This is a genomic window from Mesorhizobium sp. M0870 (assembly GCF_040319775.1).
In the GTDB taxonomy this organism is placed as follows: Bacteria; Pseudomonadota; Alphaproteobacteria; order Rhizobiales; family Rhizobiaceae; genus Mesorhizobium.
The window spans coordinates 564,946-621,238 of sequence record NZ_JAMYOI010000001.1 but is presented as its reverse complement, the minus strand read 5'-3'; the positions used below and the strand labels follow the sequence as shown (position 1 = coordinate 621,238).

Annotated in this window: 53 protein-coding genes and 1 pseudogene (2 of these 54 running past the window's edge); 27 read left to right on the top strand and 27 right to left on the bottom strand. The window is 63.5% G+C overall.

The annotated features are described in order from the left end of the window. From NKH97_RS02925 to derI, 6 genes are all read left to right on the top strand, one after another. A protein-coding gene (locus NKH97_RS02925; protein ID WP_013533072.1) for a D-ribose ABC transporter substrate-binding protein crosses the window boundary here: on the top strand, positions 1-305 show its 3' portion. The gene continues 637 nt to the left of window position 1, outside the view; 305 of the gene's 942 nt are visible here — the last part of the coding sequence; its start codon lies beyond the left edge, outside the window; its stop codon occupies positions 303-305. A 96-nt stretch (positions 306-401) separates the two neighbouring features. Then, positions 402-1,961, top strand: coding sequence for an FGGY-family carbohydrate kinase (locus tag NKH97_RS02920; RefSeq protein ID WP_128302321.1), 1,560 nt, complete (start codon positions 402-404; stop codon positions 1,959-1,961). Continuing rightward, the gene (locus NKH97_RS02915) at positions 1,958-3,475 is read left to right on the top strand and encodes a glycerol-3-phosphate dehydrogenase (protein WP_128302322.1); all 1,518 of its coding nucleotides are present in this window, start codon (positions 1,958-1,960) and stop codon (positions 3,473-3,475) included. Before NKH97_RS02920 ends, NKH97_RS02915 begins: the two co-directional genes overlap by 4 nt. Continuing rightward, on the top strand, positions 3,475-4,413 hold the full coding sequence (locus NKH97_RS02910; protein ID WP_023808905.1) for a sugar phosphate isomerase/epimerase family protein: 939 nt from the start codon (positions 3,475-3,477) through the stop codon (positions 4,411-4,413). The genes NKH97_RS02915 and NKH97_RS02910 overlap by 1 nt, the downstream gene beginning before the upstream one ends. 66 nt (positions 4,414-4,479) lie before the next feature. After that, on the top strand, positions 4,480-5,247 hold the full coding sequence (locus tag NKH97_RS02905; RefSeq protein ID WP_023808904.1) for a triose-phosphate isomerase: 768 nt from the start codon (positions 4,480-4,482) through the stop codon (positions 5,245-5,247). 33 nt (positions 5,248-5,280) lie between these two features. Next, complete coding sequence (derI, locus tag NKH97_RS02900; RefSeq protein WP_013533067.1) at positions 5,281-5,718, top strand: D-erythrulose-4-phosphate isomerase; 438 nt, start codon at positions 5,281-5,283, stop codon at positions 5,716-5,718. 20 nt (positions 5,719-5,738) lie between these two features. On the opposite strand, the gene dhaL is transcribed toward derI, so the two are convergent. The 4 genes from dhaL to oiaX all read right to left on the bottom strand — a co-directional run bounded on the left by dhaL (position 5,739) and on the right by oiaX (position 10,136). Continuing rightward, positions 5,739-6,380 (bottom strand): dihydroxyacetone kinase subunit DhaL, encoded by a 642-nt coding sequence (gene dhaL, locus NKH97_RS02895; RefSeq protein WP_352795292.1) that lies wholly within the window; start codon positions 6,378-6,380, stop codon positions 5,739-5,741. A gap of 27 nt (positions 6,381-6,407) precedes the next feature. Beyond that, positions 6,408-7,415, bottom strand: a complete 1,008-nt coding sequence (locus NKH97_RS02890) for a dihydroxyacetone kinase subunit DhaK (RefSeq protein ID WP_023808902.1) — start codon at positions 7,413-7,415, stop codon at positions 6,408-6,410. A gap of 131 nt (positions 7,416-7,546) precedes the next feature. Continuing rightward, entirely contained in the window at positions 7,547-8,881 is a 1,335-nt protein-coding gene (locus tag NKH97_RS02885; RefSeq protein ID WP_352795291.1) for a four-carbon acid sugar kinase family protein, read from the bottom strand. Between the two features lie 4 nt (positions 8,882-8,885). Further along, on the bottom strand, positions 8,886-10,136 hold the full coding sequence (oiaX, locus tag NKH97_RS02880; protein ID WP_352795290.1) for a 3-oxo-isoapionate-4-phosphate decarboxylase OiaX: 1,251 nt from the start codon (positions 10,134-10,136) through the stop codon (positions 8,886-8,888). A 173-nt stretch (positions 10,137-10,309) separates the two neighbouring features. Here oiaX and NKH97_RS02875 point away from each other — a divergent pair, with 173 nt between their 5' ends. Next, the gene (locus tag NKH97_RS02875; protein ID WP_352760157.1) at positions 10,310-11,023 is read left to right on the top strand and encodes a transcriptional regulator NanR; all 714 of its coding nucleotides are present in this window, start codon (positions 10,310-10,312) and stop codon (positions 11,021-11,023) included. A gap of 2 nt (positions 11,024-11,025) precedes the next feature. Here the strand turns inward: NKH97_RS02875 and apnL are convergent, their stop codons facing one another. From apnL to NKH97_RS02835, 8 genes are all read right to left on the bottom strand, one after another. Then, on the bottom strand, positions 11,026-12,864 hold the full coding sequence (apnL, locus tag NKH97_RS02870; protein WP_352795289.1) for a D-apionate lactonase: 1,839 nt from the start codon (positions 12,862-12,864) through the stop codon (positions 11,026-11,028). After that, on the bottom strand, positions 12,861-13,895 hold the full coding sequence (locus NKH97_RS02865; RefSeq protein ID WP_352609306.1) for a Gfo/Idh/MocA family protein: 1,035 nt from the start codon (positions 13,893-13,895) through the stop codon (positions 12,861-12,863). Before NKH97_RS02865 ends, apnL begins: the two co-directional genes overlap by 4 nt. 2 nt (positions 13,896-13,897) lie before the next feature. Next, entirely contained in the window at positions 13,898-14,962 is a 1,065-nt protein-coding gene (locus tag NKH97_RS02860; protein WP_023808896.1) for an ABC transporter permease, read from the bottom strand. Then, on the bottom strand, positions 14,955-16,511 hold the full coding sequence (locus NKH97_RS02855) for a sugar ABC transporter ATP-binding protein (RefSeq protein WP_023808895.1): 1,557 nt from the start codon (positions 16,509-16,511) through the stop codon (positions 14,955-14,957). Before NKH97_RS02855 ends, NKH97_RS02860 begins: the two co-directional genes overlap by 8 nt. Beyond that, the gene (locus NKH97_RS02850; protein WP_352609307.1) at positions 16,508-17,152 is read right to left on the bottom strand and encodes a DUF2291 family protein; all 645 of its coding nucleotides are present in this window, start codon (positions 17,150-17,152) and stop codon (positions 16,508-16,510) included. Before NKH97_RS02850 ends, NKH97_RS02855 begins: the two co-directional genes overlap by 4 nt. Before the next feature lie 95 nt (positions 17,153-17,247). Then, positions 17,248-18,189: a D-ribose ABC transporter substrate-binding protein gene (locus NKH97_RS02845; protein WP_352609308.1), complete on the bottom strand. Its 942-nt coding sequence runs from the start codon at positions 18,187-18,189 to the stop codon at positions 17,248-17,250. Between the two features lie 327 nt (positions 18,190-18,516). After that, complete coding sequence (locus tag NKH97_RS02840) at positions 18,517-19,344, bottom strand: phosphogluconate dehydrogenase C-terminal domain-containing protein (RefSeq protein ID WP_023808892.1); 828 nt, start codon at positions 19,342-19,344, stop codon at positions 18,517-18,519. Between the two features lie 290 nt (positions 19,345-19,634). Next, positions 19,635-20,309 carry a GntR family transcriptional regulator gene (locus tag NKH97_RS02835; RefSeq protein WP_352795288.1) on the bottom strand — a complete coding sequence of 225 codons (675 nt, stop codon included), beginning with the start codon at positions 20,307-20,309 and terminating at the stop codon, positions 19,635-19,637. A gap of 218 nt (positions 20,310-20,527) precedes the next feature. Here NKH97_RS02835 and NKH97_RS02830 point away from each other — a divergent pair, with 218 nt between their 5' ends. The 7 genes from NKH97_RS02830 to NKH97_RS02800 all read left to right on the top strand — a co-directional run bounded on the left by NKH97_RS02830 (position 20,528) and on the right by NKH97_RS02800 (position 29,000). Continuing rightward, a complete protein-coding gene (locus tag NKH97_RS02830) occupies positions 20,528-21,655 on the top strand; it encodes a sugar ABC transporter substrate-binding protein (protein WP_023808891.1) in 1,128 nt (375 codons plus the stop codon). An 80-nt stretch (positions 21,656-21,735) separates the two neighbouring features. Next, on the top strand, positions 21,736-23,268 hold the full coding sequence (locus NKH97_RS02825; protein ID WP_352795287.1) for a sugar ABC transporter ATP-binding protein: 1,533 nt from the start codon (positions 21,736-21,738) through the stop codon (positions 23,266-23,268). Further along, positions 23,265-25,349 (top strand): ABC transporter permease, encoded by a 2,085-nt coding sequence (locus tag NKH97_RS02820; RefSeq protein ID WP_352795286.1) that lies wholly within the window; start codon positions 23,265-23,267, stop codon positions 25,347-25,349. Before NKH97_RS02825 ends, NKH97_RS02820 begins: the two co-directional genes overlap by 4 nt. A gap of 13 nt (positions 25,350-25,362) precedes the next feature. Further along, positions 25,363-26,169 (top strand): SDR family oxidoreductase, encoded by an 807-nt coding sequence (locus NKH97_RS02815; RefSeq protein WP_023808888.1) that lies wholly within the window; start codon positions 25,363-25,365, stop codon positions 26,167-26,169. A gap of 11 nt (positions 26,170-26,180) precedes the next feature. Next, a complete protein-coding gene (locus NKH97_RS02810; protein WP_023808887.1) occupies positions 26,181-27,128 on the top strand; it encodes a 3-hydroxyacyl-CoA dehydrogenase in 948 nt (315 codons plus the stop codon). Further along, entirely contained in the window at positions 27,125-28,087 is a 963-nt protein-coding gene (kce, locus tag NKH97_RS02805; protein ID WP_023808886.1) for a 3,5-dioxohexanoate:acetyl-CoA acetone transferase, read from the top strand. Before NKH97_RS02810 ends, kce begins: the two co-directional genes overlap by 4 nt. 34 nt (positions 28,088-28,121) lie before the next feature. Then, positions 28,122-29,000 (top strand): SMP-30/gluconolactonase/LRE family protein, encoded by an 879-nt coding sequence (locus NKH97_RS02800; protein ID WP_023808885.1) that lies wholly within the window; start codon positions 28,122-28,124, stop codon positions 28,998-29,000. A gap of 75 nt (positions 29,001-29,075) precedes the next feature. Here the strand turns inward: NKH97_RS02800 and NKH97_RS02795 are convergent, their stop codons facing one another. Further along, a complete protein-coding gene (locus NKH97_RS02795; protein WP_352795285.1) occupies positions 29,076-29,837 on the bottom strand; it encodes a GntR family transcriptional regulator in 762 nt (253 codons plus the stop codon). A gap of 149 nt (positions 29,838-29,986) precedes the next feature. Here NKH97_RS02795 and NKH97_RS02790 point away from each other — a divergent pair, with 149 nt between their 5' ends. The 6 genes from NKH97_RS02790 (at position 29,987) to NKH97_RS02765 (ending at position 36,480) form a co-directional block, all read left to right on the top strand. Beyond that, complete coding sequence (locus NKH97_RS02790; RefSeq protein ID WP_023808883.1) at positions 29,987-31,234, top strand: enolase C-terminal domain-like protein; 1,248 nt, start codon at positions 29,987-29,989, stop codon at positions 31,232-31,234. A 62-nt stretch (positions 31,235-31,296) separates the two neighbouring features. Beyond that, complete coding sequence (locus tag NKH97_RS02785) at positions 31,297-32,373, top strand: ABC transporter substrate-binding protein (RefSeq protein WP_023808882.1); 1,077 nt, start codon at positions 31,297-31,299, stop codon at positions 32,371-32,373. Positions 32,374-32,386: 13 nt separating this feature from the next. Continuing rightward, a complete protein-coding gene (locus NKH97_RS02780) occupies positions 32,387-33,877 on the top strand; it encodes a sugar ABC transporter ATP-binding protein (protein ID WP_023808881.1) in 1,491 nt (496 codons plus the stop codon). Positions 33,878-33,938: 61 nt separating this feature from the next. Further along, positions 33,939-34,844, top strand: a complete 906-nt coding sequence (locus tag NKH97_RS02775) for an ABC transporter permease (protein ID WP_352440117.1) — start codon at positions 33,939-33,941, stop codon at positions 34,842-34,844. Continuing rightward, a complete protein-coding gene (locus NKH97_RS02770) occupies positions 34,841-35,779 on the top strand; it encodes an ABC transporter permease (RefSeq protein ID WP_023808879.1) in 939 nt (312 codons plus the stop codon). The genes NKH97_RS02775 and NKH97_RS02770 overlap by 4 nt, the downstream gene beginning before the upstream one ends. Further along, positions 35,776-36,480: a cyclase family protein gene (locus tag NKH97_RS02765; RefSeq protein WP_023808878.1), complete on the top strand. Its 705-nt coding sequence runs from the start codon at positions 35,776-35,778 to the stop codon at positions 36,478-36,480. The genes NKH97_RS02770 and NKH97_RS02765 overlap by 4 nt, the downstream gene beginning before the upstream one ends. Before the next feature lie 6 nt (positions 36,481-36,486). Here NKH97_RS02765 and NKH97_RS02760 read toward each other — a convergent pair whose 3' ends face one another. Next, positions 36,487-37,503 (bottom strand): Zn-dependent oxidoreductase, encoded by a 1,017-nt coding sequence (locus NKH97_RS02760; protein ID WP_128302346.1) that lies wholly within the window; start codon positions 37,501-37,503, stop codon positions 36,487-36,489. Between the two features lie 395 nt (positions 37,504-37,898). On the opposite strand from NKH97_RS02760, the gene NKH97_RS02755 reads away from it, so the two are divergent. The 5 genes and pseudogenes from NKH97_RS02755 to NKH97_RS02735 all read left to right on the top strand — a co-directional run bounded on the left by NKH97_RS02755 (position 37,899) and on the right by NKH97_RS02735 (position 42,998). Next, a complete protein-coding gene (locus NKH97_RS02755; RefSeq protein WP_245486006.1) occupies positions 37,899-39,329 on the top strand; it encodes a DHA2 family efflux MFS transporter permease subunit in 1,431 nt (476 codons plus the stop codon). Positions 39,330-39,448: 119 nt separating this feature from the next. Next, complete coding sequence (locus NKH97_RS02750; RefSeq protein ID WP_245273055.1) at positions 39,449-39,853, top strand: DUF3024 domain-containing protein; 405 nt, start codon at positions 39,449-39,451, stop codon at positions 39,851-39,853. Continuing rightward, the gene (locus tag NKH97_RS02745) at positions 39,850-41,532 is read left to right on the top strand and encodes an SWIM zinc finger family protein (protein ID WP_023808874.1); all 1,683 of its coding nucleotides are present in this window, start codon (positions 39,850-39,852) and stop codon (positions 41,530-41,532) included. Before NKH97_RS02750 ends, NKH97_RS02745 begins: the two co-directional genes overlap by 4 nt. Before the next feature lies 1 nt (position 41,533). Beyond that, positions 41,534-42,115 (top strand): annotated as a pseudogene (locus NKH97_RS02740) (hypothetical protein). A 244-nt stretch (positions 42,116-42,359) separates the two neighbouring features. After that, positions 42,360-42,998: a GntR family transcriptional regulator gene (locus NKH97_RS02735; RefSeq protein ID WP_502895155.1), complete on the top strand. Its 639-nt coding sequence runs from the start codon at positions 42,360-42,362 to the stop codon at positions 42,996-42,998. Positions 42,999-43,027: 29 nt separating this feature from the next. On the opposite strand, the gene NKH97_RS02730 is transcribed toward NKH97_RS02735, so the two are convergent. From NKH97_RS02730 to NKH97_RS02695, 8 genes are all read right to left on the bottom strand, one after another. Further along, positions 43,028-43,480 carry a MaoC/PaaZ C-terminal domain-containing protein gene (locus NKH97_RS02730; protein WP_128302349.1) on the bottom strand — a complete coding sequence of 151 codons (453 nt, stop codon included), beginning with the start codon at positions 43,478-43,480 and terminating at the stop codon, positions 43,028-43,030. Next, a complete protein-coding gene (locus NKH97_RS02725; protein ID WP_023808870.1) occupies positions 43,480-44,556 on the bottom strand; it encodes a Gfo/Idh/MocA family protein in 1,077 nt (358 codons plus the stop codon). The genes NKH97_RS02730 and NKH97_RS02725 overlap by 1 nt, the downstream gene beginning before the upstream one ends. Continuing rightward, on the bottom strand, positions 44,549-44,878 hold the full coding sequence (locus NKH97_RS02720; protein ID WP_023808869.1) for an L-rhamnose mutarotase: 330 nt from the start codon (positions 44,876-44,878) through the stop codon (positions 44,549-44,551). The genes NKH97_RS02725 and NKH97_RS02720 overlap by 8 nt, the downstream gene beginning before the upstream one ends. Before the next feature lie 9 nt (positions 44,879-44,887). Beyond that, on the bottom strand, positions 44,888-46,000 hold the full coding sequence (locus NKH97_RS02715; RefSeq protein WP_023808868.1) for a mandelate racemase/muconate lactonizing enzyme family protein: 1,113 nt from the start codon (positions 45,998-46,000) through the stop codon (positions 44,888-44,890). A 5-nt stretch (positions 46,001-46,005) separates the two neighbouring features. Beyond that, a complete protein-coding gene (locus NKH97_RS02710) occupies positions 46,006-47,103 on the bottom strand; it encodes an ABC transporter ATP-binding protein (RefSeq protein WP_023808867.1) in 1,098 nt (365 codons plus the stop codon). 4 nt (positions 47,104-47,107) lie between these two features. After that, positions 47,108-47,974, bottom strand: coding sequence for a carbohydrate ABC transporter permease (locus tag NKH97_RS02705; protein WP_023808866.1), 867 nt, complete (start codon positions 47,972-47,974; stop codon positions 47,108-47,110). Then, a complete protein-coding gene (locus tag NKH97_RS02700) occupies positions 47,974-48,870 on the bottom strand; it encodes a carbohydrate ABC transporter permease (protein ID WP_023808865.1) in 897 nt (298 codons plus the stop codon). Before NKH97_RS02700 ends, NKH97_RS02705 begins: the two co-directional genes overlap by 1 nt. A gap of 134 nt (positions 48,871-49,004) precedes the next feature. Next, entirely contained in the window at positions 49,005-50,324 is a 1,320-nt protein-coding gene (locus tag NKH97_RS02695; RefSeq protein WP_352795284.1) for an ABC transporter substrate-binding protein, read from the bottom strand. Positions 50,325-50,493: 169 nt separating this feature from the next. On the opposite strand from NKH97_RS02695, the gene NKH97_RS02690 reads away from it, so the two are divergent. Then, positions 50,494-51,279 carry an IclR family transcriptional regulator gene (locus NKH97_RS02690; protein WP_023808863.1) on the top strand — a complete coding sequence of 262 codons (786 nt, stop codon included), beginning with the start codon at positions 50,494-50,496 and terminating at the stop codon, positions 51,277-51,279. Between the two features lie 65 nt (positions 51,280-51,344). Beyond that, on the top strand, positions 51,345-52,184 hold the full coding sequence (locus NKH97_RS02685) for an amidohydrolase family protein (protein ID WP_352609312.1): 840 nt from the start codon (positions 51,345-51,347) through the stop codon (positions 52,182-52,184). A 9-nt stretch (positions 52,185-52,193) separates the two neighbouring features. Here the strand turns inward: NKH97_RS02685 and NKH97_RS02680 are convergent, their stop codons facing one another. The 5 genes from NKH97_RS02680 to NKH97_RS02660 all read right to left on the bottom strand — a co-directional run. Then, positions 52,194-53,165 (bottom strand): ABC transporter permease, encoded by a 972-nt coding sequence (locus NKH97_RS02680; protein ID WP_023808862.1) that lies wholly within the window; start codon positions 53,163-53,165, stop codon positions 52,194-52,196. Position 53,166: 1 nt separating this feature from the next. Beyond that, positions 53,167-54,117 (bottom strand): ABC transporter permease, encoded by a 951-nt coding sequence (locus NKH97_RS02675; RefSeq protein WP_023808861.1) that lies wholly within the window; start codon positions 54,115-54,117, stop codon positions 53,167-53,169. Continuing rightward, a complete protein-coding gene (locus NKH97_RS02670; protein ID WP_023808860.1) occupies positions 54,114-54,872 on the bottom strand; it encodes an ATP-binding cassette domain-containing protein in 759 nt (252 codons plus the stop codon). The genes NKH97_RS02675 and NKH97_RS02670 overlap by 4 nt, the downstream gene beginning before the upstream one ends. After that, positions 54,865-55,602 carry an ATP-binding cassette domain-containing protein gene (locus NKH97_RS02665; RefSeq protein ID WP_352440084.1) on the bottom strand — a complete coding sequence of 246 codons (738 nt, stop codon included), beginning with the start codon at positions 55,600-55,602 and terminating at the stop codon, positions 54,865-54,867. Before NKH97_RS02665 ends, NKH97_RS02670 begins: the two co-directional genes overlap by 8 nt. Before the next feature lie 66 nt (positions 55,603-55,668). Then, positions 55,669-56,293, bottom strand: partial view of an ABC transporter substrate-binding protein gene (locus NKH97_RS02660; RefSeq protein ID WP_023808858.1) — the 3' portion only. 563 nt of this gene lie beyond the right edge of the window; the window shows 625 of its 1,188 coding nt (coding positions 564-1,188); the start codon falls outside the window, past its right edge; it ends in the stop codon at positions 55,669-55,671.

The window sequence follows — 56,293 nt, the reverse complement described above, 5'->3', positions numbered from 1 at the left end:
GCGGCAATGACGAGATGGCGCTTGGCGCGGTTGCGGCGCTGAAGGAAGCCGGCAAGCTCGCCGGCATCAAGGTCGGTGGCTTCGACGGCTCCCCGGATGCGGTTGCGGCGATCAAGTCCGGCGAACTGCAGTACACCGTGCTTCAGCCGGTCGCCATCTTCTCGGCCAAGGCCGTGCAGCAGGCGGATTCGTTTATCAAGACGGGTGCCACCGGTGCGGCGACCGAGAAGCAGCTGTTCGATTGCCTTCTCATCACCAAGGACAATGTCGACAAGTACACCGCACCCTTCGTGTTGTCTGAGTAATACCTGTACAGGGGGTGTCCTTGCGGACACTCCCTGCCTCTTCTACGAAATGACTGCCCTCGTGAACCGCCTTCGCAACCAACCGGAATTTGCGGCATGAAAGACCTGCTGATCGGCATCGACGCGGGAACGTCGGTGATCAAATCGATCGCTTTCGACCTGTCCGGGCGGCAGCTCGCCATGACGTCGGTGCCCAATAGCTTCGTCACGCTGGAAGGCGGCGGCGCCGAGCAGGACCTCGACCAGACCTGGCGCGACATGGCGCGGACCGTTCGCGATCTCGCGGCCAAGGTTCCCGACCTCGCGCAACGAACCGCGGCGGTGGCCATCACCGGGCAGGGCGACGGAACCTGGCTGATCGATGGCGACGGCTTGCCTGTCTCGCGCGCCTGGCTGTGGCTTGATGCCCGAGCTGGACATCTGGTGGACGAGATGCGCGCCGATCCCCGGGATCGCAGGCGGTTCGAGCTGACCGGCACGGGGCTGAATTCCTGCCAGCAAGGCGCCCAGCTTGCCTTCATGAAAAAGAACCATCCCGACATGCTGGAGCGGGCGGCGACCGCACTGCATTGCAAGGATTGGCTCTACTTCAAGATGACGGGCGAACGCGCCACGGATCCCTCCGAGGGAACCTTCACCTTCGGCGATTTTCGGTCGCGCAGCTATTCCGACGAAGCCCTCGACATCCTGGATCTGACGACGCATCGCCGCCTGTTGCCTCCCATGCTCGAAGGCACCACCGACCATCATCCGCTGTCGCGATCGGCGGCGGCAGAGACTGGCCTGCTCGAAGGCACGCCGGTGGTGCTGGGTTACGTCGATATGGTCATGACGGCGCTCGGAGCCGGCCTCTATGATCCCTCGGGCAATGTCGGCTGCACGGTCATCGGCTCGACCGGCATACACACACGCTTTGCCGCCACTCCCGACGATGTCGTGCTGAACGACGATGGCTCCGGCTACACGATCGCCATGCCTATTCCAGGCGCCTTTGCACAATTGCAATCCAACATGGCGGCGACGCTCAACATAGACTGGGTGCTTGGCCTTGCGCGCGACGTGCTCGCGACGGCTGGCGGCAAGCCTTCTCATGACGAGTTGCTGAAGGCCCTCGACGCTTGGGTGGAAGCATCGGAGCCTGGTTCGCTGATCTACCAGCCCTATATATCGCTGGCCGGTGAAAGAGGACCGTTCGTCGATCCTGACGCACGCGCTGGCTTCATCGGCCTTTCGGTCAAGCACGGCTTTGGCGATCTGGCACGCGGCGTCCTCGAGGGACTGGCCTTCGCCGCACGCGATTGCTACCAGGCGATGGGCGCCGTGCCGAGCGAGATCCGCCTGTCGGGCGGCGCCGCGCGCAGCCCCTCCCTACGCCGCATCATCGCGGCGGCGACCCGGGCGCAGGTGCGCACCAGCAGTCGCCAGGAAGCCGGCGCGGCAGGCGCCGCGATGATGGCGGCCGTCGGCCTCGGCGTCTATGGCTCGATGGAAGACTGCGCCGCCGAATGGGTGACGCCGCTTCTCGGCGACTGCGATGCCTATGACGAGGCGCTTTCGCATACCTACGATGCCCTCTTCCCTTCCTTCGTTGCAGCGCGTCAGGCGCTTCGGCCGGTGTGGAAGGGCATGGCGCACCGCACAGGAGCAAGATCTTGAGCAATACAACAGATGTCGTCGATCTCTTCGTGATCGGCGGCGGCGTCAATGGAGCCGGCATAGCGCGTGATGCGGCAGGTCGCGGGCTGTCCGTCATCCTGTGCGAAAAGGACGATCTCGCGCAAGGCACGAGCTCGCGCTCCGGCAAGCTGGTGCATGGCGGCCTGCGCTACCTCGAATATTATGAATTCCGGCTGGTTCGCGAAGCACTGATCGAACGCGAGGTGCTGCTCGAGGCAGCGCCGCACATCATCTGGCCGATGCGCTTCGTTCTTCCGCACAGCCCGCAAGACAGGCCGGCATGGCTGGTCCGGCTCGGGCTGTTTCTCTACGACCACCTTGGCGGCCGTAAACGCCTGCCGGGGACACGAACACTGAACCTCAGGACTGCGCCGGAAGGCGCGCCGATCAAGGACGAATTCAAGCGCGGTTTCGAATATTCCGACTGCTGGGTCGACGATGCGCGCCTGGTGCTGCTCAACGCCCTGGATGCCAGGCAGCGCGGTGCCAGAGTGCTCACGCGCACCGCCTGTGTCGCGGCCCGCCGCGAAAACGGACTATGGTCGATCGACATGCAGGATGGTCGCACGGGTGCGGTGACGAAGGTCCGGGCGCGGGCGCTGGTCAACGCGGCCGGGCCGTGGGTCAACGACATTGTCAGCCGAGTCGCCGGGCAGAACTCCACCCGCAATGTTCGCCTGGTGAAAGGCAGTCATATCGTCGTGCCCAAATTCTGGGAGGGGCGGCAGGCCTATCTCATCCAGAACAACGACAAGCGAGTGATCTTCGTCAACCCCTACGAGAACGATCTGGCGCTGATCGGCACGACCGACATTCCCTACGAAGGCAGGCCCGAGGAAGTGGTCGCCGAGGCAAGCGAAGTCGATTACCTGATCAAGGTGGTCAATCGCTATTTCAAGCGACAGCTGACGTCACAGGACGTGGTCCATAGTTTCTCAGGCGTGCGTCCGCTCTATGACGACAATGCCGACAATCCAAGCGCGGTGACGCGCGACTATATTTTCGAACTCGACGCCTCCAATGGCAACGCGCCGCTGCTGTCGGTGTTCGGCGGCAAGATCACCACCTTCCGCAAGCTGTCGGAACATGCGCTGGAAAAGATCCAGCCGTTTTTTCCGATGATGAAGAAAGCCTGGACGGCCAAAATCCCCTTGCCGGGAGGCGACCTGCCCAATGCGGACTTCGAGCAGTTCCTGAGCGATCTGCATTCCGAGTTTTTATGGCTCAGCCCGTCGCTGGTGAAGCACTACGCTCGAAGCTACGGCACCCGTGCCAGGCAATTGCTCGCCGGCGCACAGCGCGAGGCGGATCTCGGCCGCCGCTTCGGTCCCGACCTGTATGAGCGGGAGGCAAGGTTCCTGGCCGAGACCGAATGGGCCGGCACATCAGCCGATATTCTGGAACGCCGCACCAAACATGGCCTGCATCTCAATGCGGCCGAGCGGAAAGCATTCGAAGACTGGTTCGATAACATCATGGCGACGGCAGACTGATGGCCTTCACGCTTTCCCTCAACACCAATCCGCTGGTCAACCGTTTCGCCGATCCGGACGATTTGATCGACGCGATTGCCTATGGCATCGGTATCCGCGACGTGCAGCTGACGCATGAATTCGTCAATCCGGGCTGGCCGGCGGCAACGATTGCCAAATTCCTGCGCCTGTTCGACAGGGCGCTTTCGCGGACCGGCGTGCGGATCACCTCCGGCATGACCGGACCTTATGGCCGGCTCAATCACTTCGGCCATCCGGACGCGGATGTCCGGCGCTACTATGTCGACTGGTTCAAGACCTTCGCCGATATTTCCGCGGAACTCGGTGCGTCGGGCATGGGCACGCAGTTCGCCATCTTCACCCACAAGGACTTTGACGATCCGCAACGGCGGGCAGTGCTTCTCGATATCGCCCTCGAATGCTGGCGCGAGGTGGCCGAACACGCCAAGGCGGCGGGTCTGACATACCTGTTCTGGGAGCCGATGTCGGTCGGCCGCGAGTTCGGCCACACGATCGAAAGCTGCGCCACGCTGCAAGGCGCCATCGACGCGGCGAAGCTGCCCATACCGATGAAAATGATGGTCGACATCGACCATGGCGACGTCACTTCGCCCAACCCTGCCGACACCGATCCCTATGCCTGGGCGAAAGCGTTTCCCTTGCAATCGCCGATCATCCACATCAAGCAGTCGTCGATGAATAAGGGCGGGCACTGGCCGTTCACGGCCGCCTACAACAAGGATGGCCGCATAGTGCCGCAGAAGTTGCTGGACGCGGTTCGGCAGGGCGGTGGAACCGACAATGAAATTTGCCTTGAACTTTCCTTCAGGGAGAGGGAACCAGTCGACCATCAGGTTATCGAGATGATCCGCGAGTCGGTGGATTTCTGGGCGCCTCATATCGACAGCGGTCGCGACAGTCTCAAGCCTCGGGCTTGAGTGAAATGCTGGCTAGACGCCGGCACCGATGGTGGCCAGGAAAAACGCGCGTTGAAGGAGAAAAGAATGACCCCATATTGGGTCGGCACGAGCTGGAAGATGAACAAGACGCTTGCCGAGGCGCTGCAGTTCGCCGATGCGTTGGCGGCCTTCGTGCCTGACTTCGATCAGGCGATACAGCCTTTCGTCATTCCGCCGTTCACCGCCGCGCGCCAGGTCAAAGCGGCGCTGGCCAACACCCGCGTGAAAGTCGGCGCCCAGAACATGCATTGGGCCGACGCCGGTGCCTGGACGGGAGAGATCTCGCCAGTGATGCTGAAAGACTGTGGGCTGGATGTGATCGAACTCGGCCATAGCGAGCGTCGCGAGCATTTCGGCGAAACGGACGCGACTGTGGGACTGAAAACGGCGGCCGCTGTCAGGCACGGGTTCGTGCCGCTGATTTGCGTCGGCGAGACGTTGGCTGAGCGTGAATCAGGCCGCGCCGAGGCGGTGTTGACGGCACAGGTTCTCGGCGCGCTGCAAGAGCTGAGCGGCGATCAACTGAAGGCTGAAATCCTCTTTGCCTACGAGCCCGTCTGGGCGATCGGCGAGAAGGGCATTCCCGCCAGCGCCGACTATGCCGACAGGCAGCAGGCGCTGATCAAGCAGGTTGCCGCCGACCGGCTGCCGGCTGCCCCGCCTGTGCTTTACGGCGGCAGCGTCAATCCCGGCAACGCGGCCGAACTCATCGGCCAGCCGCATATCGATGGCCTGTTCATCGGCCGCTCGGCGTGGCAAGCGGAAGGCTATATCGACATTCTGAAAAAGGCGTCGGCCGCCATCGCGCGCTGACCGCTAAAAGACCAAGCAAAGGAGCTCATCATCATGAAGATCGCACTCGGAGCCGACAGCGCCGGCAAGCCGTTGCTCGACGTCATCGCCAAGCATCTCGCCACCAAGCCGGAACTGCAGGTCGTCGACCTAAGCCAGGCCGGATTCTACGCCGATATCGCCGCCTCGGTCGGCCACGAAATTCTCGACGGCAATTACGACCGGGCCATCCTGTTTTGCGGCACCGGCATCGGCGTCAGCATCTCCGCCAACAAGGTCCCGGGCATTCGCGCCGCATTGACCCACGACACCTATTCCGCTGAGCGCGCCGCCAAGTCCAATAACGCCCAGATCATCACCATGGGCGCCCGCGTCATCGGTCCCGAACTGGCGAAATCGATCGCCGACGCATGGTTGGCCTCGGAGTTCGATCCGAATGGCCCCTCCGCCACAAACGTGCAGGCCATCGACAAGCTCGACGCCAAGCGCTGACGCGAGGGCCTGCTGCTGAGTTAACTGGTCAAGGCGACCCGCATCGCCTCGATCACGGTCACGGCGGAGGCGGCGCCCGGGTCCATGTGGCCAAGCGAGCGTTCGCCGAGGCGCGATGCCCGGCCCTTGGTGGCGACCATCGACTTGGTCGCCTCCGCGCCGGCGTTTGCCGCGTGTGCAGCAGCTTCGAGACTGCCCGCCAGATCCTTGCCGGAGGTCAGCGCTTCGCCCGCCGCCTGCGCAGCCGGCGCCCATGCATCGATCATCGTCTTTTCGCCTGGCTCGGCCTTGCCGCGATCCTGAATGCCTTTGGCCATCGCCTGGAACAGAGTGACCACGTCCGCGTCGTCGAGCGTCGTCTTGCCCTTGACGGCTGCCGCGGCGCGCATGAACGCGGTCGCATAGAGCGGACCGGAGGAGGCGCCAACCGCATTCAGGAACGACTTTGCCGCCGTGTTCAGCAAGGTGGTCGGATCAGTGGCCTCGGTGTCCAGTGCGGCGACTGCATCGCGTGCCGCGGAAAATCCAAGCTCCATCGCGATGCCGTGGTCGGCGTCGCCGATAACTCCGTCAAGCGCGCATAGTCGGTCCCTGTCGGCCGACATGGCGGTTGCGATCGCCGCGAACATCGCGACAAGGCGGGCGGTGTCGATTGTCGTCATGTCTTAGTCCTTGCCACAGAAGTGGGTTTAGCCGGCGCGAAACATGGCGCAGTCGCAGGGGTGGTCCAGCATCGTCTGCAACTCGCCGTCCAGCCGATGCAGAGTGATCGAGGCCCCGGCCATTTCGAGCGAGGTGCAGTAATTGCCGACCCAGCTTGCGTGTATGGACACACCGATCTCATCGAGCCTCTGCTTCACGCGCCGGTTCATGATGTAGAGTTCCATCAGCGGCGTCGAGCCCAGCGAATTGACGAGCACCGCGACCTTGTCGCCGCGCGCCGGCGCCATCTCGTCGAGAATCCTGTCCAGCATCTCGTCGGTGATCTCGTCGGCTGTTTTCAACTTTTCGCGCGCGATGCCGGGCTCGCCGTGGATGCCCATGCCGATCTCCATCTCGTCCGGGCCGATCTCGAAATTCGGCCGGCGGGTCTGCGGCAGCGAACAGGGCGACAGCGCCACGCCCATGGTGAAGGTATGGTCGTTGGCCTTGCCGGCGACGCGCTCGCATTCGTCGAAGGACAACATCCGGTCGCAGGCGGCGCCGGCCGCCTTGAAGATGAAGAAATTCCCGGCGACGCCGCGCCTCTTGTGCCGCTGGTCGCGCGGTGCCGAGGCGACGTCGTCGGTGCTCAGCACCGTGCGCACCTCGATGTCGTCCATGGCGGCCATCTCGGCCGCCATGTCGAAATTCATCACGTCGCCGGCATAATTGCCGTACATGAAGAGCACGCCGGCGCCGCCGCTGACTGCCTTGGCGCATTCGAGGATCGGGTCCGGCGGCGGCGAGGCAAAGACATTGCCGATGGCCGCAGCGTCAGCCAATCCCTTGCCGACAAAGCCGAGAAAGCTCGGCTCGTGGCCCGAACCGCCGCCAATCACGAGGCCCACCTTGCCCTGGCGCGGTCCGTCGCGGGCGATGATGGAGCGTGGACTGCCGTCCACGCTTTTGAGATGGCGGGGATGCGCTGCCAGGATGCCTTCCAGCATCTCGTCAACGGCGCGGTTGCCATCGTTGATGATCTTCTTGGTCTGCACCCGACGTCCTCCCGATTTCGGCATTTTCGCAGATAATACCGGGTGTTACCGGGATTTCCACCCGGCAAGGCGCATTTCGCGTGTTGAAGTGCTCTCGCACAGCGGCTCCTGAAATCCAGGTGTCGGCTGGTTCAAGTGCCGAGGCCGTCGCGGATGGCTGAGAAATAGCGATCGGTTCCGACCTGGCCGCCCTTGAGCGCGACCTCCAAGCCGTCGATCGCCTTGACGCGCGAGTGGGCAACGCAGAGCGGCGAGCCAGGCGAAGCGGGCAGCGGCATGCGAATTGTCAGGGCATCGACACCTATCTCGCCGAGTGCGTGGCTCGACGTGTCGCCGCCGGCAATGGCCACGCGCCGCAAATTCTGTTCGATCGTCAGGCTGCGAAGGATTTCTCCAAGGCCGCGGCCAAGCCTGTGGCGGGCGCCTTCCTGCCGGTCGATTTCGGCGCCCCTGTCGGCATCGGGGCCAAGCGCGGTGTAGAGGATGACGCTGCGCCCGGCTTGCAGACTGGCACGGCCGCTTGCCGTTGCGCGCGCGATCGCCTGCTGCGAAGACTCCGAAACCAGCTCGACGGGATCGACCTCGATGCCGTCGAAACCGTCGGTCAGGGCATGCCGGATCTGCCGCTCGGTGGTCGGCGAACAACTGCCCGACACGACGGCTATCCGCTCGGCTGCGCCCGGCGGCGTAAAACCTTGTCCAGCGCCGACAATGTCATTCGACGCCCATTCGGCCAGCAATGCATACTCGACCCCGGACGAGCCGACGACAAAAGAACCGCCTGGCTTGCGAACGCGCCAGATCTCCTTGCCGGCCAGAGCCTGCGTTTCCAGATTGTCGACATCGAGAAGCACGATGGGGGTGCCGTTTCCGGTCAGGCGATCGAACGCGGCCGATCGCGACGCGGACTGCAGCGTTGCAAGGTCGATCAGCCCGGAGCTCAGCGCCGTCTGCCGCGACAGATGGATCAGGAGATCGGCCTCATCCATCGGCGTCGTCGGATGGCGGCTCATCACAGGGTGGCGATCGATGCGGAAATATTGGTCGCGATAGGCGGCGAATAGATGGCCGAAGGCGGTGTAGCGCTTGAGCTGCGGCGCGCCGACCAGCAGCGGCACACTATCCTGCGCGAACACCGAGCGGCCGACCTCGATGGCCCGGCCGATGCTGCCGACCGTTGGGCTGGAATCGAAGGTCGAGCAAACCTTGTAGTGGCAGATCGCGGCGTTGAGTGTCTTCAGCCAGGCAAAGGCATCGCGCAGATGCATGTCCATCCACTGCGGCGTCTCGCTGCGGCTGGTGCCGGCGAGGCCGATCGCCCGGCAATGGGCAAACCGCGAAAGCAAGGCATCGTCCGGCTGGCGCATGAACAGCACGGTCGGCACGCCGCCGAGCTCAAGCGCCTCCATGACATCGGTCGAGCCGGTCAGGTCGTCGCCATAATAGCTGAGAAGCAGGTTCTGCATGGCTTCAGGCTGCCTTGCCGTCGCCGAATTTTTCGATCGACCGCGCCAGTTCAGGGTGGTTCAGGGCGAAGTCGGCAAGCGGAATGCCGTCGACCGCCGCCTGCCAGGCTTGCTGCACGGCACGCACGCCGGCGCCCGGCCCGTCCGGATGGCTGACGATGCCACCGCCGCAGAGATAGAGAAGATCGACGGTCCGGCCGGTCCGCGCATATGTCTCGGGCGCCTGCCCGCCCCACTGGCCGGAGCCGGCGACCGGCAAGGCGCAGTCCTCAGGTGAGAAGATCGGCGTCGTCACCGCCTTGAACGACTCGACGAAGGAGTCATCCGGCTCCCAATATTTCGAGGCGATGCCGTTGATCTGGAATTGGTCGACGCCGAGCAGTCGCCAGAATTGCTGCCAGACCTTGAAGCCCATACCTAGCCCGGGGTGCCGGGTGAGGATGTCCCAGCCGTTGCGGTGAGCATGCAGCACCAGACTGGAGCGCTTCCTCAGGAACGCCATGCCACTGAGCCCGATCGAATTGATGTTGACAACAGCGCAATTGCCGCCGGCCTTCGCCACCAGATCGTGGTTGCGCATCATCTCATCCGGGTCGGCATGCGAAATGCCGAAGGCATACATCACTTTCTTGCCGGTCTTCTGCTTATGGTCGAGGATCAGCGGCATGATTGCCTTCACCCGCTCCGACAGCGGCGAATAGGCCGGGCTCATCAGCTTCTCGTCATCCTTGATGAAATCGACGCCGGCGGCGATCAGTTCCGCCACCATTGCCGCCGTCTCGTGCGGCCGCAGCCCGAGCGCCGGCTTGACGATGGTGCCGATGATCGGGCGGTCCGTCACACCGGTCAGTCGGCGGCTGCCGGCGACACCGAACTGTGGGCCGGGATGCGCGCCGCGAAAATCCTCCGGCAGCTTCATGTCGACGACGCGGATCCCGGTGAGACCCTTGATCGAATAGGTGCCGCCGATGGCGATGGTCATCAGTGCCGAAAGGTCGGTGCCGATGGCATCGAATGGAAAGGCGATATCGACATCGGCGCGCCTGAACGGCCCGTTGCCGCTGTCGGGAAGCGACGGCCGCTCGGCATCGGCCAGAGGCCGTATCGCCAGCACGCGCGCCGCCACCCGGGCTTTCAGTTCCTCGGTCTCACCGGGCAGCGCGACGAAGGTGCCGGTCGACTGGTCGCTGGCGATCTTGGCCGCCAGCGCTTCGATGCTTCCAGGCGTTTCGATGCGGTAGGTGAGAGTGATCATGGTCCGCTGTCTCAAGCCGAGGCGTTCGAAAAAGGTTCACTGGTGTTTCAAATCTGGTATAATGAGTACATAAGTATTGCAAGCCATATCCGGCAGCCGGATCGACAGACGGCAATTCCGGGAATTGTGGCGGCAGTGTTAGATAGGCCGGGTCAAGGGAGTGATTCGCGACGATGCACCGTTCGGAACCGATTGTCCGGCGCAAGCTTTCCGATGAGGTCTTCTTGCGGCTGAAACGCCTCATTACCAGCGGCGAATTGATGCCGGGCGACGACATGCCGTCGGAACGCGAACTGATGGAGCGTTTCGAGGTCGGCAGGCCGGCGATTCGCGAGGCGATGCAGGCGCTGAGCAATATGGGCCTGGTCGCGATCTCGCATGGCGAGCGCGCCAAGGTGCTGCAACTGACCGCCAAGTCGATCATCAAGCAGGTCGATGGTGCCGCCAAGATCATCCTGTCGTCGTCGAAGGACACGCTTGAGCATCTGAAAACCGCGCGCATCTTCTTCGAGCGCGGCATGGTCAGGGAAGCCGCCGAAAAGGCCACCGCCGAGGATGTGCTGCGGCTGCGGGCGACCGTCGCCGAACAGCGCGGCTTTCGCGGCGATTCCGAAGCCTTCATCTCCGCTGACATGAAGTTCCATACACAGATCGCCACGATCTCCGGCAACCCGATCTATGTTGCCGTCAGCGAGGCGATGCTGGGCTGGCTGAAGGAATACCACACCGAAATGCTGATCTGGACCGGCAAGGAAAAGTTCACGCTGACCGAGCACGAAGAGATCATCGGTCGCATCGAGAAAAAGGATGCGGATGGCGCCGAGAAGGCGATGATCAAGCATCTCGAGCGCTCGCGCGCGCTCTATGTGATGAATTCCGAAAAGTAACTTCAGCCGAGCCGGGTGATCGCGTAAGGCGTCATCACGAGATGGCCGCGGCCAAAAGCCGAAATGTCGACCGGCACTTCGTCCGCCGTCAGGTTCGCCAGCCACGCGATTGTCTTGCCCGAGGCGGAGCGCCCGGCCAGCGCCAGCACCTTGGTCTCATCGCTCGTCCTTGCCGACACATGCGCAAGGCCGGCCAGTTCGCAAAGCCCCTTGATGGCCCTGAAGAGCGGCCGGGGTGTTCCTTCCGCGACGGGTTCTCCAAATGACGCCAGCACGCCGAACGGTCCGGTGAAGCTGGAGAGCGTGAGCTGTTCCAGCCCAGCGGGCGCGATGCGCGCGGCATAGCCGATCGTCCATGCCGCCGCGAACTGGCCGGCATGGCGCGGGTCTCGGTCGGCCATGGCGATGCGCTGTCCCCCGGGATTGGGCTTGGTCGCGCCGCCATAGGGGTTCTGCCGCATGGCAATCGTCGATGGTCCGATCCGATAGGGTTTCGCCCCGAAGATCGCCCGCGCCGATTGGGTGATGAAAGGCAGCGCCTCCAGCGATTGCATGATGCTGAGATCGTCGGCGGCGTGAACGATCGGGCAAGTACAATGGGTGACGAAATCGAGCTGGTCCTCCGGCACGCGCTTGCGGTTGAGTTCGGTGAAATAGCTGAACATGCCGCCGCCGAGCCGGATGTCCGGAAAGGCGCGCCGCGCGGCCGCGTAAACGTTCTCGAGCGGCGGACAGTCCGGCCACGTGCTGCCCGGCGGTGTCGACTGCCGGTCGACCGAAGGCGACACGGCAATGGCCGAGAGTTTTAGCCCGGCCTCGCGCACCAGGCCGGCGACACCTGACATCTCGGCGTCGAGATCGCCAGCGCAGGCAACGACGCATTCGAGGGTCGTTTCGGCTGCGTAGGCAGTTGCCAGTCGGGCGAAAGCGCGCAAGGCGTCGAGCCCGTGGCCAAGCGTCGGATCGTAGTGAAACAGCAGCTGTTGTGGGCCGAGTGCCGCCAGCGTGGAGAGGTTCGCCAGCGCCGTCTCGACATCCTCGGGATAGATGACCACGCCGACATCGGGCAGCCTTGGCCCGACCTCGCCGAGTCCAACGCGGACCGGTTCGCTGGTCACGGTGGCAGCCGGTGCTTTGCCTTCACCTGCGATGCGCAGGCTGATCGTCTGGCGCAGGGTTTGGCCGGCAGGCAGCACATACGGCCATGGCAGCGCCAGCGGCCGCACATAGGTCTTGTAGGATGCGTCAGACCAGTTGCGCTGGTCCTCCATTTCGAAAGTATCGCCTTCCATCCGGCATTCGGCGGTGACGCCAGGCCGAACCTGATGGGTGATGGCGCGGATATCCTTGAAAGGCTGCCAGGGGTCTATCAGTTCGGGAAGCTTTGTCGCCTCCACGCTGCCGTCCGTATGCTCGACCTTGACCGGGCTGCCGGCGAGGTCGGCGATAGGATGCAGGATGCAGAAGCCGCAGCGGTTGGTTTCGAAATCGCTTTCGGGAAGGGCGCTGACCTCGAAGGCCAGATGGCTATCGGCAGAGCCTTTGATGGTGGCGCGGAAGCCGAGCCGGCTTCCATCGGGGGCCAGGCAGCTTGCCGAATAGCTGACCGAAAAAGCGTCGGCCGCCTGGTTGATGATCAGGTCCGTCAAATTTGGCTCATAGGTGCCCCAGTCGCGGTCACGCACGATATAGGCGATGGCGCGCAGCACCTCGGTGCCGCCATGCCGGATGGTGCGCAGATTGCCGTTGACGAAGTCGGCGCTGAGCGCGCCTGCGCGTAGCCTGATTGGTTCGGCCTCGACGGCATGCGTTCCGTAGAGCAGGAATGCGTCGGCGGTCATTTAAGCAAGGCGTCGAGCTGCACCGGTTGCCGGCTCGCGGCACCGGTGTAAGCCGCCTCGACCAGTGCGAACGTCTTGAGATTGTCGGCGCCCGAGGTCGCCGGTTCGATTCCCTTCGCCAGGCAGTCTACCCAATGCTGCTGGATGGCGACGACGCTTTCCTGAATGTTATGCCAGGGCCGCGACGCCCATGGCAGCAGCGGCGGCGAGACGTCGGTGACGACCGTGCCGTTCTTGCCGGTGACGGTGAGCCGGTATCCCTGCGCCAGCCGGATCGTTCCGTCGCTGCCGTCGATCTCGATCAGCGTCTCGGGAAACGGCTCGGTGGCAAGCTTCGTCGCATAGCTGCAGTCGACCACGGAGGTCGCGCCGCTCTTGTGGTCCAGAAGCATCGTCGCCACATCCTCGCCCGCGATACTAGGATTGACGCGGGCGGTTCGCGACGTGATGGTCGAGACGTCGCCGAGCAGGAAGCGGGCGATATCGAGGATATGGATGCCGAGGTCCTCGATGATGAAGCGCTTTCCCGTCGCTAGATAGGGCTGGCCGGAAAACACGTCATAGCCGGAGCGGAAGGAGATGCGCCCGAAGAAAGACGTGCCGATCTCGCCGCTGTCGAGCACGGCGCGCACCGCCTGGATCGGCGACTGCCAGCGAAAATTCTCATGCACCATCAGCGGCACGCCGGCTTCCGCGCATGCCCCGACCATTGCCTTGGCGTCGGCGAGCGTCGGCGCGAACGGCTTTTGGCAGATCACCGGAACGCGATGAGCGGCCGCCATTTCGACAAGCGGACGATGGCTGGGCGCGGTGGTGGCGATGTCGACGAAGTCCAGGCTTTCGCCGGCAAAAAGTTCCGCCGCATCGGTATAGCGCTTCGCTATGCCGAACTGGTCGCCGACGATCTTGAGCCGTTCCGGGTCACGGTCGCAGATAGCAACGATCGAAGCGCCCGCAATGCCGCGCCAGGCGTGCATCTGGTTGACGGCAAAGAAGCCGCAGCCGATCAGCGCTCCACGCAACTCCGCCATGCTCAACCCGCCTTCGCCATCTGCATCAAGGTGACGCGCTGTTGAAGCCGGCGTTGTGCCTGGTCGACGACAACGGCGACGATGATGACGAGACCCTTGATCACCATTTGCCAGAACGAACTCACACCCATCATCACCAACCCGTCCGAAAGAATGCCGATGACGAAGGCGCCGACGATGGTGCCGCCGATCGTGCCGCGCCCGCCCGACATCGAGGTACCGCCGAGCACCGCCGCCGCAATGGCGTTGAGCTCGAAACTTTCGCCTGTTGCCGGATGCGAGGCCATCAGCTCGGACGAGATGATCAGGCCGACGATCGCCGCGCAGAAACCGGAGAACATATAGACGAACATCTTCACCATGTTGACACGGACGCCCGAAATCCGCGACGCCCGTTCATTGCCGCCGACGGCGAAGATATGGCGGCCGAGCGGTGTGTATTTGGCGAGATAGGCGGCTCCCAGTGCAACGACGATCAGGATCCAGATCGCCACCGGCAGGCCAAGCAGCCGGCCTGCACCGAGGAAACCGAAACCGGTGGTGCCAAGCTCCGGCTTGCCGACGAGGTTGGGAAAGGTGCGGCCATCCGACGACAGCAGCGCCAGGCCGCGCGCGACATAGAGCACGCCAAGCGTGGCGATGAACGGCGCGACGTTCAGCCGGGTGATCAGCAAGCCGTTGACGGCGCCGATCAATATGCCGACGGCAAGCGTGATCAGCGCGATCTCGAAGACGTTGAAATAGATGGTGTAGCCGATCTGCAGGTCGATGCCATTGAGCACGAGATAGCCGGCCACCATGCCGCACAGGCCGACGATCGAGCCGACCGAAAGGTCGATGCCGCCGGTGATGATGACGAAGGTCATGCCCATCGCCAGGAACGCGTTCAGCGCCACGTGCTTCGACATCAGGATCAGATTGGCGGTCGACAGGAAATTCGGCGCCGCGATCGAGAAGAAGATCAGCACGGCGATAAGCGCGATGAAGGTCCTGAGCTTCATCAGCGTCAACAGCACGGAGCCGCTGGAAGCGGAATGAGCGGCCGCCTTGGCTGGGATGTCAGTCATGGGCGGTGCTCTCCGTGTGTGGGACCGGTCCGTGGCCAAGCGCCGAAGCAGCGACGAGTGCCGCCTCCGTCGCCTCGGCACGGTCGAACATGCCGGTCAGTTTTCCGTTGCTCATCACCGCGATGCGGTCGGACAGCGCCATCACCTCATCGAGGTCGGAGGTGGCGAACAAAATCCCCAATCCGTCGCGGGACAGTTTGCGCATGGTGCGGAAGACGTCTGCCTTGGCGCCGACATCGATGCCTCGGCTGGGTTCGTCCATTAGCAGCACCTTGGGTTCGGTGAGCAGCGCCTTGCCGATCACCACCTTCTGCTGGTTGCCGCCCGACAGCGAAGACACTTCCTGCGCCGGGTCGGCGACCTTGATCGCCAGTTCCCGCACCATCTGCGTCACCGCCTGCCTTTCGTCGGCGCCACGGATATGGAACAGGCGGGCAAATCGCGACAGGCTGGCTAGCGTCAGATTGCTGGCGACCGAGAGGATCGACACCAGCCCTTCGCGCTGGCGATCCTCGGGGATCAATGCCAGGCCACGCCGGATGCGCCGCGTCGTGTCGCGCTCCTTGACCTTTTTACCGCCAATGAAGATCGCGCCTGTCGAATGGCCGTGGCGGCCCATGATGCAGTCGAACAATTCGCTGCGACCGGCGCCCATCAGGCCGTAGATGCCGAGGATCTCGCCGGCGCGCAGCGACAGCGAGACATGGTCGACGGCAAGCCCGCCGATAGCGCGCGGCAGGCAGATGTCCTCGGCTCGAAAGATCTCCTCGCCCGGAAGATGGCCGTCAGCCTTGGCGAAATCCTTGGCGTCGGAACCGATCATCTGGCGAACGATCCATTGCGTGTCGACGTTCTTCATCTCCTCCTGGCCGGTGATGCGGCCGTCGCGCAGCACGGTGATGTAGTCGCCGATGCGGATCAGCTCTTCCAGCCGGTGCGAGATGTAGACGATGGCCACGCCGCGCGCCTTGAGGTCGGCGATCACCTTGAACAGGATCTCGACCTCCGCAGCGCTCAGCGCCGAGGTCGGCTCGTCCATGATCAGGATTCGCGCATCGAGCGAAACCGCCTTGGCGATCTCGACCAACTGCTGCTGGCCGATGCGCAAATCCTCGACCAGCATGTCGGGCCGTATGCCGGCTTGCAGGCGTTCCAGAAATTCAGCCGCACGGCGCTCCTGTTCCTTGCGGTCGATCTTGCCGAAGCGGTTGGTGATCTCCCGGGTGGCGAAAATATTCTCGGCGACGCTCATGTTGCCGAACAGGTTCAACTCCTGGAACACCATGCCGATGCCACGGTTCACCGCATCACCGGATGACGAGAAGGAAACCTCTTCGCCTTCCAGCAGGATGCGGCCGGCGGTCGGCCGTTCCACACCGGCGATGATCTTCATCAGCGTCGACTTGCCGGCGCCGTTTTCACCGACCAGCACGTTGACCGCGCCCTTGCGCACCTCGAAATTGGCGCGCTTGACCGCAACGGTGCCAGAATAGACCTTGGAGACGTCCTCCAGCTTCAGGATGATTTCGCGCTCTGCTGTCGCGCTCATGGCTTCGGCCCGATCTCTGCCTCCGCCGGCGTCACCAGCGGCAGGTCCTGGCCGCTCCCCAGCGTATAGGCGCCCAGCACTTTGGCACTGCGGCCTTCCAGCGCCTCGCGCGGCAGCTTGGACAGCACCGTCTTGTCGGTGTAGCTGTTGAACGCCTTGCCGAACTGGGCGAAGTCGATCTGGTTGGTGAAGTCGTTGAACTGGATGAAGTCCAGGCTGTCGCGCAGCGCGGTGCCGCGCACCGCCGGTCCGATCTGCACCCGTGCATCGGCCTTGCCGTCGCCGTCGACATCGACGTCGACGGTTGCCGCCCGCGACTGCGTGTTGGCCGCGACGATCTTGCCTTCCAGGCGAACCGCGAAAGTCCAAGGCGAATTCGCCTGCTTGTTCGGATTGCCGTATTTGGCGCCGGCAGCCGATGGATCGGTTGTCGCCAGGGTGTGAACCTGCGCAAACGGTCCGGCTTTCTGCTGGAGATAGGGCACGACCTTTGCCGCCCATGTCTCTTCGACCATCTTGTCTGGATTGAAGGCGGGAGCGTTGTCTCCGGCTTCCGATTTCGTAGGCAGGATCTTGCAGGCGGTCAGGCTGATGCCGACCATCACGGTAAGGATCGGCCAGTTCGGCTTGGTGTTCAGCATGGCGGCCTGTCGTTCAGCATCGTGGGCGGCCCACGGAAAATGGCGGCAAGGGGCGAAAACCGATGTTCGCCCCTCGCTATTGAAATCACGCTGACTCAGTTCGTCAGCGCGAAGGTCTCCAGCTTGGCGGCATTGTCGCCATTGATCAGAACGCAGTCCATCAACTGCTTTTCCTTGGCCGGCGACTTCTTGTTCTTGATGAAGTCGTTGGCCTGCTCGACCGCCATCTGCGCCTGCGCGAAGGCCGGCTGCAGCACGGTTGCCTTGACACCGCCGGCGGTGATGGAGTCGCGCACGTCGTTCGATCCGTCGAAGCCGACGACGATGACGTCCTTGCGGTTCGCCGCGGCAAGTGCCGCATAGGCGCCCATCGCCATCGTGTCGTTGCCGGAGATCACGCCCTTGATGTCGGGGTTGGCCTGCAGGATCGATTCCATCTTGGAATAGGCTTCCGTCTGGCTCCAGTTGGCCGACTGCTGGGCAACCATCTTCAGGTCCGGATAGTCATCGATGACGTCGTGATAACCCTTGGAACGAATGCCGGCATTGGTGTCGGATTCCTTGCCGACCAGTTCGACGAAATTGCCCTTCTCGCCCATCAGTTTGACGAACTCCTGCGCGCCGAGCTGGGCACCCTGGTAGTTGTTGGAGACGATCTGCGCCACGGCGACGCCGGTGGCGTTGATCTCGCGGTCGATCAGGAAGGACGGAATCCCTGCGTCCTTGGCCTTTTGCACGGCGGCGACGGTGGCGTCGGCGCCGGCATTGTCGAGGATGATCGCCTTGGCGCCGCGGCCGATTGCGGTGTCGATCAACTCGGACTGCTTGTTGGCGTCGTCGTCATGGACCAGCACCAGCGCCTCATAGCCGAGTTCCTTGGCCTTGGCTTCGGCGCCGACGGCTTCCGCCTTGAAGAACGGATTGTCGTGCGAGGGCGTGATGATGGCGATGAGATCCGCCGCGTAGGCGGGCACGGCCGTGCCAAGCGCCAGCATGCCGGCGAAAGCCGCAAGCGTCATTCTGCGTGTGAGTTTCATGAAGTCCTCCCGTTTGAAAATTGCCTTGATCGGCCAATGGCTTCGTCTGCATCCGAACTCGTCAGGCAGCGCGGGCCGCGGATCGCTTGGGTCAAAAAACCGTTGCCGGCTTACCCCAGGCGGATCGTTGCTCCCCAGCCATCCTCCACTCGCCAGGCTTCGAACTCCCTGCGAAACCCTGTCGATCCGAGCCATGAACAGCTAAGCCAACTGGTATGATGAGTCAACCACTAATTCAGGTGACATGTACCTGATGAGCTACCAAAACCGAGGGTCGGCAATGACAGGCCGGGCCCTCGAGGTGCTGCGTCAAGCACCTGTCTTCTCTCAGGTGATCCGCTGAATGCTGGCGGCGATCTCTTCCGGTTCGAACACCCGCTTCCAGTCGTCACGCATCAGCACCGGCTTGCCGAACTCGATCGCCTTGTTGCAGGCGTCCGAGAAAACGCCCTTGGTCTCGCCGAAGATGACGGCGCCGAGCACGTTCATATGGCCGAGCAGGAAGTCGAGCGCCGCCTGCTTGTCGACACCGCGCGCCACGACTTCGTCGACGGCTTCCTTCATCACCACCAACAACGAGGCGCACACCGTCTCCGAAAGGCCAGGCTCGAGCAGCGCCATCTGTTCGACGCTGACGCGGTGCGAACGCATCACCGGCGCCCATATGATCTTCGCGATCGCCTCGCCCTTGGCGTAGTCCTCTTCCGGCCCCTGCATCAGGGCGCTGACCATATGCTGCTTGGCCTTCACGCCGCCGAAATAGTCCTTCTTCGCGGCCATGTCCGTCTCGTCATTGAAGATCGGCGGATGGCAGGGGTGGGTGACGAAATAGGTGAGGTCCGGCCGCTTCGGCAGATGGCCGGCGAAGGGTGCTGCCGCGTCTAGCACCACCACCATCGTGCCTGATACCAGCTTGCTCTCGATGCTGGCCGCTACCTTGCCGATATGCGTGTCGGGAACGGCCAGGATCACCACATCGGCGTCCTTGAGCGCCTCGTCGGCACTGACCGTATCGAAACCCAGTCCGGTCTTCAGCCGTTCGCGGCCGGCATCGCTGACCTCGACATGGCGTATCGTGTAGGGCGACCCGCGAAAGTTGGTCGACAGGCGGTAGCCCATTTTTCCGCCAGCCCCGAACAGCGCAATCGTTGTCATCTGGTCACCACTCCTGTTCTTCGCCGACGGCATCGCCCGTCGTCAACTGATCAACTGGTATAATCACGCTACCAGATTTTGGCAATCTGATAATGACCATGCGATGCGTGCGCCGCGTCATCGGCTGCCGACGGCAAGCTCCAGCACGAGAACCATGGATGGCGCGCTCTGGATACGATTTCTAGATCACCAGAAGAAGCCCGCGCTTGCCCGCTGAGTGCGCATGGGCGCTGCTCTGCCATCCCTAGAAATAGGAGGCATCTGTTGGGGGTTGGAGGTGGGGCCGGGCGCTACTTCAAAAGGTCGACCAGCATGTCGAAAGCCGCATCGATATCGCCGCGAACCGCCGCCTGAACTGCCTGCTCGTCCCGGTCGCGCAGGGCCGCAAACATCTGTTGATGGTATGTGTTCGCGGTCGAGTAGGACCCATGCAGCATATTGAAATAGGGGCTGATCTGCAGCCATAGGTCCTTGATGATCTTGAGCAGGGTTTCGGATCCTGCTGCTCGGTAGATTGCGAAGTGGAAGGTGTAATTCGCCCTCAGATAGGCCTTTACGTCGTCCGCGCCATTCGCGCGTTCCAGCGAGTCCAGATCGCGCGCGAAAATCGCAAGATCCGCATCACTCCGGTTCTGTGAGGCCCAGCCGGCGGCGATGGCCTCTATCTCAAAACGTACATTGCGCAAATCGGTGAGCCGCTCGCGGCTGAGCGCCGGAATACCAATGGAGCGCCCGGATACCACGGTCAGCGCGTTGGCTGCCGTCAGGCGCCGCAGCGCTTCCCTGACCGGCATCGGGCTGACGCCAAAGGCGTCGGCGAGGCTCTGAACCGTGACCATCTCGCCCGGTACGATGCTGCCGTCGAGGATCAGTTCGGTGACCTGATTATAGACCCGGTCCTGCAGAGTTTCCTTGGACAGTGGAGTGATCTCGACACCAGGCTTCCTGAACGCCGATCCAGCCATCTCCGGTCAACCTTCCCGCCCAAGGGCGACACTATTGCTTGTGTCGGAATGCAAGGTTCGTGGTGCCACGTCAAGCGGCTGACATAGCCGTTTTGATATAAACGATTTCATCATTGATATTTGATCAAATCATGTTACGGTCGCTGGCATCGAATGGCAAAGGTTACGTTTTGTGCCCTTGGGAGGCATTCGGTCGTTCTGTTTGGGAGGAGTTTCACATGGGTATCGGATCGAAAGTCCGGCGGCTCGCGCTGCTGGCTGGGATGGCTGCATGCGCCTTCGGCCTGTCCGCCGCGCAGGCAGCCGAGAAGCACAAGATCTTTCTCAGCATGAGCTACATAGGCAATGATTGGCAAGCGGAGGCGGCCAACATGGTCAAGGCCATGGCCGCTCACAAGAGCCTGGCCGACAAGGTCGACCTGCAGGTCCAGGTCGCTGGCCCCAACGCGCAACGCCAGATTCAGCAGATCAACGCAATGGTGCAAAGCGGCGCCGAGGCCATCGTCGTATATCCGATCTCGCCGACCGCGCTCAACCAGGTCGTCAAGAATGCCTGCGACAAGGGCGTGAAGGTCTTTGCCTACGACGCCGAGATCACCGAGCCTTGTGCCTACAACGTCCACATCGACCAGCTGGAAGCCGGCAGGGTGACCGCCGAATGGCTGGTCAAGAAGCTCAACGGCAAGGGCAACATCATCGCCATCACGGGTGTCCCGGGAACATCCGTCGACGATCAGCGGACAAAAGCCGCCAAGGAAGTCTTCGCCAAATATCCTGATATCAAGATCGTCGGCGAGGCTGTCGGCATGTGGAGCCAGGCGGTCGCCCGCACCGAACTTTCGAAAATCCTGGCCACCCGCAATTGGGACGACATCAACGGGCTGTGGATGCAGGTCGGCTGCTTCACCGCCAACTCGATGCAGCTCGAGGCCGGCAAGAAGACAAGCGAACTCCTGCCTTGCGCCGGCGAAGGTTCCAATGGCGGCCGCATCCAGATGCTGCCGGAGGGCACCGAAGTCGAAGGTGCGGCCGCCCCTTACGCGCCGGCCGGCGCACAACGCATTTCCTACGCCTCGCCGCCTTATTCGGGTGCGCTGGCGCTGAAGCTTGCCGTCGAGGCGATCGAAGGCAAGGACGTGCCGAAGACCACCATCCTGCCGCTGCCGCTCGTCACCAATGAGACGATCAAGCTGTGCGACGAAGGCACATGGGCGGAGATGAAGGCCGGCTGCAACGCCTTCAAGCCGTCGCTGGTCTCCAATCCGGGCTGGTTTGCCTCGATCTTCTCGGACCAGACACCCGAGGTCGGCCTTAATGCTGCCCTCGTCGGACAACCGGAGAACTAAGCCTCCCAAGGCGCGTGTGACGATGCACGGACTGTTGTCCGTGCATCGTCAATCCATGCCAAGCCCGGCGATCGAGGACAATGACAGAACATTCCGAGCTCCCCGCCATCGAGATCGACGGTATCAGCAAGGCGTTCGGCCCGACCGTCGCGCTGGACGGCGTGTCGTTTGCGATCGCGCCCGGCAGCGTCCATGCCCTGCTCGGTGAAAACGGAGCGGGCAAGTCGACACTGGTGAAGCTGCTGTCCGGACTGGTCCGGCCGAGCCAAGGCCATGTCCGTGTCTTCGGCAAGGAGATCGCTTGCGGCGCACCGCGCGCAGCACATGCGCTCGGTATGCAGACAGCATTCCAGGAGATGACCCTGGTGCGTGACCTCTCCGTCCTCGACAACATGATGCTGCCTTACGCCCCCGTCGGCATCTCCGGCCTGATCCGCCGCGGTGCCGCCCGCAAGGCCGTCCGCCGCCATATCGAAGATCTCGGTTTTTCCGTCGATCTCGATGCCGAGGTGAGTGAGCTCGAGCTTTCGGTGCGCCAGAAGATCGAGATCGCGCGTGCCGTCTACCGCAAGCCGCGCATCCTTTTGCTCGACGAACCGACCTCGACGCTCGCCGGCCGCGACGTCGACTGGCTGGGCGACATCATCGCCAGGCTGAAGGCGGCCGGCACCACCATCGTTTTCATCACCCATCGCATGCGCGAGGTCCGTGCCTTCTGCGAGACGTTGACGATCCTGAGAAACGGCCGCCACATCGTCACCGCGCCGGTTGCCGATGTCTCTGACGCCGACGTCATCGAAAAGATCATCGGCCGCAGCATCGAGCAGACCTTCCCGCCCAAGCCCGACAGTGCCCAGGCCTTCGGCCCGCCGGTTCTGGGCGTGCGCGACCTGAAGGTCGGGCGCAAGCTCGACGGTGCCGGATTCGACTTGCGCAAAGGCGAGATCCTCGGCGTCGCCGGACTGCAGGGCATGGGCCAGCAGGATCTGTTCCTGGCCTGCTTCGGCATGGCCGAAATCACCCGCGGCGACATCCTCGTCGATGGCCGCAAGGTCTGGCTGGGATCGCCCGCCGATGCCGTGCTCCCCAACATGGCGATCGGCCTGGTGCCGGAAGACCGCAAATCCGAAGGCCTGTTCCTGAAACTGTCGGGAAGCCAGAACGCCACGCTGCCCGTGATATCGCGCTTCACACGGCTAGGCCTTGTCGACGCGCAAGCCGAGACCCGCTCCGTCGAGGCGGCGTTCGCCACTGTCGAAGTCGATGATCGTGCGCTGTGGACGCGGGCCGCCGCATTTTCCGGCGGCAATCAGCAGAAGATCGCCATCGCAAAATGGCTGGTGGCGCAGAGCCGCATCCTGCTTTTGTTCGATCCCACCCGCGGCATCGACGTCGGCACCAAGCACGAGCTCTATGTGATGATGCGAAACTACGTCGCCGCCGGCGGCTCGATCCTGCTGCACTCGACGGAGATCCCCGAACTTGTCCACCAGTGCGACCGGGTCCTGGTCCTCTACGACGGGCGCATCGTAGCCGAGCTCGCAGGCGACGCCATCACCGAGCCGGCCATCATGCGCCCGGCGCTCGGCGATGCCGGGGAAGCCGCCGCATGAGCAGCACGGCAGCCTCATCCCCTGTTTCCGGTGGCTTCGGGCTGCGCCGCGCGCTGATGCGCAATCGCGGCGCTCTGATCGCCGCGGTCGTCCTGGCCATCCTGCTTTTCATCGTCGACTGGATCAGCGCCGGGCCGCTGACCTATTTCGATGTGTCGTTCCTGTCGAGCGGCGGCACAACCTCGGCGCTCGCGGCGATCGGCCAGACCATCGTGATCCTGTCGGGCGGCTTCGACCTGTCCGCCGGCGCGGTGATATCGCTGGTCAATGCCGTGCTGGCATCGAGCATGGACCCAATGGCGCCAGGCGCCAGCATCATCTTGTGGACCGCCGTCGGCATCGGCGTCGGCATGGCCGTGGGCGCCTTCAACGGCTTCTTCATCGCTGTGCTGCGCATGCAGCCCATCGTGGTGACGCTGTCCACCATGTTCATCCTGCAAGGCGTGACGCTGCTGGTGATGGACAAGCCCGGCGGCTTCGTGTCGCCCGATCTCGGTACCTTCTATCTTGGCGACGCGATCGCCGGCTGGCTGCCGATGCCGCTGGTGGTGATCGGCGTCGTCCTGCTCGCCTGGTTCTGGCTGAAGGGAACCCGCTTCGGCACAGCACTTTATGCGGTCGGCAGCGATGCGGAGTCGGCCGCTTCCGTCGGCATCAATGTCGTGCTGGTGCGCTTTGCCGTCTATGTCATCGCCGGCGGCTGCTATGGCCTTGCCGGCGTCTTCATCAGCGCCCAGACCGGCAGCGGCGATCCGCTGGTCGGCAATCCGCTGCTGTTGTCGATGTTCGCGGCGGTCGTCGTCGGCGGCACGCGCCTCGGCGGCGGGCAGGGCGGCCCGGTGGGCTCTGTCTTTGGCGCCTTTATCCTGATGATCGTGGTGAACATCCTGCTGGTGCTCAACGTATCGGCCTATTATGCGACCATCGCCGAAGGCACCATTCTGGTGCTGGCAGCACTTGCCGGCTCCATCTCGCACGCATCGGTGCTTGCCGTGCAGTTGCGCGCCGCGCGTGCCCGGCTCGCCGCCTGGCGCGCCGGCATACTGCCCTCGCAACTCGAGCGCGTGGACCGGCGTCTCAAGACCGCCGAACCAGCCCATGCCCAGCGCAGTCCGGCATCGCCGCACCCTGCCTTCCATCTGCGCAACGCGGAAACGCTGCGCTATGCGCTGCCCGCCTATGTCTGCCTGCTGCTCATCGTGGTCGTCACGCAGGTCTGGCTCGGCCGCGCCATCCTCAATCCGGGGTACTGGAATTCGCTGCTGGTGCTGTCGTCGTTCCTAGCCGTCCTGGCGCTCGGGCAGGGAACCGTCATTCTGACCGGGGGCCTCGACCTCTCCGTGCCGTGGACGATCGGCATCTCCGGCATCATCCTGGCAGGCATGGTCAACGGCTCCGACGCCGCCCTTGTCTACGCCTTGCCGGTCGTCCTGGTGATGGCCTGCGCCATCGGCTTTGCCAATGGTTTCGGCATCGTCTATCTCGGCATCTCGCCGATCGTCATGACGCTCGCCACCAACGGCATTCTGCAAGGCTGTGCGCTGCTCTATTCGCAGGGAACGCCGGCCGGGTTTTCCTCGCCGATGCTGCGCTGGGTCATGACGGCCAAGCTTGCCGGCCTGCTGACCCCAATCGTCCTGCTGATGGTCGTCTTTGTCGTCGCGGCGGTACTGCTGCTTGGCCGCACGCCGTTCGGACGACGCGTCTACGGCATCGGCAATGGGCTGCGCGCGGCGCGGTTGTCGGGCATCGGCGTCGAGCGCACGCTGATCCTGGTCTATATGCTTTCGGCCGTCTGCGCGGCTGTTGTCGGCATCATGCTGACCGGCTTTTCGGGTCAGGCAAGCCTTGGCATGGGCGACGACTATCTGTTGCCGTCGATCGCCGTGGTGGTGGTCGGCGGCGCGCTGATCACCGGCGGACGCGGCCACTATCTCGGCATGCTCGGCGGCGTGTTGTTGCTGACGGCACTGCAGATGCTGCTCGCCGGCACCACGCTTCCCTATGCCACGAGGGCAATTCTTTACGGACTGGTCGTTCTGGGCGCCGTCATGGCGTTGCGCGAACGGCGGCTGCAATGAAAAGGACAGGACCATGAGCACAAGGGCGCCGGCATCGGCGGACGAATTTCTGACCGGGCTGAAAGGCCAGCGCGTGCTGGTGACGGCAGGCGCCGGCGGCATCGGTTTTGCCATAGCCGACACACTGTCACGCCTCGGTGCCCGCATCGTCGTCTGCGACGTTTCCGACGAGGCGCTGGCCGCTGCTCCCGGCAAGATCGATCTGGTCGCCGCTGTGAAGGCGGATGTTTCGCGCGACGATGACGTCGACCGGCTGTTCGAGGCGGTCGAGAAAGAACTCGGCGGGCTCGACGCGCTGATCAACAATGCCGGCATTGCCGGGCCGACCGGCGGTGTCGACGAAATCGACCCGGCCGACTGGCGGCGCTGCATCGACATCTGCCTGACTGGCCAGTTCCTGTGCGCCCGGCGCGCCGTGCCGCTGATCAAGGCGGCGGGCGGCGGCTCGATCGTCTCGATGTCGTCGGCCGCCGGCCGCCATGGCTACGCCTTCCGCACACCCTATTCGGCGGCCAAGTTCGGTGTCATCGGTTTCACGCAGAGTCTCGCCAAGGAGCTCGGGCCGCACGCTATCAGGGTCAACGCCATCCTGCCCGGCATCATCGAAGGGCCGCGCATCGAAGGTGTTATCTCGGCGCGCGCCAAGCAGGTCGGTATCAGCCACGAGGAAATGACCGGACGCTATCTGCAGAATATCTCGCTGCGCCGCATGACCAGCCCCTATGATGTCGCATCGATGGTCGCCTTCCTGCTCTCCGATGCGGGGATCAACATTTCCGGCCAGTCGCTCGGCGTCGACGGCAATGTCGAAACACTTTGAGGAGCCGATCCATGGCCAATGTCGCAATTGTCGGAAGCGGGTTCATCGGGCGGGCCTGGGCGATCAGCTTCGCCCGTGCCGGCCATGACGTGCGGATGTGGGATCAGTCGCCCGCTGCGACCGGCGGCGCCCGCGACTACATTGCCGGCGTGCTCGGTGACCTTGCCGCAAACGACCTGCTGCGCGGTCAGTCCGTCGACACTGTGCTTGGCCGGATCACCATTGTCGCGGAGCTGGCAAAGGCGCTGGCGGGTGCGGTCCATATCCAGGAGAACACGCCTGAAAACCTCGAGGTGAAGCGGGAGGTATTCTCGCTGATCGACACGCTTGCCGATCCGCGGACAGTCATCGCCAGTTCCACCTCGGCGCTGTTGCCGTCGAAATTCACCGACCATCTGCAAGGACGGCATCGCTGTCTGGTCGTGCACCCGATCAATCCGCCCTATCTCATTCCGGCGGCCGAAATCGTGCCGGCGCCATGGACGTCCGCCGAGACGGTCGAGAGAACCTGCGCCTTCCTCATCGACGCCGGTCATGCGCCCCTGGTGATGAAGCGCGAGCTCGACGGCTTCATCATGAACCGCCTGCAAGGCGCATTGCTTGAGGAGGCTTTCCGGCTTGTCGCCGACGGCTACGCCAGCGTCGAGGATGTCGATATCGGTATCCGTGACGGACTGGCGCTGCGCTGGTCGTTCATGGGTCCGTTCGAGACCATCGATCTCAATGCACCTGGCGGCGTGCGCGACTATGTCGAGCGTTATCAGTCGATCTATTCGAACATTTTCCCGCAGATGCTGCGGCGCGTCGACTGGGCGGGCGAGGTGATGAAAACCGTCGAAGCCGACCGCCGCGAGCGCCTGCCACGCGAAAACCTCGGCGAACGGCAGGTATGGCGCGATCGTCGGCTGATGGCGCTGGCGGCACACAAGAAAAAATCGGACCAGGAGTACGGACAATGATCGAAACGAGCCGCAAGCCAAGTGCTGCGCAGACCAGGGGCAAGGTCATCATCACCTGCGCGGTGACGGGCGCCATCCACACGCCGACCATGTCGCCCTATCTGCCGATCACGCCTGACCAGATCGCTTCTGAGGCGATCGCGGCTGCCGAAGCCGGTGCCGCAATCCTGCATCTGCATGCGCGAGATCCGGAAACCGGCAAGCCCGACCAGACGCCGGAGGCCTTCGCTCGCTTCCTGCCGCGCGTCAAGCAAGGCACCAACGCCGCCATCAACATCACCACCGGTGGCAGCCCGTACATGAAGGTCGAGGAGCGCGTGCGCCCGGCCGCCAAGTTCAAACCGGAAGTCGCCTCGCTCAACATGGGCTCGATCAATTTCGGGCTCTATCACCTCGCCGACAAATACGAGACCTTCAAGTTCGACTGGGAAAAGCCGCATCTGGAAGCGACCCGCGACCTCGTCTTTCGCAACTCGTTCAAGGACATCGAGTACATTCTGGCGACCTGCTACGACAACGGCACGCGCTTCGAGTTCGAGTGCTACGACATCGCCCATCTCTACAACCTCTCTCACTTCGCCGACCGCGGGCTGGTGAAGCCGCCTTTCTTCGTGCAGTCGGTGTTCGGGCTGCTTGGCGGCATCGGCACGCACCCGGAAGACGTCGCCCATATGAAGCGCACCGCCGACCGGCTGTTCGGCGACCAGTTCCGCTGGTCGGTCCTCGGCGCCGGCGCCAGCCAGCTGCGCATCGCCGCGCAATCGGCCGCACTTGGCGGCAACATCCGCGTCGGGCTGGAGGACAGTCTCTGGGCGGGCAAGGGCAAGCTTGCCAAATCGAACGCCGAACAGGTCTTGCTGGCACGCAAGATCATCGAGGGGCTCGGCATGGAGGTGGCGACGCCCGACGAGGCGCGCGAAATCCTGTCATTGAAGGGCGGCGACAAGGTCGCTTTCTAAATCGTTGCGTGGCGCCAATTCCGAGGAGGACGGCATGAAGATCGAAGTCGTGGTGGACGTGAAGACCACACTGGGCGAAGGACCGCTGTGGGACGTCGAACAGGAACGACTCTACTGGATCGACAGCTTCGACGGGCGCGTGTTTCGGGCGACCGCCGACGGACGCGAGATCCGGTCATGGGACGTGCCGATGAAGATCGGCTCAATGGCGCTACGCAAGGACGGTAGCGGCGCCGTGGTGTCGCTGCAGCGCGGTTTCCATCTGCTCGATTTCGCCTCCGGCGATGTGACGCTGATCCACGATCCCGAGCCGGACAGGCCAATGAACCGGCTCAACGACGGCAAGGTCGACCGGCGCGGCCGCTTCTTCGCCGGCTCGATGGACACGATGGAAGAGGGGCCGTCCGGCGGTCTCTACAGGCTGGATCCGGATTTCTCCGTCACCCGGATCGATTCCGGCATCATCTGTTCCAACGGTCCATGCTGGAGCCCCGACGACCGCACCTTCTATTTCGCCGACACCTGGACCGGCGAGATATGGGCCTACGACTACGACATCGCCACCGGTGCCGCCACCAACAGGCGTACCTTCGTGCGCGTCGACACCAGCCGGGGCGGTGCGGCGGACGGCTCGACCGTCGATGCCGAGGGCTATCTGTGGAATGCGCTGGTCTATGACGGAAGACTGGTGCGCTATGCGCCCGATGGCAGCATCGATCGCATCATCGACATGCCGGTCAAGAAGATCACCAGCGTCATGTTCGGCGGACCGAAGCTAGATATCCTTTACGTCACCTCGATGGCCAAGCCGCCGTTGCCGCGTTTTCCCGGCGACGGCGTTTTGCGCGGCAGCCTGTTCGCCATCACGGGCCTTGGCGTCAAAGGCGTTGCGGAGCCCCGCTTCGGCAGCTGACGCCAGACAAGCGAAGCGCCCGTAGCATACGCGGATCAGGCCTTCGCGCAGGCATCCCAATGAGCGGTCAACGGATCATTGGCCAAACAGGTCCGGGCGAGCCACGTTGAGCCGTTGCACCGTGCGCAGCACTTCGCGCAGATGCGCCGCCATACGCGCGCCTGCCTGCTTTGCCTCGCCGGTCTCCACGGCCTCGAAGATCGCCACATGCTGAGCGAGCAGCGTTTCGAGGTGACCCGGCTCGGGCAGGCTCAGATAGCGCACACGGTCCATCTGCAGCTTGACCACTTGGATCACCCGCCAGCTCTTGGGCAGGCCGGCCTCTTCGCAAAGGCTACGATGGAAGCCCTCGTCGAGCTCAAGAAACAGCTCGCGGTCGCCCTCGGCCACTGCCCTGGCCTGCTGGGCAAGATTCACCCTGCCTGCCGCGATGAAGGCGCTCGAACCGTGTCCGGCCAGCTTCTGCACGACGGAGACCTCGAGTGCCTCGCGAATGAACTGCGCTTCCTCGACGTCACTTAGCCGGATCGGCGCGACGAAGCTGCCGCGTTGCGGCAGGATGTCGATCAGCCCTTCATCGGCAAGCCGGATCAGCGCCTCGCGCACGGGTGTCCGGCTGACACCGAGCTGCTGGGCTAGGTCCTGTTCGCTGAGCGCTTCCGACGGCAACATCGCCAGCGTCGTGATGGCGCGGCGCAGGCGCTCGTAGATCTGCGGTGAGATCGGCATGCGATTGTTGACCGGCTCCAGCACCCGCGAGGGTTCGCGCTGACCGGCGGTTTTCAGCCTGGCAGCACTGCCTGAAAATCTGGTCGCCCCCGAAAGCTTGGTCCCCATGACGAATCCGTTGCTGTGAATGGCGCTGCACTGCTCCGGTCATGACACCGCGCACGTCCCAACTCAAGCGGCAAGCAGGATTGAAGCTGTGTTGACATACTACCATGGTAGTGTGTATGACGCCAGCAGGCTAGGGGAGAGGAGCCGGCATGAAGATCACGGACATCAAGGCGACCACCATCACCGTTCCGCTGGAAGCAGCATTGCGGCACAGCAACGGTACGCATTGGGGACGCTTTGTCCGCACCGTGGTCGAGGTCGAGACCGACGAAGGCATTGTTGGGCTCGGCGAGATGGGCGGTGGTGGCGCCGGCGCCGAACTCGCTTTCGCCGGCCTGAAATCCTACCTGGTCGGCCATGACCCTTTCGATCTCAACCGGATGCGCTACGCCATCTGCAATCCGACGGCGTCGCTCTACAACAACCGCACGCAGCTGCACGCAGCGCTGGAATTCGCCTGTCTCGACATCATCGGCAAGAAGCTCGGCGTGCCGGTCTACCAATTGCTTGGCGGGCGCGTGCGCGACCGGATCGGCTTCGCCTCCTATCTGTTCTTCCGTTATGCCGACCGCCGCAGCGGCAAGGGCGAAGTCCGCACCATCGATCAATTGCTCGAGCATGCCCGCGCGCTCAAGGCCGAACATGGTTTTCACGCCCACAAGCTCAAGGCCGGCGTGTTTCACCCCGACTATGAGTTGGAATGTTTCAGGGCGCTCGCCGCCGAATTTCCTGCCGATACGCTGCGCTACGATCCGAACGCAGCCCTGTCAGTCGAAGAGGCGCTGCGTTTCGGCCAAGCCATCTCCGATCTCAGGAACGACTATTTCGAGGACCCGACCTGGGGCCTGGCCGGCATGCGCCGCTTGCGCGAGAAGCTCTCCATCCCGCTGGCCACCAACACCATCGTCATCGATTTCGAACAGCTCGCCACCAATGTGCGCGACCCTGCGGTTGACGTGATCCTGCTCGACACCACCTTCTGGGGCGGCATCCGCGCCTGCGTGCGCGCGGCGCAGATCTGCGACACGTTCGGTCTCGGTATTGCGGTGCATTCCTCTGGCGAACTCGGCATCCAGCTCGCCACCATGCTGCATCTTGGCGCAGTGCTGCCCAACCTCGTCTTCACCGCCGACGCGCATTATCACCACCTTGCCGACGACATCATCGTCGGCGGCAAGATGCTCTACGAGAATGGTGCGATCGCGGTGCCGGAGGCACCGGGCCTCGGCGTCGAACTCGATCGTGACAAACTCGCCACCTATGCCGAACTCTATCGCTCGCTGGGCGGCTATGCCTACGACCGCGATCCCGGCCGTCCGGGCTGGTATCCGCTGCTGCCCAACACTAATTTCGCCGACCATTTGAACGATGCCGTGCCTGATCTCGGGCTGGGCTGACATTTTCCGTTCGAAAGGATCGTCGGGAGGACGCTATGACTTTCAACCGGAGGAGAACAACAATGAGCAAGACCACAGCCTTATTCATTGCAGCCATGCTCGGCTGCACCAGCTTTGCAGCGCTGGACGCGCGCGCCTATGAAGGCGTCGCCAAGGGCGACACTTCGGCCAAGAAGATCGCCTTCAGCAATTCCTACGCCGGCAATTCCTTCCGCCAGGTGATGATCAAGAGCTTCGAGGAAATGGGCGCCAAGGCCGTGGCCGACAAGCAGATCGCCGCAACAGCCGTCGTCAGCTCGAACAATTCGGTGACCGAACAGGCGAGCCAGATCGAGAACCTGATCCTGCAGGGCTACGATGCGATCATCGTCCTTGCCGGCTCCGACACCGCACTCAATGGCGCCATCAAGGATGCCTGCAATGCCGGTATCACGGTCGTCGCCTTCGCCAGCGGCGTCACCGAGCCTTGCGCCTATGTCGTCGACTACAACCTCGATTCCTATGCCAAGGCCGAACTGGATTTCATCTCCAGCAAGCTCGGCGACAAGCCGGCCAACATCCTCGAGATCCGCGGTATGGCCGGCGACGGTTTCGACAAGCGCCTGCATGAGGGCGTCGAGAAGGCGATGAAGGCGCACGCCAGCTACAAGGCTGTCGGCGAGGTCTATGGTCAGTGGACGGCCACCGTGGCACAAAAGGAAGTGTCGGGCATCCTGCCGTCGTTGCCTCAGGTCGATGCGGTGCTGACGCAGGGCGGCGACGGCTATGGCGCGGCGCAGGCATTCAAGGCCGCCAGCCGGCCGCTGCCGATCATCATCATGGGCAACCGCCAGGACGAATTGGCGCTGTGGAAGCAGGAGCATGATGCCGGCGGCTACGAAACCTTCTCGCTGGGCGCCACGCCCAGCGTCTCGCAGGTCGCGTTCTGGGTCGCGCAGCAGATCCTGGCCGGCAAGCAGGTGCCGAAATTCGTCGAGGTGCCGCTCCTGCAGATCAATCAGCCTGACCTCGACGCCTGGCTGAAGACGGTTCCCGCAGGCGGCGTGGTCAATGCCGAATACCCGCAGGAGCTGGTGGCCAAGATCATCGACGCCAACGTGAAGAAGGAGCCTCTGCCGGGCGTTCCCGCGCCGAAATGAGCAGCATGGCCGAATGATGAACGATCCCACGTCGCCCAAAAGGGACGCAGCAGAGACGGTCAATGCCGACGGCCTCCTCATCGAGGTGCGCGATGTCCGCAAGCACTATGATGCCGTGCATGCCCTGGGCGGCGTGGATTTTCATCTCAAACCCGGCGAGGTCGTTGGCCTTGTCGGTCACAACGGCGCCGGCAAGTCGACGCTGATGAACGTGCTGGCCGGCACCATCGAGCGCAGCAGCGGCAGCTTTCGCCTCGGCGGACGTGAGATCGGTGCCTGGAGTGCGGCCAGTGCCCAGCAGGCCGGTCTGCGCTGTATCTTCCAGGAACTGTCGCTCTGCGCCAATTTGACGTCGGCGGAAAACACCCGCATCGTGCACAGGTCCTTGCGTGGGTTGGGCTGGCGGCGGCGCGCGCGCCAGGTGATTGGTCCGGTGCTGGACGAGATCTTCCCTGGCCACGGCATCGATCTCGACAGGAAGGTCGCCGACCTGCCGATCGGCGAGCGACAGATGGTCGAGATCGCCCGCGCCTTCACGCAGACCAGCATCAAATTGCGCGCCGTCATTCTCGATGAGCCGACCTCGGCGCTCGGCCATGAGGCGACGGAACAACTGCTCGCCCACATTCGTCGTGCCGCAGGGCGTGGCATCGCCTGCATCCTGATCACCCATCGCCTCAACGAGATCCTCGCCGTCTGCGACCGCACCGTCGTCATGGTCGACGGCAAGGTCGTCGCCGAGCGGCCCACCGCCGGCCTGTCACGCGCCGCGCTGGTCGAGTTGATGGGAAGCATCGAACGGCCGCGTGAGCGCACGGCCGGCAAGGTGGCCTCGGTGCAAGCTCCGGTTATCCGGCATGCGGGTCGCGACACCACAGATCTGACCATCGACGTCGGCAAGGGTGAGGTCATCGGCTTCGCCGGGCTCGACGGCCACGGCCAGCGCGAGCGGCTGCGCGCGATGTTTTATGCCTCGCGCCGGCAACGCGAGGCCTTGCCGGGTGCCTATGTCGCCGGCGACCGCGGCTCGGAAGGCGTGTTTTCGCTGTGGTCTATCGCCGACAATCTGACCATCCGCAGCCTGAATGCACTGACGCGGGGCGGCATGATTTCAGGCGCCGCCGCCCGCAAGCTGGCCGAGACCTGGTCGAACAGGCTCAACGTCAAGGCGCCTTCGATCGACACGCCGATCCTGTCGCTGTCCGGCGGCAACCAGCAGAAGGTGCTGTTCGCCCGCGCGCTGTCGTCGGACGCCGAGGTGATCTTCCTCGACGATCCGATGCGCGGCGTCGATGTCGGCACCAAGCAGGAGGTCTACCGGCTGATCCGCGCGGAAGCCGAGAACGGACGCGCCTTCGTCTGGTACACAACCGAACTCGAAGAGCTGACCAATTGCGAGCGCATCTATGTCTTCCGCGAGGGCCGCGCCGTGACCAGGTTGGAAGGCGAGGCCATCGAGACCGGCCGTATCCTGCAGGCGTCGTTCGGAGGCGACCATGTCTGACGCGCCTGCCCGAGTTCCGGCCCGTTCTCCTTCCAATCCGCGCTCGGCCTTGCTCAATGCGATGCAGGTCGGCCTGCCGGCAATCGCGCTGCTGGTCATGCTGGCCATCATCTTCAGCATCCGCCCGGCGGCGATGAGCTATTTCGGCTTCCATCTGCTGTTCAAGCTCTCGGTGCCGCTGGTCTTTGCCGCACTGGCGCAGATGATGGTGATCATGCTGGGCGACATCGACCTGTCGAACGGCGCCTTTGTCGGGCTGATCACCTGCATCACGGCGCTCTATCTCGGGGATGCGCCGGCAATTGCGGCGCTGTGCTACCTGGTCCTGATCGCCGCCTATGCCGGCTTCGGCCTGCTTATTCATGCACGGCAATTGCCCTCGATCATCGTGACGCTGGGCATGTCCTTCATCTGGCTCGGCATCGCCGTCATCCTACTGCCGGCACCGGGTGGCTCGGCACCCGCATGGCTTGCCGCCTTCATGAGCTGGCAGCCGCCTTTGATGCCGCTGTCGATCTGGCTGGCGGCACTGGCGGCGCTTGCCGGCCATCTCGTCATCTCACGCTCCTCCTATGGCGTGGTGTTGCGCGGCGCAGGCGGCAATCCGCGCGCCGTCCAGCGCGCCGGCTGGTCCGTTGTCGGCATCCGCGTCGCTGTCTATGCCGCCGCCGGCCTGCTCGCCTGTCTGGCCGGGCTGACGCTGACCGGCCTCACCACATCGGGCGACGCCAATGTCGCGCCGGCCTATACGCTGCTCGGCGTCGGCGCGGTGATCCTCGGCGGTGGCGCTTTCACCGGTGGCGTCGTCTCGCCGGTCGGCACGGTGGTCGGCGCTCTGACGCTGTCGCTCGCGGGCTCGCTTTTGTCTTTCCTGCAGGTGCCGCCGACATGGCAGATCGGTGCCCAGGGCGTTATCCTGTTTCTCGTGCTGGCCGGGCGCGTGCTTTTGTCGGAGCGGGCGCGATGACCCGAAGATTGAGCCTCGCGCCGTGGACCTACGGCTTCATCGTGGCGCTCGCAATGTGGGTGGTGACATCAGCCTATTCCGGTATCGACAGCGCCGGCGCCACGCTCTCGGGGGCGCTCGCCTTCGGTGCCTTCAGCGTTGTGGTGGGAACCGGGCAGATGTTCGTCGTCGCCTCCGGGCCGGGCAATATCGACCTGTCCGTGCCATCCGTGCTGACGCTGGCCGCCTATGTATCGATAACGGTCATGCAAGGGTCCGACGGCATGCTGCTGCCTGGCCTGCTTGCAGCACTTGCCGTCGGCGCCGTCGCGGGTGCCGCTAACTTCCTTGCCATCGTCGCGCTCAGGCTGCCGCCGATCATCGCAACGCTCGCCTGGAGCTTCGTCTTCCAGTCGCTTGCCTTTAATCTCGGCGGCCAGGCGACACTGAAGCCGCCGGCCGGCCTTTCCCGGTTTACCTTGATGAACCTTGGCGGCGTCCAATTCATGCCGATCGCGGTGATGGTGCTGACGCTGGTCGCCATGGTCGTCCTCAAACGCACGGTCTGGGGCCGGCAATTGCTGGCCACCGGCCAGAGCGAACCGGCGGCGCGGCTCGCCGGCATCAACGTCGCCCGGGTGCGGTTGATTGCCTATATGCTGTGCGGCACGGCGGCAGCGCTCGCCGGCTTCCTGCTTGCCGGCTTCAGCGGCGGGGCAGCACTCAACATGGGTGACGCCTATCTGATGGAATCGATCGCCGTGGTGGTGCTTGGCGGCACCAGCGTCGCCGGTGGACAGGCCAACGCGGTAGGCATATGGGGGGCTGCGCTGTTCTTCAACCTGATGTCCACCATGCTCAACACCTTTGGCATCCAGGCAGGCGTGCGCTTCCTTTTGACCGGCGTGCTGATCATCCTGATCGTCGCTCTCGTGCCGAGGCCTCGCGTCAGATGACACCCGCCACCGATACGCTCGCCGGGCTGTTCGAAACAAAGGCAGTTTCCTTCGTCGACCTGACGCATCCGATGAAGCCCGGCATGCCGGTGTGGCCGACGCACCCGCATTACTGCCAGGAGATGGTGGAATCCTATGACCGCGGCGACGTCGCCTGCAACCATGCGTTGGCTATGAGCGAGCACACCGGCACGCATTTCGACGCGCCGGTCCATTTCATCCGCGGCGGTGCTGCCATCTCGGACATTCCGGTCGAGCGTTTCTTCGGCCGCATGGTGACGATCGATGCGCGGGACTGCGCGCCCCGGCAGGCGGTCGAGCCGGATTCTATCTTCGCTTTCGAGGCCGAACAGGGCTGCGTACGGCAGGGCGACGCCGTGTTCTTCCGTTTCGGCTGGGACCGGTTCTGGGACGATCCGGCCGCGTTTCTCGCCGACTGGCCCGGCCTGTCGCGGCAAGCAAGCGAATTGCTGGTCGAGCGCGGTGCGCGCATCGTCGGTTCGGACTGCCTGTCGATCGATTGTTTCGGCAGCGAGGATTTCCCGGCGCACAATACGTTGCTTTCAGCCGGCATCCTGATCGGCGAGAATTTCGCACGGCTTGGTGACTTGCCGCCTCGGTGCTTCCTGATCAGCTTGCCGCTGGCGATCGAAGGCGGCACCGGATCACCGCTGCGCGCCATCGCGCTGGTCGAGGGCTAAACCGGCTCAAGAGAAATCCAGCTGGACCTTGAGCGTGCGCTGAGGTTCCTTCTCGATCAGGTCGAAGGCGGCGCGCGCCTCCGTCGCCGCGAAGACCTGTGTGATCATGCCTTGCGGATCGAGCCGCTTGTCGGCCAGCCATTCGACGACGCGCGGCAACAGCCGGCGGTTCAGGCGCGAGCCGACGATGGTCAGTTCCTTGCGCACCACTTCCTGCTGGCTGAGGTTGGATGGGGCGTCCGAAAAGCCGAGCAGGCCGATGCGGCCCGCCGGGCTGGCCAGCCGGCAAGCCTCGTCAAGAAGTGCGGGAATGCCGGCGCCGTCAATGACCAGCGTCGGGCCAAGACCGTCATTTTCACCGCGCACCGCGGCCGGCACGGGATCGCGCACGGAGTGAATCACCCTGTCGGCGCCGAAGCGGAGCGCTCGCTCCAGGCGGGCTTCGTCGATATCGGCAACGATGCAGCGTGCGCCCTTGAGCTTGGCGACCTGCAGGACAGTGACGCCGACCGTGCCGGCGCCATAGATCAGCGCCGTGTCCTCGGGTCCGCAACCGGTACGATCAAGCACATTGGCGGCGATGGAAAACGGCTCGGCCAGTGCCGCCAGCCCAAACGGCATATCCCTTGGAACCGGTATGACATTTGCCGCCGGCACCGCCACGAAGGCGCGAAAACCGCCGTCGCGGTGAACGCCCATCACTTCGAGGTTGGCGCAGACATTGGAGCGGCCGACCCGGCAGGGATAGCAGTGGCCGCACGACACCACGGGATCGACCACCACGCGGTCTCCCACCGCTATGCCGGTCACATTGCGTCCGAGCGCTGTTACGGTGCCGGCGAATTCATGGCCGATGATGCGCGGATAGACGGCGAACGGATTGGAGCCGTGCAATATGTGAATGTCGGAGCCGCAGATGCCGGCACGGCTGACATGAACGACGACTTCGCCAGTGCCGGGCTCTGGCATGGCGCCCTGCCGGACTTCCAGCGACTGCGGTGCGCGAACGAGAACTTCAAGCATGGCCTCACCACTTGTATACTAGTCGACAAGTGGCTCAATCTCGCTGTGCCGTCAAGACGCAAGCGCTCATGGCGGCGGTAAGACGGCCTCTTACCTGACACGTTCCTTCACGAAATCGGGACGGGCGTCCGCTGAAACGCAAATGTGCCTGGCGACGGCAGTTCGGACTCCTAATGCGCTGTCCTGCCGATCTCCTCTCGAAGGGGTCGGCAGTCAAAATTTTTTGACTTCCATCAAAGAGGAAATGACTACCGCTTGCCTGCTTGTCGGACCATAAGACAGGCCGTGTGATCGGGCCTCGGCTGGCTTGCCGCACGGAAGGCGACCTTGCCTTTGAACGCGGACGCGCCACCTGGAATAGAGCAGCCGCTTGCATGACGGAATTGGCAATAGAATTGGAACAGCCTCAATTTGCCACCGAGCGCGACCCGAGGCTGAGATTGATCATCCCAATCATCGTCGCCATCGCCTTTCTGATGGAGCAGCTCGATTCCACCATCATCACCACCGCGATCCCCGCCATCGCACGCAGTCTCGACACGACGCCCGTCAGGCTGAACCTGGCGATCACCACCTACATTCTGACGCTGGCCGTATTCATTCCCGTCAGCGGCTGGTTCGCCGACAGGTTCGGTGCGCGAAAAGTGTTCGCGCTGGCGCTTTTCACCTTCACCCTCGGCTCGGCGCTGTGCGGCATGGCCAACAGTTTCGGCATGCTGCTGGCGATGCGCGCCCTGCAGGGGCTGGGCGGCGCCATGATGACGCCGGTCGGGCGGCTGATCCTGCTGCGCAGCTTCCCACGCAGCGGGCTGATCACCGCCATGACCTACACGACCTTGCCCGCCATCATGGGGCCTGTGATCGGGCCGCTGCTCGGCGGCCTGTTGACCACTTATGCCTCATGGCGCTGGATATTCTATGTCAACGTGCCATTCGGTTGCCTCGGCATTCTGGCGGCGCTGCGCTTCGTCGACGATTTCCGCGAGGAAGCGGTGCAACGCTTCGACTTTGCCGGGTTCCTGATGGTCGGATGCGGAGTCGCGCTGCTGCAGTTCGGACTGGAAAGCATCGGTAGGCCAATCATCTCCGTTTCGGCGACAGCGTTGGTGTTGGCCGCGGCGATCCTGCTGCTGCTCGCCTTCGGGCGCTATGCGCGCCGCGTCGTTGCACCGGCAGTCGATCTGACACTGTTTCGATTTCGCTCGTTCTGGGTCGGTACGCTCGCAGGCGGCCTGTGCCGCGTTGGCCTCAATGGCGTGCCTTTCCTGTTGCCGCTGATGCTGCAGGTCGGCTTTGGCATGAGCCCGGTCACCTCGGGCTCGCTGACATTCGTCGGCAGCTTCGGCGCCTTGCTCATTCGGCCGCTGCTGTCGCCGCTGTTGCGGCGCTTCGGTTTCAATGTCGTGCTGATCGGCAGCGCGGTGGTTGGTTCCGCCGCTGTCGGGGGCTTCGCCTTGATCGAAGCCGATACGCCGCACTGGATGATCGGCCTTTACGCCTTTGTCTTCGGGGTCATCCGGTCGGCGCAGTTCATGACCTCCAACACGCTTTCCTACGCCGACCTGCCGGCCGACAAGCTCAGCCGCGCCACCAGTCTCGGCGGCGTCCTGCAGCAACTCAGCGTTTCCCTGGGCGTTTCGATCGCCGCCATGGTGCTGGGCCTTGTCGCAGGAGAAACCCACATCGTGACAGCGGAACGCTTCCACCAGGTGTTCCTGCTGACCGCGGTCATCCCGTTGCTGTCCGTCCCCGGCTTCCTGTACCTGCGTGCCGAGGACGGCGTGCAGGTCAGCGGTCATGTTCGATCGGGTAATTCTCGCAAATGATGCCAGATGCATTCTGCGTTCAAAAAGGATTGCCTCGCCGGATCGGTCGATTATCATGAACGGCGATACCGTATGGCTGAGGGCAGCCCCACAGCGCTCTTGGCGGCGGATAGTGGGAAATGATCGCGCTGGCGAAACGGGAAAACGCGATGGTGTGGGTTAAGAAGCCTTCGGCTGACGAGAAGCTGGCCATGGCTGCCACTTGCGAGCGTTTCATCGCCGAGGTTCTGAAGCCTCGGTTCATCCACGGCCAGCCGAATCGGCTCGACCATCCGCTAGACATTTTCGGCAAGTGGCGAGGAAGCAAATACGGTTTCTCAGCGCGCTACCGTTCGGATGACGGTGAAGAATTCAACGCTCCCTTCGCCCGGCTCGATCATGTGGAGGAGCATCTCGCCGAGACCCGGTTCGACCTCATGTGGCACAGGCACACCGGAGCATGTGGGCGGCTGCATGCGACCGTTACGTTGGACGAAGCCCTGCGTCTCATCTCGGCTGACTCGAGGCTCCAGCCGCCACTATGAACCGCAAGAACAGCCGACCCCGTTTCGATGTCGATGCCCTGCGCGATCTTGTCGGCACCAAGGTGTACTCGCGCGGCGAGGCCTACTGGCGTGACGGGCTGGTGCAACTGCTGACCGTTGGGCCCAAGCGCGTGCTGGCGCAGGTTGCCGGCACGGAGGACTACCGTGTTGAACTGACGGGGCGTGGCGAGTCGGTCGACGGTTCGTGTTCCTGCCGCGCCTTCGGCGACTGGGGCTATTGCAAGCATTTGGTGGCGACGGCGCTGGCGGCAAACGCGATGGGCAGCGACACGGAAGCGCAAAGCATCGATGTGTTCACGCGTATACGCGAACATCTGGAAGGCAAGAACAAGGCGGCGCTTGTCGATATGATCATGGATGTCGTCGAGCGCGATCCTATCCTGTTGCGTAGGCTGGAAATGGCCACGCTGACTACGCAAGACGGCGACGAGGCGGCCATCGAGGCGCGTCTCGGCAAGATGATCGACGGCGCAACCGCCACGAATGGCTTCATAGATTACCGCGAGGCGCCCGACTGGGCCCAAGGTGTGGACGAGGCGCTCGATGTGATCGCCTCGGTCTCGAGCAAGCATGCGGGCATCGTTATACGGCTCGCTATGCGAGCCATCGATCGGATCGAGGCTGCCATCGAGGTCGTGGACGATTCCGATGGCCATTGCGCCCCACTTCTCGACCGGGCATGCGAAATTCACTGCAACGCTGTCTCGGAGGCGCCTTGCGAACCCTTGTCCCTGGCGCGTGACCTGTTCGCGCGCGAGATGAATGGTGGCTACGACACCTTCGGTGGCGCGGCTGAGCGCTATGGCGATATCCTCGGCGAGGAAGGATTGGCCGAATACCGTCGCCTGGCCAACGAAGCCTGGAATGAACTGCCCGCAACCGCCGGCAAGAATCGGATAGGTCACGGACTGTCCGGCGACCATTTCAGGCTGCAGGAAATCCTCGACTTCTTTGCTGACCGCGATGGCGACCTCGAGGCACGCATCGCCCTTCGCGCCAAGCATCTGTCCTCACAGCAAGCCTATCTGCAAGTCGCCAAATTCTGCCTCTCGCACGGTCGCGCCGAAGAGGCTTTGCGCAGGGCCGAGGACGGCCTGTGGGTGTTCGAGGATGATCGACCCGACGAGCGGCTCATTTCCTTTGTAGTCGACCTGCTGACCACGGCCGGTCGCGATGCGGACGCCGAAGCGCATCTGTGGCGCGCATTCGAGAAGGCACCGAGCTTCGGACTGTATCAACGGCTGTGCAAGACGGGCACGGCGACGCGCGATCGAGTAATCGAGCGCCTCCAGTCCAGGCTAGCGCGCGAGAAGCCGTCCGCCTGGCATTATCCGGCCGATCTGCTCATCAGCATCTTGATTGAGGAGAAGCAGTTTGATCTGGCGTGGGCGAACACGCGCGCACATGGCGCTTCCGAAGGACTGAAGGAAAAGCTCGCGCAGGTCAGTGAAGCCACGCATCCGCGCGAGGCACTGAAGATCTATGCGGAACGCGTAAACCAACTGGCCCAGTTTGGCGGTAACGGCGCCTATGCAGAAGCGTCAACCCTGATCGGCCGTATGGCCGGCCTGCGCGGCGCGTCCGAACATGCCGCGTATCTGGCGGATGTGAAAGACCGCTTCGGCCGCAAGCGCAATTTCATGAAACTGTTGGCCTGACATGCGGCGCGCGGCGATTGACGAGCAAAATCGCTACATGCTGGAACGCCAGCAGCAGTTCCGCGCGGCGGCGGATGTCGTCACCGATGCTTGGACGCGTTTTCGAGAGGTGGGGGCGGTGGCCGTTATCGGCTCTGTCGCGAAGCCGCTTTGGAAAGAGGTGCCGCGCTTCAGCGAATTCCGGCGCGCTCGGATCGAGGTCTGGCATGAATGTAGCGATCTCGACCTGGCGCTTTGGCTTGACTCGCAGGCTCGTCTAGGCGAACTGCGTCGCGCCGCCGCTCTTGCCCTGCGTGAGGCGTTTGAGAAGGGAACAGGGATCAGCGTTGCCGATCACCAGCTAGACGTTTTTCTGATCGAACCCGGCAGCGACAGATAGCTGGGCCGGCTCTGCAAGTTCAGTCAGTGTCCGAAGGGAAAGCTCGACTGCCTGGTTCCCGGGTGTGGCGAGATCGCCTTCAACAAGTGCGTTGCCGACTTCACGCCGCATGCTGATCTGCTCGCCCCAGCTCAAGGCGCGATGCTCTACAAGCGTGGTGTCGGGCGGATGCGCTCCGCGCTTGACCTGCCGCAGACTGGCTGAAAGCCCGCAGGGCTGGGCGAGCCGCGCCTTCAGTGCTTCAGACGATCGTCTCATATGCGCGAATCGGGACGTTGCCTTGCGGAGGCGGGTGGCGTCTTGCGGAGGAAGTCTGCTTGGCGCGGGCAGTGTGTATACGGGCATACCTATATCCGCATGGGTTTTTCAATTAGGCTCGATGCTGTGTGAAAACGGGGAGCATCGATTGCGAGGATTTGCGGAAAGCGTGATGCAGGGGCCGCGGACCGTGGCCGAACAGGTCGCCAATGTCCTGCGCGAAGCGATTGCCAGTGGAACCATCAGGGCGGGCACGCCGCTGCGCCAGGATGAATTGGCCGAGCAGTTTGGCTTCAGCCGCATGCCAATTCGTGACGCCCTTCGCCAATTGGAAGCCGAAGGTATTGTTTCCATTCATCCCACAAAAGGCGCGCAGGTCGCCCGGATGGACGGCGCCGAGATCAGTGAAATCTACGCGCTACGCGAGCTGCTCGAAAGCGAGGCGCTCCGGCTTTCGGTACCCAGCCTCTCCGGCGCGAAGTTCGACGAGGCCGAACAGGTGCTCGACCAGATCGACGCGGAGCGCAATGTCGGCCGATGGGGTGCGCTGAACCGTGCCTTTCATCTGGCTCTCTACGATGCCTGTGGCAACCATCGATTGCTCGGCCTGATCGAGGCGCACCACAATGCCGCCGATCGCTACGTCCGCATCCTGCTGTCGAACCTGGACTATCGCAGCCGCTCGCAGACGGAGCATCGCGAGCTGCTGGCCGCCTGCCGGCGGCGCGACGGCGACAGGGCCATAAGCATTCTGAGGCAGCATCTTCGCGAAGGAAGCGAGACGCTGGTCCGCGCGATCAGGGAAGATGGCCTGTCGCGAGAATCCTGACGGCGTGGCTCATGGGCATGCGATGGGCTTCAGCCCTGCGCCGGCCTGCGTTCGACGATGTAGATGTGGTCGGCCGCCAGCACCACTTCGCCGCGCTGGTTGATCACCTCGCAGCGTTCGATCACCCGTCCCGCCCCCGGCCTCTTCGGGTCGTCTTCCCTGGCCGTAATTGTCGTGCGCGTCCGGATCGTGTCGCCGATGAACACCGGCTTGATGAAGCGCAGCCGGTCATAGCCATAGGAAAAGGCAACAGGATTGATGACGGTTGCCGTCAGCCCGATGCCGACCGAGAACACCAGCGTGCCGTGCGCGATGCGCTGGCCGAATGGCGTCGTCTTCATGAACTCGGCGTCCATGTGGTGCGGGAAGAAATCGCCGGTGTGGCCGGCATGGACGATGAAGTCGGTCTCGGTGATGGTGCGGCCGCTGGTCAGGCGCGACGCGCCAATCTCATAGTCTTCGAAATACTGAATCCGTTCCATCAGGGTCTTTCCGCAATCGGCGTCGCCGGTGCCGCACTCGACTGATACGCCGCCTCGACCAGCGCCATCGTGCTCCACGCGTCCTCGACCGGGCTGATCAGCGTAGCATCTTCTCCGGTGGCAAAACGCTGGACATTGGCCATGCGGCCGACGAAGGCGTCGGGAAACCACTCGCCGGCCAAGGGCACTGCGATCCAGTCCGTCCCGCCTTTCGGATAGATTTCCAGCACATCCGGCTCACCTGTGGGATAATCGAGGTTGAGACCCAACTTGAGATAGGCTGCTCCCTCGGTGCCGCAGATGCGGAACTCGCAGGCTTGGTGCCGGCGGCCGAACTTGTGGTCGTGGTTGATCGACAGCGCGCAGCGCATGGTGTTGCCATAGTCGAGAATGGCGCTGGTGCGCGTCTGCGCCACGGCATGATTGGGATGGCCGAGCGTCTTAGCGTGCACGCCCTTGGGGTCGCCGAGCAATTGCCTGATCAGGTCGAGATAGTGGATCGAATGCATGGCGATCTCGACGCGCGGCGCCTTGAGCAGGAATTCCCAAAGCTGCCACGGTGTCGCCAGCGCCAGCCAGGCATCGAAGTCGACGATCTCGCCGAGCCAGCCCTTGCCGACGGCATCTTTGAGCGCCAGCATCATCGGCGCGAAGCGCAATTGGAAGTTCACCGCTGCGTGCAGCTTCCGGGCGCGGCAGATCTCGAGGATCGCGGTCGCCTCGGCAAGATTGCTGCCCATCGGCTTCTGGATCAGCGCCACCGCGCCATCAGGCAAGGACTTCAGCACATCGGCATGACGCGACGGCGGGGTGGCAAGGTCGAAGATCGCGCCCTCGACGGCAGCAGCTTCTTCGACCGACCCAAAGGCCGTCACGCCCCATTGGCTGGCCAGCTTTTCGGCCCTGGTATGATCAGGATCATAAAGCCCGGCAACCGGAAAGCCGGCCTTCCGGTAGGCCGGGAAATGCGCGTCGCCGACGATCGATCCGGCGCCGAAGGTGACGATCTGCCGGGGCTTGGAGGGTTTTGGCCAGGATTGAACGAGCAAGGCAGGGTCGAAACCGCCTTCAGTCATGATGGAAGACCTCATCCATCTCGGCCCACCACTCGCCCTCTTTGCGCGTCGCCAGCGGCTCCTGGCACGGCATGCAGACCGCCCACCATTCCTGCGTCTTCGGATCGGCCGCCATCTTCGCCATGTCGGCCTCGTAGTCGCTGCCGTGGTATTCGAAGGTGCTGAACAGCACGTTCTCCGGCCGCTTCAGGTAGATCGAGTAGTTCTTGATGTTGCAGGCGGAGATCATGGCCAGCACGTCGGGCCAGACGGCGGCATGGAGGCGGACATACTCCTCGACCTTTTCCGGCTTCAGCCCCAGAACCATTCCCATCCGCTGCATATCATTCTCCTATTTCGTGATCGCCGTGGTGAATTCGGCGATGCTCATGGCCTTGACCGCGTCCCAGTCCCAATCGATGCCGATGCCGGGTTCGTCGGGCGCCAGCGCCTGGCCATCCTCGATGCGGAGGCGCTTGCCGGTCAACTGGTCGAGTTGCGGAATGTACTCGACATATCGGCCGTTCTGAACAGCGCAGGTCAGGCTGACATGCAGCTCCATCAGGAAATGCGGGCAGACCGGAATGTCGAAGGCCTCCGCCGCGTGCGCGATCTTGAGCCAGGGCGTGATGCCGCCGATGCGGCCGACATCGACCTGCACGATCGAGCAGGCGCCTTTCTGCATGTACTCGCGAAAATGGCGAATGGAGTAGAGCGACTCGCCGATGGCAATCGGCGTCGGCGTCGAGTTCGACAACCGCACATGCCCGTCAATGTCGTCGGCCGGCAGTGGCTCCTCGATCCAGGCGAGGTCGAGGTCGCGTAATCTTGCCGCGCGCCGGATCGCCTCGTCGACCGAAAAGCCCTGATTGGCGTCGGTCATGATCTCGTAGCCGTCGCCGACCGCCTTGCGCACCGCCGACAGGCGCGCCAGATCTTCCGAGCCGTGCGGCCTGCCGATCTTCACCTTCGAGCCGCGAAAGCCCTTGGCCTTGGCGGCCAGCGCATCGTCGACCAGCGCCTGCGTCTCGATGTGCAGCCAGCCGCCTTCGGTCGTGTACAGCGGGCAGCGGTCCTTGGCGCCGCCGGCCAGCTTCCACAAAGGCAGGTTCTGCTTCTTTGCCCGTAGGTCCCACAGTGCTGTATCGATGGCCGCGATGGCGATGGCGGTGATGGCGCCGATGGTCGTGGCATGCGTGGCGAATTCGAGATCGTGCCAGATTGCCTCGATCATGTCGGGGTCGCGGCCGATCAGGCGCGGCACCAGATGGTCGGACAAAAGCCGCATCACCGACGAGCCGCCGGTGCCGATCGTGTAGCTGTAGCCGGTGCCGACCGCACCGTCGGAATCGGTGATGGTGACGATAGGCGTTTCCTGGCTGACGAAGCTCTGGATGGCGTCGGTGCGCTTGACCTTGGGCACAAGGTCCACCATCCGAAGGTCGACTTTCTCAATTTTGGCCATGCCGATCAGCTCCGCAATGTCTTTCCGGTCTCGGTGGCAAACAGGTGCGCCTGCGACATGTCGAGGCTCATGGCGACCCGCTCGCCCGGCCGCAGTGGCCTCGGGTTCAGCATGCGCGACACCCAGTCCGTACCGTTGAATTCGACGAACACCAGTGTCTCGTTGCCGAGCGGTTCGGTGACCGTGATCGGCAGTTCGATCTGGTGGACATCGGCCGCACCACCGGAGCTGATGCCATGGCCGGTCGGATAGATGTCGTCCGGCCGCAGCCCGAACACGACCTTGTCGCCGGTGGCGACGTTGGTCTTGAACTGGGCGGGCAGCGGCAGCTTTTCGCCGCTGGCGAAAACCATCTGGCCATCATCGATCGTGGCTTCATGCAGGTTCATCGGCGGCGAGCCGATGAAGCCTGCGACGAAGCGCGTCGCCGGCTGCCGGAACACCTCGTCGGGCGTGCCGACTTGTTCGATATGGCCGTCGCGCATGATGACGATGCGGTCGGCAAGCGTCATCGCCTCGACCTGATCATGGGTGACGTAGATCACCGTCGATTGCACCTTGGCATGAAGCTTCTTGATCTCGGTGCGCATCTGCGTGCGTAATTTGGCGTCGAGATTGGAAAGCGGCTCGTCGAACAGGAAGACGTCAGGATCGCGCACGATGGCGCGGCCCATGGCGACGCGCTGGCGCTGACCGCCGGAGAGTTGCGAGGGGCGTCGGTCCAGCAGTGTGTCGAGGCCAAGAATGGCCGAGGCCTCGGCGACACGGCGGTCCATGTCTTCCTTGGCGGCACCGGCGATCTTCAGCGAGAAGCCGAGATTCTCGCGCACCGTCATGTGCGGATAGAGCGCATAGGACTGGAACACCATCGAGATGTTGCGCGAGCGCGGCGGCAGGTCGTTGACGACGCGCCCGCCGATCTCGATCGAGCCGGCACTGATCTCTTCCAGCCCGGCGATCATGCGCAGCGTCGTCGACTTGCCGCAGCCGGACGGGCCGACCAGCGCGATGAATTCGCGGTCGGCGATGTCGAGATCGATGCCGTGCACGATCCCGATGTTGCCGTAGCGCTTGGTCAGCTTGGTGAGGGTAACGGTTGCCATGGTATCAGCCTTTCACCGCGCCGGAGGTCAGGCCGCCGACAAGGTGTTTCTGGACGACGTAGGTGAGGGTGAGCGCCGGAATGATCATCACCACGGCCAGCGCGCACATGCCACGCCAATCGATGGTGAACTCGGCCGTGTAATCGAGCAGGCCGACCGGCAGCGTCTTGGCGCTCACCGAGCGGGTCAGCTGCGAGGCCAGCGCGAACTCGTTCCAGCAGGTCAGGAAGGCGAAGATGGCGGCCGAAGCGATGCCCGGTCCGGCAAGCGGGAACTCGACCTGCCAGAACGCCTGCCAGCGCGTGCAGCCATCGATCTGCGCCGCCTCCGCGAGGTCCTTGGGCACCTGGCGGAAGAAGCCGTCGATCAGCCAGATGGTGAACGGCACGTTGAGCGCGACATAGGCAAGGATCAGCCCGAAATGCGTGTCGATGATGCCAAGCCGCACATAGAGGAAGAACAGCGGTAGCGAGAGCGCAATGCCCGGCACGGTGCGCGTCAGCATCAGGCTGAGGAAGACGCTGGATTTGCCGCGGAAGCGGTAGCGCGCGAAGGCATAGCCGCCGGCCATGCCGATGGCCACCGCAATGACTGTCGAGGTCACCGAGATGATCAGCGAGTTGCGGAAATATTCGATGACAGGGATGCCGCCCTTGCCGATGCCTGAGAACATGGCGACATAAGCGTCGAACGAGATCTCCTGAGGGATCCACACCGGTGGCTTGGCCATGATCTCGACCGCCGGCCGCAGCGACGAGATGACGATCCACAGGCCCGGCAGGCAGATGGTCAGCATCGCCAGGAACAGGCCGATGCGATAGACGACGCCCAGCAGCCGGCGCTTCAGGCGGGCGGAAGAATTCTCGTCCATCACCACTCCGCACCGATCTGCGTGCGCGCCGCGGCGAGCTTGTTGAAGAAGTAGACAGTGAAGGCGATCGACAGCAGGATCGAGAAATAGGCCATGGCGTTGGCCATGCCCATGCGCCCGTCGCTGTAGGCGGTGCGGGCCACCAGGGTCCATAGCAGTTCGGTGCGGCCCGCCGGTCCGCCATCGGTCATGATCTTGACGATGTCATAGGCGCGCGCGACGTCGAGCGAGCGAATGGTCATGGCGATGTACGCGAAAGGCATGACGAACGGCCACGTCACATAGCGGAATGTCTGCCACGGCGTGCAGCCGTCGACCCGCGCCGCCTCGATCGGCTCCTTGGGCATGGCGAGCAGGCCGGCGAGGATCAGGATGGCGAAGATCGCCGTCGACGACCAGATCTCGGCGATCGAGATGGCGATGAAGGCGAGATGGCCCTCGATCAGCCACGGTATGGCGTCTTGCGTGATGCCGAGCGACTGCAGCGCATTGTTCACCAGGCCGATATTGTCGTTGAACATAAACTTGAACTGAAAGCCGACCAGGATCGGCGAAAACATCATCGGAAACATCATCAGCGTGCGCAGGATGCGCTGGCCGCGTGTCGCTTTCTCGACCAGCATGGCAAGCCCAAGGCCAAGCAGCATTTCGAGATTGAGCGCGATGGTCAGCAGCAGCACCGTGCGACCGAACGCCCACCAGAAATCAGTGTTGGACAGGATCGAAAGATAGTTCCGGATGCCGATGAAGACGTAGAACGTTTCGGGCCGCGTCAGGCGGAACGGCGTGAAGCTGGAGTAAAGGGACAACAGCAACGGCACAACGACAACCGCCGCCAGCACGATCATGGCCGGAAGCAGCAGCAGGAATGGCGCGGATGGCTTGAAGCCCTTCATCAGAATCCTTGAGGTGTTTGCATTTGGACGGCCGTGAGTGGGCCCGGGGGCGATGGGTTAGCGTAAATCGCTGGCCGCGAAACACGATCGCCTCCCCCATTTCCGATGGGGGAGGCAGCCTTGGGAGCCCGTTTCTAGAGCTTGCCGGCGTCCTGGAGGATTTGCGTCGCCTTGGCGGCCGCATCGTCCAGTGCCTGCTTGGAGGTCTTGTCACCGAGGATCGCCGCCTGCAATTCGGGATAGACGGCGTTCGAGATCTCGATCCATTCAGGCGTCTGCGGCACGGCAAACGCGTGCTTGGCCTCTTCCTGGAAGGCGGTAAGAACCTCCTTCTTGTAAGGATCGTTTTCGGCCTGCTTCAAATCCCAGTCCCACACCGCGGTGCGGGTCGGCAGCGGGCCTGCGGCGGCCTCGAGCTTCTGGCTGTCTTCGTTGGTCAGCCACCACACCAGGGAAGCCGCGGCCTCCTTGTTGGGGCAATTCTCGGTCACCGAGAAGCCATGGAAACCCGACCAGCCGGTGCGTTTGCCGGACGAGCCCTTCGGCGCGACTTTCACGCCGACATTGCCGGCGACCTTCGACGACTTCGGATCGTTGAAGAAGCCAGCCCAGCCCGGCCAGTCCAGGTTGATGGCGACGGTGCCGGACGCAAAGCCCTGGCCGAGATCGTCCCAGAGATAGTTGGTGGTTCCGGCCGGTACGGCCTTGGCCTTGTAGAGGTTGACGAACCAGTCGAGCGCCCGGATGCCGGCCTCGGAATTGAAGACCAGCTTGCCGTCCTTGTCGAGATACTCGCCGCCTTCAGCGACAACCATCTCGTAGAAGCGGCCGTTGATCGCCTCTTCCTTGCCGGCGAACTGCGTGCCGTAGAAATTGGGTGGGTTGGCGAAGAACTGGGCCTGGTCGGTCACTTCCTTCCAGGTGTCCGGCGGCACCAAATCATAGCCGTACTTCGCCTTGAACTTGGTCTTGTTGTCGGCGTTCTCGTACAGGCTCTTCTGGTAGTAGAGCGCCGAAACGTCGAACTGCGCACGCGGCAGCATCTCCAGCTTGCCGTCGATGGTTGCGGACGTGATCGTCGACGGCACGAAAGCGTCGATCTCTTCCTTGGGCAGCAATTTGCTGAGGTCGGTGTAAAGGCCCGTATATTGCGGCGCAAAGGACGAATGGTTCCAGCCGACGCACCAGTTGGTGCTGCCCGAGGCGATGTCGGACTTGAGCTCCTTGTCGATGTCGAAGCCGTTCTTCTTGGTCAGGATGTTGACCTTGGCGCCGGTCGCCTTCTCCCATTCGGGAATGCGCTCGTAGAGCTTTTCATATTGCTGGCCGCCGATCAGCTTCACGTCGACGGTCACGCCTTCGAACTTGCCGGGCAGGTCGCCGGCAAGGGCAGCGCCCGCACCTGGCGCGAGCAACAATGCACCGGCGCACACGCCGGACAGCAGTCTGTTCATCGGTATCCTCCCTTGGTGCCGCCTCCGCGGCGACCGCAACTCGTCTGATGACAAGAAGTGCTACATTCATATACAAACAAAACATTCATAGACACGTCAAGGCGAAATTTGTTTCCGCCGCGCACGTTCCTGCATATATGAAGGGTGAAATTCACTGGAGGATGAGCCCATGGACGACAGCGAAGACGAGCGCTATCGCGCGCCGGCGCTCGACAAGGGGCTCGATATCCTTGAACTGCTGGCGGGCGTCGACGGCGGCCTGACCCAGGCAGAAATCGCCAAGAAACTCGACCGCAGCCCCAACGAATTCTACCGTATGCTCGACCGGCTGGTGCGGCGCGGCTATGTCACCAGGCTCGACGGCGACCGCTATTCGCTGACGCTCAAGCTGTTCGGTCTGGCACAGTTGCACGCGCCGGTTCGGCGGCTGGTCTCCTATGCGACGCCGCTGATGCGTGAGCTTGCCGAGACATCGCAGCAGGCCAACCAACTCGTTGTTTTTGATCGCGGTTCTGCCGTCGTCATCGGCCAGCAAGAAGCACCGAACTACTGGGGCATATCGATCCGGGTCGGCTCCCATATCAGTCTGTTCGACACCGGCTCGGGACATGTGCTGCTCGCTTTCCGCTCACCGGAAGAGCGCCAGATGATGATTTCCGAACACGTCCGCAGCACCGACAAGACGGCGCAATCGACCGAGTTCTTCACCCGTCTCGACCAGATCCGCGACCGTGGCTACGAGATGATGGCCTCGATGCAGACAGCCGGCGTCTTCAACCTGTCCGCCCCGGTGCGCAGTTCCGACGGCAAGGCGATCGCCGCGCTGTCGATTCCCTACATCACGGTGGTCAACGCGCCTTCCGCGCCCGACATCACCAGGACGATCGAACTGTTGCTGGCAACGTGTGAAAAGCTGTCGCACCTTGCTGGATCAGCAGTAGGCTCATCGGTGTGAATTCTTATTTGAATGAAGAATTCCCCCGTGAGATGATTTGAAAAGCCAGAGGGAGGAGCCTCACCATGATCATCGATACCCATCTGCATCTCATCGATCGCTCGGCCCTGCGCTATCCCTGGCTCGCCGGCGTGCCGGCGCTCAACCGCGATTTCTCCTATGAGGACTACGCCGTGGAGGCGCAGCGTGTCGGCGTCGAGCGCGTGCTGCATATGGAGGTCGATGTCGATGCGGCCGACATCGAGGCTGAAACCGCTCGGGTCGAAGGCCTGTCACGGCAGCCCAGCAGCATGCTGGCCGGGGTGATCGCGTCCTGCCGTCCTGAGGAAGGGGACTTCGCGGCCTATCTCGAACGGCAGCGGGCAAACCCGTTCGTAAAAGGCTTTCGCCGCGTCCTCCACGTCGTGCCCGACGAGCTCTCGGAAGGTGCGGTGTTTCGCGCCAGCATAAAGCGGCTTGGCGGCACCGGCCTGACCTTCGATCTCGTCGTGCTGCCGCACCAGATCCCCAGGGCGATCGTGCTTGCCGACCTGGCACCCGATGTGACGTTCGTCCTCGACCATTGCGGCGTCCCCGACATCAAAGGCAAGAGCGAACATCCATGGCGCGAGCATATGAGCGACATCGCCCGGCGCCCGAATGTCATGGCCAAAATCTCCGGTGTCGTCGCCTATGCCGATGCCGGCAGCTGGACGGTTGAGACGTTGCGGCCGTACGTCGAGCACACCATCAATTCATTCGGCTGGGACCGTGTCGTCTGGGGCAGCGACTGGCCGGTCTGCACGCTAGGCGGCGGTCTGTCGACCTGGGTGGCGGCGACCCATGCATTGCTCTCGGGCTGCAGCATCTCCGAGCGCGACAGGCTGTTGTCCGGCAATGCCCGCAAGCTGTGGCGGCTCGACTGACTGGTCCTTTCAGATGGTTGTCGAGACGTGCCGTTCGCGGCCATAGAGCGAAACCAGCAGCACGATGACGAAGCCGAGCGCGGCCTGCACCGCTGCGGGCTGGAAGCCGAGGCCGATCAGCAGCGTGTTGATCTCGGTCAGCACCAGCACGCCGGCGATCGTGCCGAGATAGCTTCCCCGGCCGCCGACAAGTGCTGCACCTCCTACGACAACGGCTGCGATGGTCTGGAACAGATAGGGCTGGCCGACATCGCCATAGGCCGAACCGGTGAAGCCGAGCAGCAGCACTCCTGCCACGGCGGCGAAGAAAGCGCTTGCCGCATAGGTGATGACCCACATGCGAACCGGGTCAATCAGCGCCAGCGGCGCCGCGCCCGGATTGCTGCCCAGCGCGTAAAGCCGGCGGCCATAGGGCGTTCGCTCCAGCACCAGGACGACGAGTGCCGCCAGCACGACAAGGCTCGGCACCAGCCACGGCACCGGCAGCGGTCCGGCCGATCCGCCGATCGAGACGAAGCTGGATACCGCTTGCGGTGCGGAGCCTGACGGGAAACCCGCCGTCCACAACAGCACCAGCCCTTGCACGACCATGCCGATGCCGAGCGTGACGATGAGCGGCTGGATGTCGAGGCTGCGCGAGATCAGCCCGTTCAGCCCGCCGATGATGATCGCCAGTACGCCGACGAGGCCGCAGACCAGGACAAAATGCCAGCCATCGCCATAAAGCTGCGCCGCCACGACATTGGCAAAGCCAATGACGAAAGGGATCGACAGGTCGATGCCGCCCATGATGACGACCAGCGTCTGCCCGATCGAGGCCACGGCGAGCAGCGAGGCGAGCACCAGCATGGCGCGTATGGCAAACGGCGCGGAGTAGCCAGGAATGAGGATCGTGCCGGCGAGATGCAGAAGGGCGGCGACGCAGAAGGCGCCGACGACGCGAGCGTTGGTTGTGGCGAAGAGGTTTTGGCGCAAAACCATGTCAGCGTCTCCCCATAGCAAGACGTTCCTGCAGCGCTGTCAGCATCACGGCCAGCACCAGGATCGCGCCGTAGGCGATCTGCAGCACGAAGGTCGAGACGTTGAACGTCGTCAGCACGCTTTGCAGCAGGAAGATGTCGATGGCGCCGATGGCGGCACCCGCCACCCCACCACGGCCGCCTGCAAGGCTGACGCCGCCGAGCGCTACCGCGGCGATGGCGATCAGTGTGTAAGTTGGCCCGATGTTCGGATCGGCGGAGCCGATCAGCGCGGTCAGCATCAATCCGGCGCAGCCGCCAAGGATGCCGGTCATGATATAGGCGATGAAGCGCACGCGCGTGACATCGACGCCGGCGGTGTAGGCGGCACGGTCGTCGCTGCCCACCGCCATAAGCTGGTCGTAGTAAGGGGTGCGCCGCACCAGCCACCAGACGATGAACATCGCCGCCAGCGGCAGCATCGACAGCGGACCGGACAGTGCCTTGAGCCAGGCCGGTGCGGGACCGATCGGCGCCGGCAGGATTGTTAACGTCACGCCGGTGAGGATCAGATAGGTGCCGAGCGTCGCGACGATCGGCTGAATGCGCACGATTGTCGCCAGAAAGCCGTTCGCAGCACCCACCAGCGCCCCGACGAGCAATGCAGCCGGAACGAGCACCGGGGGCGATGAGATGCCGGTGCCGAGGAACAGCACCTGGATCGTCAAAGCGTTGACGAAGCCCATCAATGGCCCGACCGAGATGTCGATTCCGCCACGCCCGGCGAGGATGACAGGCGTGGACGCAATGGCCGCACCGATCAAGGGCGCCGCCAATCCGACCAGCGCGCCCCAGGAACCTGGCTGGAACCGCCCGGGGCTGAGGATAAGATTGATCGCAAGCAGCACGACCAGCAGCACCACCGCGAAGCCGAAATTTCGCCCAAGGGACAGGAGGCGCGCAACAGGGTTCATGCCGCACGTCCGAACATGGCTGATATCACGCTGTCGGTGGTGAGCGCGTCGCCAGAGATCTCGGCCGCGACTTCATTCTCACGGAACACCAGCACGCGCTGGCACAGGAGAAGAATCTCCTCGATTTCACTGGATAGGATGACGAGCCCCATGCCGTCGGACGCCAGCCCGCGAAACACGTCGTAGAGCACATGCCGCGTCGCCACGTCGACGCCACGCGTCGGATCGTTGAGGAGCAGGATCGCGGGCTCCAGCGCCAAGGCACGCGCCAACAGCACCTTCTGCTGGTTGCCGCCCGAAAGAGTGGTGATCGGCGCATCGGGCCGGGGCGCCACTATCGAGAGTTTTTCGCGATAGAAGTCGTAGCGCGCCTTGCGTGCCGACGGGCTGATTAGCCCGAGCCGCGTGTCGCGCGACAAGGTCGAGACGGCGAAATTGTCGAGCACCGACTGTGTCGGGAAAATGCCGTTGGCGCGTCGGTCGCGCGGCAAATAGGCGATGCCGCTGGCGACAGCCTTGCGAAACCCGGTAATCTTTCGGGAGGCATCCGATGAACCGAGTTCGATCGAGCCGCCATGGGGCGGTTCCAGGCCGGCAAGCATCTTGAGAAACAGCTCCTGGCCATGACCATCGAGACCGGCAAGCCCGACGATCTCACCCGGAGCGATTGCCTGCGTGATCGGGCTGGCGCCGGGCGCGATGACAAGGTCCCGAACGGCAAGACCACCAAAATCGAGGGCGGCGCGATCAGCCATGCTGCAGCTCCGCCGCCGTGCGTGGCGCCATCGCCTTGAGAAGTTCAGCCGGCGTCGAAGCGCCGCGCTCCTCGGTGCGCACGACGCTGCCGCCGCGCAGGATCGAGATGCGATCCGACAGCGACATCACCTCGTCCATGCGGTGGGTGATGAACAGGATCAGGCAGCCTTCGCCGGCCAGCGCGCGCATCAGGGAAAAGACGGATTCGCGATCGGCGAAGTCGAGCGCGGCGGTGACCTCGTCGAGGATCAGGATCTTTGGGTTGCGCACGATCGCGCGGGCGAGAACGACCAATTGCTGCGCGGCAAGCGGCAGCAGGCCGGCTGGCTTGTCGAGGGGGACGTCGGTAACCGCGAAGCGCTTCAGCGCGGCTTTCGCCCGGTCACGGCGCTCGTTGCGGGGAACAGCGCGCCGGACCAGCCCGTCGAGGCCGAGCAGGATGTTATCGATGACGCTGCAGTCCGGCGCGATCAGCACCTCCTGGAACACCGTGGCAAAACCTTGCGCCTGGAAGGCCGAGGGCTTGGCACCCGAAAACGGCTTGCCGTGCAGCAGGATCGCGCCATTGTCCGGCTGGACGATGCCGGACAGCAGCTTGACCATCGTGCTCTTGCCCGAACCGTTCTCGCCCAGGATGGTGTGGATGGTTCCCGCCCGAAACGCGATCGATGCGTCCGCGAGCGCGATCGTCTCGCCATAGCGTTTGGATATGGTTTTGATTTCAAGCATGTCGCGTTTCGATGCTGGCAGGCCGGCTCCCGGAAAGGAGCCGGCCTGCTGAGAGACTAGCAGGCGTCACTTTGCACAGGCATCGGGCACCTTCGAATAATCCCAGCCCTTGGTCGGCGCCGGGTTCGAGAAATAGGCGTCGAGCCATTCCTCCGGCATCGGATCTTTCGGCGGGATCGGGAAGATCGACACGGCATCCGTCGTCATGCAGTCCTTGTACCAGGCACCGAGATCGGCGGTGTGGACAGGCGGGATCGGGATCAGCAGCGTGTTCAGCTTCGGCTTCTGGCCATCGAGCATGCGCTCGCCGACGCGGAACAGTGTTTGCGCGGTCCAGTGCGGCAGCACCGCATGGCCTTCGAAGCGGTACTTGTCGGGGTTGGCCTTCCAGTAGCCCAGCGCGTCCCCGGTGATCGAGCCGGTGATCAATGGCGCCGGCCGGCCGGCTTCCGCGAAGGCTTCGGCGACGACGCGGCTTTCGCTGCCTGTCGTCCACACCGCATCGATCGGCGCCGGGTTGGTGGCGATCGCCTGCAGCACCACGGTCTTGGTGACGTTGGCTGTCCAGTTGCCGTTGACGTTGCGCGAGATCTTCAGCTTCGGATTTTCCGCCAGCGCCTTGTCCGCGCCCTGGCGTTCCTGGACCACGATCGGGTGGCCGGCGATGCCTTCGACCAGAAGGATGCTGGCG

What these genes read in the sequence shown, in the direction of transcription:
- NKH97_RS02920 (WP_128302321.1), top strand. Translation starts at nt 402, where the DNA reads ATGAAAGACCTGCTGATCGGCATCGACGCGGGAACGTCGGTGATCAAA.
- NKH97_RS02910 (WP_023808905.1), top strand. Translation starts at nt 3,475, where the DNA reads ATGGCCTTCACGCTTTCCCTCAACACCAATCCGCTGGTCAACCGTTTC.
- NKH97_RS02905 (WP_023808904.1), top strand. Translation starts at nt 4,480, where the DNA reads ATGACCCCATATTGGGTCGGCACGAGCTGGAAGATGAACAAGACGCTT.
- derI (WP_013533067.1), top strand. Translation starts at nt 5,281, where the DNA reads ATGAAGATCGCACTCGGAGCCGACAGCGCCGGCAAGCCGTTGCTCGAC.
- dhaL (WP_352795292.1), bottom strand. Translation starts at nt 6,380, where the DNA reads ATGACGACAATCGACACCGCCCGCCTTGTCGCGATGTTCGCGGCGATC.
- NKH97_RS02885 (WP_352795291.1), bottom strand. Translation starts at nt 8,881, where the DNA reads ATGCAGAACCTGCTTCTCAGCTATTATGGCGACGACCTGACCGGCTCG.
- oiaX (WP_352795290.1), bottom strand. Translation starts at nt 10,136, where the DNA reads ATGATCACTCTCACCTACCGCATCGAAACGCCTGGAAGCATCGAAGCG.
- NKH97_RS02875 (WP_352760157.1), top strand. Translation starts at nt 10,310, where the DNA reads ATGCACCGTTCGGAACCGATTGTCCGGCGCAAGCTTTCCGATGAGGTC.
- apnL (WP_352795289.1), bottom strand. Translation starts at nt 12,864, where the DNA reads ATGACCGCCGACGCATTCCTGCTCTACGGAACGCATGCCGTCGAGGCC.
- NKH97_RS02865 (WP_352609306.1), bottom strand. Translation starts at nt 13,895, where the DNA reads ATGGCGGAGTTGCGTGGAGCGCTGATCGGCTGCGGCTTCTTTGCCGTC.
- NKH97_RS02860 (WP_023808896.1), bottom strand. Translation starts at nt 14,962, where the DNA reads ATGACTGACATCCCAGCCAAGGCGGCCGCTCATTCCGCTTCCAGCGGC.
- NKH97_RS02855 (WP_023808895.1), bottom strand. Translation starts at nt 16,511, where the DNA reads ATGAGCGCGACAGCAGAGCGCGAAATCATCCTGAAGCTGGAGGACGTC.
- NKH97_RS02850 (WP_352609307.1), bottom strand. Translation starts at nt 17,152, where the DNA reads ATGCTGAACACCAAGCCGAACTGGCCGATCCTTACCGTGATGGTCGGC.
- NKH97_RS02845 (WP_352609308.1), bottom strand. Translation starts at nt 18,189, where the DNA reads ATGAAACTCACACGCAGAATGACGCTTGCGGCTTTCGCCGGCATGCTG.
- NKH97_RS02840 (WP_023808892.1), bottom strand. Translation starts at nt 19,344, where the DNA reads ATGACAACGATTGCGCTGTTCGGGGCTGGCGGAAAAATGGGCTACCGC.
- NKH97_RS02835 (WP_352795288.1), bottom strand. Translation starts at nt 20,309, where the DNA reads ATGGCTGGATCGGCGTTCAGGAAGCCTGGTGTCGAGATCACTCCACTG.
- NKH97_RS02830 (WP_023808891.1), top strand. Translation starts at nt 20,528, where the DNA reads ATGGGTATCGGATCGAAAGTCCGGCGGCTCGCGCTGCTGGCTGGGATG.
- NKH97_RS02825 (WP_352795287.1), top strand. Translation starts at nt 21,736, where the DNA reads ATGACAGAACATTCCGAGCTCCCCGCCATCGAGATCGACGGTATCAGC.
- NKH97_RS02820 (WP_352795286.1), top strand. Translation starts at nt 23,265, where the DNA reads ATGAGCAGCACGGCAGCCTCATCCCCTGTTTCCGGTGGCTTCGGGCTG.
- NKH97_RS02815 (WP_023808888.1), top strand. Translation starts at nt 25,363, where the DNA reads ATGAGCACAAGGGCGCCGGCATCGGCGGACGAATTTCTGACCGGGCTG.
- NKH97_RS02810 (WP_023808887.1), top strand. Translation starts at nt 26,181, where the DNA reads ATGGCCAATGTCGCAATTGTCGGAAGCGGGTTCATCGGGCGGGCCTGG.
- kce (WP_023808886.1), top strand. Translation starts at nt 27,125, where the DNA reads ATGATCGAAACGAGCCGCAAGCCAAGTGCTGCGCAGACCAGGGGCAAG.
- NKH97_RS02800 (WP_023808885.1), top strand. Translation starts at nt 28,122, where the DNA reads ATGAAGATCGAAGTCGTGGTGGACGTGAAGACCACACTGGGCGAAGGA.
- NKH97_RS02795 (WP_352795285.1), bottom strand. Translation starts at nt 29,837, where the DNA reads ATGGGGACCAAGCTTTCGGGGGCGACCAGATTTTCAGGCAGTGCTGCC.
- NKH97_RS02790 (WP_023808883.1), top strand. Translation starts at nt 29,987, where the DNA reads ATGAAGATCACGGACATCAAGGCGACCACCATCACCGTTCCGCTGGAA.
- NKH97_RS02785 (WP_023808882.1), top strand. Translation starts at nt 31,297, where the DNA reads ATGAGCAAGACCACAGCCTTATTCATTGCAGCCATGCTCGGCTGCACC.
- NKH97_RS02780 (WP_023808881.1), top strand. Translation starts at nt 32,387, where the DNA reads ATGATGAACGATCCCACGTCGCCCAAAAGGGACGCAGCAGAGACGGTC.
- NKH97_RS02775 (WP_352440117.1), top strand. Translation starts at nt 33,939, where the DNA reads ATGCAGGTCGGCCTGCCGGCAATCGCGCTGCTGGTCATGCTGGCCATC.
- NKH97_RS02770 (WP_023808879.1), top strand. Translation starts at nt 34,841, where the DNA reads ATGACCCGAAGATTGAGCCTCGCGCCGTGGACCTACGGCTTCATCGTG.
- NKH97_RS02765 (WP_023808878.1), top strand. Translation starts at nt 35,776, where the DNA reads ATGACACCCGCCACCGATACGCTCGCCGGGCTGTTCGAAACAAAGGCA.
- NKH97_RS02760 (WP_128302346.1), bottom strand. Translation starts at nt 37,503, where the DNA reads ATGCTTGAAGTTCTCGTTCGCGCACCGCAGTCGCTGGAAGTCCGGCAG.
- NKH97_RS02750 (WP_245273055.1), top strand. Translation starts at nt 39,449, where the DNA reads ATGATCGCGCTGGCGAAACGGGAAAACGCGATGGTGTGGGTTAAGAAG.
- NKH97_RS02745 (WP_023808874.1), top strand. Translation starts at nt 39,850, where the DNA reads ATGAACCGCAAGAACAGCCGACCCCGTTTCGATGTCGATGCCCTGCGC.
- NKH97_RS02730 (WP_128302349.1), bottom strand. Translation starts at nt 43,480, where the DNA reads ATGGAACGGATTCAGTATTTCGAAGACTATGAGATTGGCGCGTCGCGC.
- NKH97_RS02725 (WP_023808870.1), bottom strand. Translation starts at nt 44,556, where the DNA reads ATGACTGAAGGCGGTTTCGACCCTGCCTTGCTCGTTCAATCCTGGCCA.
- NKH97_RS02720 (WP_023808869.1), bottom strand. Translation starts at nt 44,878, where the DNA reads ATGCAGCGGATGGGAATGGTTCTGGGGCTGAAGCCGGAAAAGGTCGAG.
- NKH97_RS02715 (WP_023808868.1), bottom strand. Translation starts at nt 46,000, where the DNA reads ATGGCCAAAATTGAGAAAGTCGACCTTCGGATGGTGGACCTTGTGCCC.
- NKH97_RS02710 (WP_023808867.1), bottom strand. Translation starts at nt 47,103, where the DNA reads ATGGCAACCGTTACCCTCACCAAGCTGACCAAGCGCTACGGCAACATC.
- NKH97_RS02705 (WP_023808866.1), bottom strand. Translation starts at nt 47,974, where the DNA reads ATGGACGAGAATTCTTCCGCCCGCCTGAAGCGCCGGCTGCTGGGCGTC.
- NKH97_RS02700 (WP_023808865.1), bottom strand. Translation starts at nt 48,870, where the DNA reads ATGAAGGGCTTCAAGCCATCCGCGCCATTCCTGCTGCTGCTTCCGGCC.
- NKH97_RS02695 (WP_352795284.1), bottom strand. Translation starts at nt 50,324, where the DNA reads ATGAACAGACTGCTGTCCGGCGTGTGCGCCGGTGCATTGTTGCTCGCG.
- NKH97_RS02690 (WP_023808863.1), top strand. Translation starts at nt 50,494, where the DNA reads ATGGACGACAGCGAAGACGAGCGCTATCGCGCGCCGGCGCTCGACAAG.
- NKH97_RS02685 (WP_352609312.1), top strand. Translation starts at nt 51,345, where the DNA reads ATGATCATCGATACCCATCTGCATCTCATCGATCGCTCGGCCCTGCGC.
- NKH97_RS02680 (WP_023808862.1), bottom strand. Translation starts at nt 53,165, where the DNA reads ATGGTTTTGCGCCAAAACCTCTTCGCCACAACCAACGCTCGCGTCGTC.
- NKH97_RS02675 (WP_023808861.1), bottom strand. Translation starts at nt 54,117, where the DNA reads ATGAACCCTGTTGCGCGCCTCCTGTCCCTTGGGCGAAATTTCGGCTTC.
- NKH97_RS02670 (WP_023808860.1), bottom strand. Translation starts at nt 54,872, where the DNA reads ATGGCTGATCGCGCCGCCCTCGATTTTGGTGGTCTTGCCGTTCGGGAC.
- NKH97_RS02665 (WP_352440084.1), bottom strand. Translation starts at nt 55,602, where the DNA reads ATGCTTGAAATCAAAACCATATCCAAACGCTATGGCGAGACGATCGCG.